Consider the following 57,150-nt stretch of genomic DNA (forward strand, 5'->3'; position numbering starts at 1 on the left):
ATGAAACGCGCCCCTCGCAGCCGTCAACGCCATGATTTATATGCGAAATATCACGATTACGACAGCGAAATCAGCGACTTACTTGGAGAATGTGGGGTCAATATCTCGGGCCTCGTCGATGTTGGTGTGCGCAAGTATGAAAACGGGCTTTTCATGTGCTTTCCCTTTGTCGTGCTGGGCTATCTTTACGGGCGCCGGGTGCTGTTGCGGGGGGCGGCGGGGGCCATGCCCGCGCGCCGGCTGGTGCTGATTGCGCTGGCGGTGGGGATGGCGGGGCTGTTGCTTGAGGCGTCGATGGCCCGGTTGCTTTGGGGTGATCAGATCATGCTCGACATTCCGGTCACCAGCTATCTTGCCGCGCCCGCGCTGTTTCTGACGACGATGGGGACCGAAATGCCGGCCTCGCCCATCCGGCTCGACCCGATTTCGGCGGCGATCTATTTCATGCATGTGCTGATGCTGAACCTGGCGCATGCGGCGGGGATCACGCATCTGGGCGGGCTGATGCTTTTCGCGGTCGGGGGGCCGACGCTGATCGCGATCCTGATGGGGCGGTTTGCGCTGCCGGGGCTGAAACGCAGCAATCCCGAACGGGCGGGCGACGGCCGGACCGCGCCGGCGGAACGCTAGCCGGCGCCGAAACCGCCCTGCCATTTGGGTCCGGGGCGCGCATGCGCGGTCGGGCCGCGCGCGCCCCGGAACGTCCAACAGGCCCTTAGACGTAGCTGTCCAGAAAATCCTTCGGGATCAGAAGGTTCTGACGGCCAAGTTCCTTGACGTCGCGTTCGCCGCAAAGCGCCATGGTGATGTCCAGTTCCTTGCGGATCACCTCAAGCGCCTTGGTGACGCCGGCCTCGCCCATCGCGCCAAGGCCATAGATATACGAGCGGCCGATCATCGTGCCATGCGCCCCCATGGCCAGCGCCTTGAGCACGTCCTGACCCGAGCGGATGCCGCTGTCGAGATGGATCTCGATCTGGTCGCCGACGGCGGACACCACCTCGGGCAGCATACGGATCGAGCTGAGCGCGCCGTCGAGCTGTCGGCCGCCATGATTGCTGACCACGATGGCATCGGCGCCGAAATCGGCGGCACGGCGGGCGTCGTCGGGATCGTTGATGCCCTTGAGGATCAGCTTGCCGCCCCACAGATCACGGATGCGCGCGATCTTGTCCCAGTCGAGCTTGGGATCGAACTGTTCGGCGGTCCAACTCATCAGTGAGCGGGTATCGCCGACGCCCTTGGCATGGCCGACGATATTGCCAAAGCTGCGCCGCTTGGTCTGCAACATCTCGATGCCCCAGCGCCATTTCGTCGCCAGATCCAGCATCACCGGAATGGTCAGCTTGGGCGGCGCAGAGAGGCCGTTCTTGAGGTCCTTGTGACGCTGGCCCAGGATTTGCAGATCCAGCGTCAGCACCAGCGCCGAGCAATTGGCCCGCTTCGCGCGCTCGATGATGTTTTCGACGAATTCCTCGTCGCGCATGACGTAAAGCTGGAACCAGAACGGATGGCGCGTGGCCTCGGCCACATCCTCGATCGAACAGATCGACATGGTCGAAAGCGTATAGGGGACGCCGAATTTCTTGGCCGCGAGCGCCGCCTTGATCTCGCCATCGGCGGATTGCATGCCGGTCATGCCGACCGGCGCAAGCGCCACCGGCATCGCGACCTTCTCTCCGATCATCGTGCTTTCCGTGGTGCGGCCGGTCATGTCCACCGCAACCTTCTGGCGCAGCTTGATGCGCTGGAAATCGTCGCTATTGGCGCGGAACGTGCCCTCGGTATAGCTGCCGCTTTCGGCATAGTCATAGAACATGCGCGGCGTGCGGCGGCGGTAAAGCTGTTTCAGGTCGTCGATGCAGGTGATGACGGGCATGGCGTGTCTCCTTATGTCATTCCGGGGCGGATGGCGCGCAATCGGGCGCATTCCCGGGGCATTGCTGCGTGTCGAGCGATTGTTGTGACAGCGCTTTTGCACGATCGCGCAGGGCATCGGCCCGGCTTTGCAGATCGTGGTCCTTGATGACCGGCCCGGTTTGGCCGCGCCCGGCCAGCGCGCGGCCGCGCGCATCCAGCCCGGCGCCCAGACTGTCGTCGCGGGCGGCATTGCCGGCATGGGCCGGCATCGCGGGTTCGGCAAGGATCTGGTCGGTCGGCATCAATGCGGGATAGTCGCTGCGCGCCCCGCCACAGGCCGTCAGCCCCATCAGCGCCATCGCGCCCCCGATCAGCCGAAAGCCCATCCGATCCCCCTCATTCGCCATCATGCTACATAGAACCAGTGGGGAGGCCGGGGCAAGATGCGGTCTTTCGCTGCGCGGGATTCGCCCCTAGAAGGGCGGGCATGGCACGCACTCAGGGATCCAGAGCCGAAATCACCGGACCGGCGGTGCGCGACGCCGCGCGCCAGCTGTTTGCCCGCCACGGCTTTGCCGCCGTCTCGATGCGCCAGATCGCGGCCGAGGTGGGCGTTCAGGCGGGCGCGCTTTACGCCTATACCCCCGACAAGCAGGCGCTGCTTTACGACCTGCTGCGCAGCCATATGGAGGATCTTCTGGCCGCCTGGCACGACAATCCGGCGGCGCCCGCGCTGGACCGGCTGGACGCGTTCCTGCGCTTTCACATCCAGACCAGTCTGGAACGTCCCGAGGCGGTGTTCCTGTCCTATATGGAGCTTCGCAACCTGACCCCGGAAAACCGCCGCCTGATCGCCGATCTGCGCCGACGCTATGAAGACGCGCTTGAGGCGATCCTGATCGCCGGTCAGGCACAGGGCAGCATGAGCATGCCGGACACGCGGCTGACGACCATGGCCCTGATCGCGATGCTGACCGGTGTGGCCAGCTGGTATCGCGAGGGCGGGCGGCTGGATCAGGACCGCGTCATGGCGGTTTACGGCGACTTGGTGCGGGGCGCGGTCGGGGCATGTCCATGACCCCTTTGCATTGGGGCCATCAAGACCGATATAAGACGACATGAGCCTGCCGCCCCAGTTCCTTGACGAGATCCGCGCCCGCGTGCCTTTGTCGCGCGTGATCGGGCGCAAGGTGGTCTGGGATCTGCGCCGTTCGAACCAGGCCAAGGGCGACTGGTGGGCGCCATGTCCGTTCCACGGCGAAAAGACCGCATCCTTTCATGTCGATGACCAGAAGGGGTTCTATTACTGCTTTGGTTGCCATGCCAAGGGCGATGCCCTGACCTTTCTGCGCGAGGCCGAGGGGATGGGCTTTATCGAGGCGGTCGAGCTTTTGGCGTCCGAGGCGGGGCTTCAGATGCCCGAACGCGATCCCCGCGCCACCGAACGCGCCGACCGCCGCACGCTTCTGGTCGAGGTGATGGAACAGGCCACGCGCTGGTTTCGTCTGCAATTGCAAAGCGGCGCGGCGGCGGATGCGCGGGCCTATCTGGTCCGGCGCGGTCTGGACGAGGCCGCCTGTGAACAGTTCGGCATCGGTTTTGCGCCCGATCAGCGACAGGGCCTGTTCAACGCGCTGCGCGGCAAGGGCGTCGATCCGGCGCTGATCGTCGAGGCGGGATTGGCTGCGAAACCCGACGATGGCGGCGCGCCATTCGACCGGTTCCGGGGTCGCATCATCTTTCCGATCCGCGACGGGCGCGGGCGCTGCATCGCATTTGGCGGCCGGGCCATGGATCCGAATGCGCGCGCCAAATACCTCAACAGCCCGGAAACGCCGCTGTTTGACAAGGGGCGCAACCTTTACAATGTCGGCCCCGCGCGGGCGGCGGTGGCCAAGGGCAAGCCGCTGATCGTGGCCGAAGGCTATATGGATGTGATCGCGCTTGTCCGCGCGGGGTTCGAGGGCGCGGTGGCCCCCCTGGGCACCGCCATCACCGAGGATCAGCTTCGGCTGATGTGGCGCGTCTCGCCCGAGCCGGTGATCGCGCTGGACGGGGATACGGCGGGCTTGCGCGCGGCAATGCGGTTGATCGATCTTGCGCTGCCGATGACCGCGCCGGGACAGGCGCTGCGCTTTGCCTTTCTGCCCGAGGGACAGGACCCCGACGACCTGATCCGGGCCAAGGGCGCGGGGGCGATGTCGGCCATTCTGGACGAGGCCCGGCCGCTGGTCGATCTCTTGTGGCGGCGCGAGACCGAGGGGCGGGTCTTTGACAGCCCCGAACGCCGCGCGGCGCTGGACAAGGCGCTGGGGGATGCGATCGCGAAAATCGCCGACAAGGACACGCGCGATCATTACTTTGCCGCACTCAAAGACCTGAAATGGCAGCTGTTCAGCAACCGGCGCCGCAATGACGCGCCCTCGGCCCCGCGCCCGGCACCGGCGGGCGGGCGGGGCCGGGGCAATGACGCGCGCTTTCAGCCGGTGGCGCCGGTCGCGTCCACGCGGGCCTCGCGCCTGTCATCGCCCGAGGCGGGCGAGCACGAGGCCGACGCCCTGATCGAGGCCATGGTGCTGGCCATCTGCGCCACGCATCCCGCATTGATCGCGCCGGTGGAATCGCGGCTGGAACGGCTGGAACCACAGGACAGCGACCGCGCCGCGCTGGTCCATGACCTGTTGTCGGCGACCCAGTCGCAGGCCGGTCAGCGCGCCCTTGAAAGCATTTTATCCGACCCCCATGTGAAGGCGGCGCCGGCGATATTGCGGCCGCAGGACGGCGATGCCGCCTCGGAAATCCTGGCCAATGCGCTGGACCGGATCGAATCCCGCCGCGCCGCGCGCGAGGAAATCGCCCGCGCCGAGGCCGAAATCGAAGGCATGGCCGACGAAGGGCTAACCTGGCGCATGGCGCAATCGGCCCGGGCGCGGCAATTGGCCGATCACCCCTCGCTTGCCGATCTGTCGGATCTGGGCGAGGACAGCGCAAGCCATCGTGCCGTCCTTGAGGCGGCGTTGAAGAATGAAATCTGGCGCAAGCCACGCCGCTGAACGCCGCGCGAATCGCTTGTGCCGAATCACCGGGTCCAATGGCCGGGCGCGGGCTTTGAAATGCCTGCGAATCGCGCTAGAACCGACCGAAAGCCGACTCTGATTCGCCGATTCGCGAATCACCGCTTCAAGGGAGCCAGCATGGCAGCCAACGACGACGACCAGAAGCCCGACACCAAGGACGACGATCACTCGCTGGATATGTCGCAGGCTGCGGTCAAACGCATGATCGCCGAAGGGCGTGATCGCGGCTATATCACCTATGATCAGCTCAATGCGGTGTTGCCCCCCGAACAGGTCAGCTCGGACCAGATCGAGGACGTGATGTCCATGCTGTCCGAAATGGACATCCGCGTCGTCGAGAATGACGAGGATGCCGACGAGGGCGAGCAGAGCGGCGGCGAGGTCGCGACCACCAGCTCGGGATCGCGCGAGATCGCGGTCGCCACCACCGAAACCGAAAAGCTGGACCGCACCGACGATCCGGTGCGCATGTATCTGCGCGAAATGGGCTCGGTCGAACTGTTGTCGCGCGAGGGCGAGATCGCCATCGCCAAGCGCATCGAGGCCGGCCGCAACACCATGATCGCGGGCCTGTGCGAAAGCCCGCTGACCTTCAAGGCCATCACCATGTGGCGTCAGGAGCTTCTGGACGAAGACATCCTGCTGCGCGACGTCATCGATCTTGAAACCACCTTCGGCCGTTCGATGGACGAGGAAGGCGATGACGAGGAAGAGCTGACCACCGAAAATCCCCGCGCGGCCTCGGGCAGCGCCGGCGGCGCGGATGAGCAGGAATTGGATGCCGACGGCAATCCGATGTCCGCCAGCGAGGATGACGAGGACGAGGATGACGGCCAGAACCTGTCGCTGGCCGCGATGGAGGCCAGCCTCAAGCCCAAGGTTCTGGAAACGCTCGAGCTGATCGCCCAGGGGTACGAAGAACTGGCGCATATGCAGGACAACCGCATGTCCGCCACCCTCAATGAGGACAATACCTTTTCGGCCTCGGACGAGCTTGCCTATCAGAAATTGCGGTCGCGCATCGTGGCCCTGGTCAACGAACTGCACCTGCACAACAACCGCATCGAGGCGCTGGTCGATCAGATTTACGGCATCAACCGCCGCATCGTCAGCATCGACAGCGGCATGGTCAAGCTGGCCGATGCCGCCCGCATCAACCGCCGCGAATTCATCGACGCCTATCGCGGCGCCGAGCTGGACCCGACCTGGGTCGAGCGGATGATGGAAAACAAGGGCCGCGGCTGGCAGGCGCTGTTTGAAAAGGCCCGCGACAAGGTCGAGGATCTGCGCGGCGACATGGCCATGGTCGGCCAGCATGTCGGCGTCGATATCGAGGAATTCCGCCGCATCGTGAACCAGGTCCAGCGCGGCGAAAAGGAATCGCGTCAGGCCAAGAAGGAAATGGTCGAGGCGAACCTGCGGCTGGTTATCAGCATCGCCAAGAAATACACGAACCGTGGCCTGCAATTCCTTGATCTTATTCAGGAAGGCAATATCGGCCTGATGAAGGCGGTGGACAAGTTCGAATACCGCCGCGGCTACAAGTTCAGCACTTACGCGACCTGGTGGATCCGGCAGGCGATCACGCGATCCATCGCCGATCAGGCCCGCACCATCCGCATCCCGGTCCATATGATCGAAACGATCAACAAGCTGGTGCGCACCGGCCGCCAGATGCTGCATGAAATCGGCCGGGAACCGACGCCCGAGGAACTGGCCGAAAAGCTGCAAATGCCGCTGGAAAAGGTTCGCAAGGTGATGAAGATCGCCAAGGAACCGATCAGCCTTGAAACCCCGATCGGGGACGAGGAAGACAGCCAGCTTGGCGATTTCATCGAGGACAAGAACGCCGTTCTGCCGCTCGACAGCGCCATTCAGGAAAACCTCAAGGAAACCACCACGCGGGTTCTGGCCAGCCTGACCGCGCGCGAAGAACGGGTGCTGCGGATGCGCTTTGGCATCGGCATGAACACCGACCACACGCTGGAAGAGGTCGGCCAGCAGTTCAGCGTCACCCGCGAACGCATCCGCCAGATTGAGGCCAAGGCCCTGCGCAAGCTCAAGCACCCGTCACGGTCGCGCAAGCTGCGTTCCTTTCTGGACCAATGAGCTTGGAAAGCGGATGCTTTCTTTATCGCAGCAGGACCGCGCTGAATGCGCGGTCCTCTGATTTTCAGGCCATTCTGATTGCGGCCCGGCGGCGCAATCAGGAACTCGGCCTGACCGGCTATCTGCATTATGAAGATGGCCATTTCTATCAATGGCTTGAAGGCCCGGCCGAGGCTTTGGCCCAGGTCGCCGCCCTGGTCGAGGCCGATCCCCGTCACACACATATCGAATATCTGTGGCGCGGCACACAGGCACGGCGCCAATTCGCCGGCTGGGATATGGGTTACGGCAGCAGCGCGCCCGGGACCCTGTTCGACTGGGTCGCCGAACGCGAGGTGCATGTCAGCGACCGGGCCGAATTCGCCCGCGCCGTTCTGGGGTTCATGCTGGAAATGTCGGGCTATGGGGCCGCGACCAAGGCGGCGACCTCTGACAGCTGATCGCCCGCGGCGGTTCCGGTCGGCAAAGCCCCGTTGAGCGGCGGGGCGATCACGTCACGGGCGACGTGATCGGGGCCGTTCCGCGTGACTTGCGGGCCTAGCCGCGCGTGTCGATCCAGCTCACAAAGGCATCGACGAAACCCTGAAGGAACTTGCGCGTGCCTTCATCCTCGACGCTGCCATCGGGGGCATAGATTTCGGGCTTCCACTGGATATAGGCCTCGGGGATGGCCATGACCATGCAGCCCGCGTTCAGCATGTCGCTGCGCAGCCGCGATTGCGCCACCGCCGTGCCGACGGCACCCGGCGAGGTTCCGGTGATCGCCGCGGGCATCCGCGCCCAGCTGTTCTGGCCATAGGGTCGGGTGCCCCAGTCGATGGCATTCTTGATCACGCCGGGATAGCCGCGATTATATTCGGGCGTCACCGCCAGCACGGCGTCGGAATGGTCCAGCCGATCCTTGAACCGGGCCACCGGCTCGGGGATATTGTCCCACAGATCGTCATTGTAATGGGGCAGGTCGCCGATATGCAGTTCATGGAATTGCAGGCGATCTCCGGCCAGCTTTTCCAGCACGGCGGTCAGTTTGCGGTTGATCGATTCCCGGCGAAGCGAGCCGATCATGACGGCGACGTTCTTGGCCATGGTGCCTCCTTGGGGTTGTCAAAGCGATAACGCGGAATGACGCAACGGGTTGCCCCGCAGGGCCAGATTGCGCGCAAATCCCCCCCGACGCCAAGCCCCCAAAAGGGAAATCAGGCAATTTCGGAAAACGTTACATGGCGGTTTACGCGACTGGCTGTGCATTACTGATAAACCGGAAATAAGTCGTTTTTTTTCATGCCATTAACCCCGGAATTTCACGAGAAATCGGGTGCATGAAAACTGCGTGATCCCGGCGCCGCTTGTGGGCTGCGGGGGGCGTTCATAGCTTGGCATCATTCAGTTGATGGCCATCAGGATTTCACCAGAAACGACCGAATTCCGGTCACGATCCCCGAAAGGAAACATGATGAAAAACGTTCTCAAAGGCGCGCTTGCAGCTTTGGCGATCAGTGTCGCTGTGCCTGTTGCGGCCATGGCGGCTGGCTATGACGTCAACGCGACCACGACCGATCTGGCGCTGCGCGGCTATGACCCGGTGGCCTATTTCACCGATGGCAAGCCCATGGAGGGCATGTTCGACATCACCGCCGTCTATAACGGCGCGACCTATCGCTTTACCTCGGAAGAGCACAAGGCGATGTTCGAAGCCGCACCCGAAAAATATGCCCCGCAATATGGCGGCTATTGCGCCTTTGGTCTGGCCCAGGGCTACAAGTTCGACGGCGACCCGAACGTCTGGAAGATCGTCGACGACAAGCTGTATCTGAACCTGGCCCCCAAGGTCAGCGAGATCTGGCAAGAGGATGTCGCCGGCAACATCACCAAGGCCGACGGCAAATGGACCGAGGTCAAGGATGTTTCGCCCGCCGAGCTGGCGCCGAAATAAGATCGCTTGAAACAAAAGGGAAAGGGGCGTCAATGCGACGCCCCTTTCTTGCATCCCGGCTCTGGCTTCGCGCGGATGAACCCGGTACAAAAGGGAAACACCTCAACGAAGCAACAAGCAGGTCATCCCATGCCGCCAAGCTGGAGCGCGCGCTTTCAGGCGTGGACAAGCGATCTTTCCGCGATGCAGAGCGCGCTGGCGGTGGTGGGCTGCGGGCTGATCCTGGCCTTGCTGCTTTACTGGTTGTCGCAGCGCCGGCTTGCCGCCCTGCGCGACGCCGCCGAAACCTTGCGGCGCCAGAGCCAGTGGCAGGCCGAGGAACTGGCGCGCCGCGCCGAACGCATCGCCGCGCTCGAGCCGGAATTGCAGGCCGAATCCCGCGCCGCGCGCGACCATGCCCTGCGCGCCGGACAGCTCGACGTCCGGCTTGAGGCGCGCGAAACCCGGCTGGCCGAGCTGGGCGAGGAACGCGACGGGCTGGCCGATGCCCTGCATCAGGCCCGCCAGCAATCGGCGCGGCTGGAAAACGAGCTCGGTCAGCTGCGCCTGTCCGCCCAGAAGGATCGCGAGACGGCGGCCCGGGAATTGCAGACCCTGCGCGAATTGCGCCAGGAAATGTCCCAGAACTTCAAGTTGATGGCGCAGGAAACCCTGCGCGTTCAGGGTGCGGACATGCAAAAGATGCATGGCGAACAGATTTCCGCGCTGCTCAATCCGTTCCGCGATCAGGTGCATCGCTTTCAGACCGAACTTCAAAGCCGCAACAAGGTTCTGGACGAAGAGGGGGCGCGGCTGCGCGAACAGATCGAGGGCCTGCACCGCCGCTCTGAACAGATCAGTCGCGAGGCGGTCGAGCTGACGCGCGCGCTGAAAGGTGAAAAACAGCGTCAGGGCGCCTGGGGCGAGATGATCCTTCAGCGCATTCTTGAGGAATCGGGCCTGCAAGAGGGCACACATTACGCGCTGCAATCCAGTTTCCGCGACGAATCCGGCACGCTGTGGCGGCCCGATGTCGTGGTGCGGATGCCGCGCGGCAAGGTCTTGGTAATCGACAGCAAGGTGTCGCTGAACGCCTATGAGCAATCGGTCAATGCCGAGGATCCCGCCGAACGCGAGGCCGCGCTGCGCCGCCATGTTGCCGCGATCCGCGCCCATGTCACCGCGCTGTCGGACAAGGGCTATGAGGCGATGGACGACGCCTCGGTCGATTATGTGCTGATGTTCATCCCGATCGAGGGCGCGTTTTCCGAGGCGCTGCGGCTGGACCCGGATCTGGCCAGTTTCGCGCTGGACCGGCGGGTGGGGCTGGCCACGCCCACGACGCTGATGCTGACGCTGCGCACGGTCGAACATATCTGGATGGTCGAGCGGCGCGAAACCAACGCGCTGGAAATCGCCCGCCGCGCCGGGGCGATCTATGACAAGGTCGCCGGTTTCGTCGACAGCATGGAGGCCGTCGGCAAATCGCTGGATCAGGCCAGCCGCGCCCATGGCCAGGCCATGGACCGGCTGTCGCGCGGTCAGGGCAACGTCATCCGCCAGGTGGAAATGCTGCGCGAACTGGGCGCGCGCGCGCAAAAGCGCATCGGGCTGGACCATGATGGCGGGGGCCTCGGTGACGGGGATGAGGGCGGCGCGTTGCCCGGGCCGGATATGGGCCGCGATGCGGCCGAGTGACCGGAACCAGGGTGCGCGGCAGCGGACCGTCCCGCATACCGTGCCGCCTGTGATGCCCGACCAAGAGTTGCAGAGGATTGCATGACGACACAAGATCCGGTTGATGGCCCAGCGGATAACATGGCGCATGGCCCGGCGGACGCGGCCCGGCCAAAGCGCCGCCTTGGCGATCTGTCCCTGACCGAGCTGAGCGAGGTGATCCGCAATATCGGCTTTGGCGTCGGCGCGGTTCTGGCGGCGGTGGGTGCGGTTTCGGCCTATCTTCTTGACAACTTTACCAAAAGCTATGGCGGCACGGGCGAGGACCGCCTGTTTCTGACGCTGGCCATCTTTCTGTTGTCCATGGCGGCGATGGCGGCGGTCACCGGATATCTTTATGCCGTTGGCCGAATGCTCGCGGGCATGGCGGAACGCGCCCCGGCGGGGTGGAAACGGATCGCCGTCGGTGTTTTGCGCGTCGGGGTCGGCCTGTTTCTGGGTTTGATTCTGGCGGCCACGTTCTGGGGCATGATGGCGGCCTTTGCCGCGCTGACCGAGACGGTTTTCGACATCTGGCGACAGGTCCGGCGGTGATGCGGACCATTTTCAGCATCGAGACCCGCGGCCCCGCCTGTCACGATTTCACCCGCGAGGTCGCGGCCTGGCTGCGGGGTATCGGCGCCGGGGACGGCGTTCTGACGCTGATGGTGCGCCATACCTCATGCAGCCTGCTGATTCAGGAAAACGCCGATCCCGACGTGCAGCGCGATCTGTTGGGCTGGCTGGACCGGGTGGCGCCTCCGGCCGATCATGCCTCGATGCGCTGGCTGAGCCATACCGCCGAAGGGCCCGACGACATGCCCGCCCATCTCAAGGCCGCGATCCTGCCGGTCAGCCTGCAAATCCCCGTCGCCGAGGGGCGGATGATTCTGGGCACATGGCAGGGGATCTATCTGGTCGAACATCGCCGCGCCCCGCATCGGCGTCAGGTGGCGGCGGCGTTTCTGGCGGGCTGAAAACGGCGGGACGCGGGGCCTTCAAAACCTCTTCCCCTTGACGCGCGGATGTGAAAACCTGCCTTGGAAAAGAACGCGGATTCAGGCGCAAGGGCGGGGAATGGCTTCAGGCAACAGATCACAGGCCATGCAGGGGCTGACCCTGATCGCGCCGCCGCTTGGCTATGCGGTTCTTGTCCTTGCCGCGCCGCTGCTGACCATCCTTGCCTATTCCTTTTTCAAGGACGGCTATCTGACGGTCATCCGCGAATTCACGCTGGAAAACTATGTCTCGGTGCTGAAGGATCCGATCTTTCACAAGATCATGCTGCGATCCCTTGCGGTGGCGGCACTGGTGACGCTGGTCACGGTGGCGCTGGCCTTTCCGGTGGCCTATTTCCTCAGCTTCGTGGTCGCGCCACAGCGCAAATCCATGTGGCTGTTTCTGATCACCATCCCATTCTGGACCAGCTATCTGATCCGGGTGTTCCTGTGGAAGGTGATCCTGGGCTATAATGGCGTCATCAATTCCGGGCTGAAATCGCTGGGCATCATCGAACAGCCGCTGAGCTTTCTGCTTTATAACGTCAATTCCATCGTGCTGACGCTGGCCCATGCCTATGCGCCATTCGCGATTCTGCCGATCTTCATCGCGCTGGAAAAGATCGACCGCTCGCTTCTGGAGGCGGGGCGCGATCTGGGCGAAAGCCGGGCGATGACCTTCTGGCGGGTGACGCTGCCTCTGGCGATGCCAGGCGTGGTCGCGGCCTCGCTGATCGTGTTCATCCCGACCATCGGCGACTATGTCACGCCGACGCTGATCGGCGGCGGCAAGATCCCGATGGTGGCCAACATGATCCAGGCGCAGATGCTGGATCTGGACAATCGTCCGCTGGGTTCGGCGCTGGCGGTGACGGCGATGCTGATCGTGGCGGTGATCAGCCTGATCTTCGTCGCGATGAACCGGCGGTTCCTGAAGGTGCGGCAATGAAGAAGGGCCAGAACTGATGAAAGGCTCGGGGCTGCGCGTCTATGCGCTGATCTATCTGCTGTTTCTTTACGCGCCGATCCTGCTTTTGCCGATCTTCGCGTTCAATTCCGGCACCGTGATCGCATTCCCGTTGAAGGGCGTGACCACCGAATGGTTCGCCCAGATGTTCGAGAATGCGACGCTGCGCCGGGCGCTGGCCAATTCGCTGATCATCGCGGTCTCGGCCTCGGTTTTCGCGACCTGTCTGGGGGTGCTGGCCGCCCGTGCCACGACCCGGTTCGAATTTCCGGGCAAGGGCGCGATCACCGGGCTGATCATGCTGCCCCTTGTCCTGCCCGAGATCATCATCTCGATCTCGCTTCTGGTGGTGCTGTTGTCGCTGGGCGTCACGCTCAATATCTTCACGGTCATCATCGGGCATACGCTGATCTGCATGCCTTATGCGACGGTGATCCTGTCCACCGCCTTCAACTCGCTCGACCGTTCGCTCGAAGAGGCGGCCTATGACCTCGGCGAAACGAAATGGAGCGCGTTCCGCCTGGTCATCCTGCCGCTGGTCATGCCGGGCATCATCTCGTCGCTGCTGATGAGTTTCACCATCAGCCTGGATGAATTCATCATCGCCTTTTTCCTGGCCGGGAACGAGCCGACGCTGCCGACCTATATCTTCAGCCAGCTGCGTTTCCCCAAACAGATCCCGATGATCATGGCTCTGGGTACGGTGCTGGTGGTGATGTCGATCATCCTTCTGACGATTGCCGAATATTTCCGCCGCCGGGGCGTTGCCCGGACCGGCGCCAAGGATACCGGAGGCTTCCTGTGACCCAGACCCGCTATGACCGGCTGGAAGCCGCCAAGCCGATGATCGAGTGCCGTGAGCTGCACAAGTATTATGGCGATTATCACGCGCTGCGCGGCATCGACCTGACCATCCGGGCGGGCGAGTTCTTTTCGCTGCTGGGCCCGTCGGGCTGTGGCAAGACCACACTGTTGCGCACCATCGCGGGGTTCGAGGATATCAGCTCGGGTGTCGTGCTGATCGATGGCAAGGATATGGCCGATGTGGCCGCGAACCACCGCCCCACGAATATGGTGTTTCAGTCCTATGCCATCTTTCCGCATCTGACCGTGGCCGAGAATGTGGGCTTTGGCCTGCGCCGCGATCCGCGCTCCAAGGCCGAAAAGGCCGCCGCGGTCGACGAGGCGCTGGCCATGGTCGGGCTGAAAGGCTATGGCGCGCGCGCCAGCCATGCGCTGTCGGGCGGTCAACGCCAGCGGGTCGCGCTGGCCCGGGCGCTGATCCTGAAACCCAAGGTGCTTTTGCTCGATGAGCCGCTTTCCGCGCTGGACCGCAAGATGCGCGAACAGATGCAGGTCGAGCTGATCAAGTTGCAGCGTCAGGTCGGCATCACCTTCGTTCTGGTCACCCATGATCAGGAAGAGGCGCTGGTCATGTCCGACCGCATCGCCGTCATGTTCGAGGGCCAGATCGCCCAGCTTGACGGCCCCGAGGCGCTTTACGCCCGCCCCTCAAGCCGGCGGGTCGCCGATTTCATCGGGGTGATGAACTTTCTGCCCACCCGCATCGTCGGCGACACACCCACCGGGGTCGAGGTCGAGGCGCCGGGCTTTGGCCGCGTCGAGATCCCGGCCGCCAATATCAGCCGCGCCAATCCCGACGATGCCGGCCCCACGATCGGTTTCCGCCCGGAGGCGGTATCGCTTATCTCGCAGGGTGCGGCCACGCAGGCCCGGGTGACCGAGGGCGTGATCGACGAGGTCGTCTATTATGGCGACATGACCTATTACGACGTGCGGCTGGACGGGTCGGACGGTTTCGGCGAAAAGGTGCGCCCGATCCGCATCGCCATGCGCAATGTCTTTGGCCGCGAGGTGCAAGAGGTGGGCGCGCGCGCGAACGTGAGCTGGTCGCCCGGCTCGCTGGTGCTTTTCCGCTGAAACCGCTCAAGGCTGCGTGCGGATTGCCGCCACGGTGATTTGCGGGCAGGGGCGGGCCGTGCCATGGTCCCGGTGTTTCGTATAACCAACGGAGATCGAGATGATCGCACGTTCCGCAATTCTGACCGCCCTGGCCGTTGCCGGCCTGACCGCTGGCGCGGCTTTCGCGCAAGAGGCAACCCCGGCGGCGCCCGCCGAACAGCCGGCGGCCCCCGCAGCCCAGGATCCCGGCGCGGCCTATGAAAGCGCGCGCAACCAGCTTGGCGTGCTGATGTATTGTCAGGAAAACGGTCATATCGACGCCTCGGCCGTCGAAACCCAGACCAAGCTTCTGGCGATGATTCCGCCGGGCGATGCCGCCAAGGGCGACGCCGCCGAGGCCAAGGGCAAAGAGGGCACGGTTTCGGCCATGGGGGTCGAGCGTTCGCTGTCCGACGCTGCCACGGAACAGAAAACCACCGAAGACGCGCTCTGCAAACAGATGGACGCGCTTTTGAAACAGCTCGCGGCGCAGATGCCGTCCTGATCCGGGATTGGCGCGGCGCGGGATCGCAATCCGGTCCCGCGCCCGCCGCAGGCGGCGTCTGGATGCCGGGCGGGGCAGGGCGCCCCGGTCGCCTAGCTTCCCGAAAGCGTCGCCTGCACCTTTTTCGGCAAACTGGCACGCACCATCCGATAGGACATCCGGATGCGATGGGCCAATTCGTCGGGTGCCGAATCCAGCGGCAGCGCGACCCAGCTGCGATGCAGATAGGGCGCGCGCTCGGCCACGCCGGTTTCGATCAGAAAGGCGGCGGTTTCGACGCTGTCGGTCTTGACCGACACATGCTTGCCCTGTGCGCCGACCAGCGCAAAGATCTTTCCGCCCACCTTCCAGCAGTCATGGCCGCCCCCCCAGGGGTCGGACCATTCCGCGCCGGGCTGCGCGGCGCTCATTTCATTGACCAGATCGCGGCTCATGCCCCAAGTTATGCAGCCTCTCTTGGCAGAGGCAAGACAATGCGTTAAGCGATGCGCATGAAGGTGAGAACCGCCACCACGCGCTGCTTCATTACCGGCTGAAATTTCAGGCGGGCGGTTCATTGTGACCTGTTGACGCCCGCAAAGGGGAAGTCATGGTCCAGATCAGATTGACGAACACGAGGACGCGGCGGAAAGAGGATTTCCGGCCCATCGACGCGGACAATGTGCGGCTGTATCTGTGCGGCCCGACCGTCTATGACCGCGCCCATCTGGGCAATGCCCGTCCGGTGGTGGTCTTTGACGTGTTGGTGCGGCTTTTGCGCCATGTCTACGGCGCGGATCACGTCACCTATGTGCGCAATTTCACCGATGTCGATGACAAGATCAACGCGACCGCGCTGGCCCGGCAACAGGCGGGCGCCCCGGGCACGCTTGAGGATCTGATCCGCGAGCGGACCCATGAAACCATCGGCTGGTATCATGCCGATATGGACGCGCTTGGCGCCACCCGCCCCGATCGCGAGCCGCGCGCAACCGACTATATTGCCCAGATGATCGCGATGATTGAACAGCTGATCGCGGGCGGCCATGCCTATGCGCGCGACGGCCATGTGCTGTTCCGGGTGCGCTCCTATAAGGATTACGGCAAGCTCTCGGGTCGTTCGGTCGATGACATGATCGCCGGCGCCCGGGTCGAGGTCGCGCCCTTCAAGGAGGACCCGATGGATTTCGTGCTGTGGAAGCCCTCGGATCAGGGCCTGCCCGGCTGGGACAGCCCATGGGGCCGGGGGCGGCCGGGCTGGCATATCGAATGCTCGGCCATGTCCTATGAGCTTCTGGGCGACAGTTTTGACATCCATGCCGGCGGCATCGACCTGCAATTCCCGCATCATGAGAATGAGATCGCGCAAAGCTGCTGCGCCCATCCGCATGGCGATTTCGCGCGGACATGGCTGCATAACGAGATGTTGCAGGTCGAGGGCAAGAAAATGTCCAAATCCTTGGGCAATTTCTTCACCGTCCGCGACCTTCTGGACAAGCGCATCCCCGGCGAGGTGATCCGGTTCGTGCTGTTGTCGACGCATTACCGCAAGCCGATGGATTGGACCGATGACAAGGCCCGCGCGGCCGAGGATGCGCTTTGGGACTGGCGCGTTCTGACCAAGGGTGTCGAACCCGCATCCGAACCCGATCCCCGCGTGATCGAGGCGCTTGCCGACGACCTGAACACGGCGGGCGCGATTTCGGTGCTTTACACGCTCAAGGACGATCCGGCCCGGCTCTTGGCCTCGGCCCGGTTTCTGGGGCTGCTTCTGCCCGGGCTGGGCGATTGGATGACCGGTGATCTTGCGGTGATCGACAGCCAGTCGGTGCCGGTCAAGGATGTGCTGGCGGCCCTGACCGGGAAATTGACCGATTTGCGGGCGGCGGCCATGGCGGCCAAGGATTTTTCGGCGGTTGACGCGCTGAAAGCCGCGCTGACCGAGGCGGGCGTCGAGGTGCGCATGTCCAAGACCGGGGTCGAACTGATCGCCGGTCCGCGCATCGATGCGGGCAAGTTGGGAATGCTGCTGTGACGGATCGCCTTTACCTTTACGATACCACCCTGCGCGACGGCCAACAGACCCAGGGCGTCCAGTTTTCGGCCGCCGAAAAGACCGAGATCGCCGAAATGCTGGACCAGCTGGGCGTCGATTATATCGAGGGCGGCTGGCCGGGTGCGAACCCGACCGACAGCGATTTCTTTGCGGCCGCACCCCAAACCCGCGCCACCATGACCGCATTCGGTATGACCAAGCGTGCGGGGCGTTCGGCGGAAAACGACGACGTTCTGGCGGCGGTGATGAATGCCGGCACCGGCGCGGTCTGTCTGGTCGGCAAGACCCATCCCTTTCACGTCCGCGAGGCGCTGGGGATTTCGCTGGACGAGAACCTTGAAAACATCCGCGCCTCGATCGCGCATCTGACCGCCAATGGGCGCGAGGCGCTGTTCGATGCCGAACATTTCTTCGACGGCTATGCCGACGATCCCGATTACGCGCTGAACTGTCTGCGGGCGGCGCTGGATGCGGGCGCGCGCTGGGTCGTGCTTTGCGACACCAATGGCGGCACGCTGCCGGCGCGGGTGGACGAGGTGACGCGGGCGGTGATCGCCGGCGGCATTCCGGGCGACCGGCTGGGCATCCATTGCCATGACGATACCGGCAATGCCGTGGCCTGCACGCTGGCCGCTGTTGATGCCGGCGCGCGCCAGATCCAGGGCACGCTGAACGGTCTGGGCGAGCGCTGCGGCAATGCCAGCCTGACCACGCTGATCCCGACCCTTCTGCTCAAGGAACCCTATCGCAGCGGGCTGGATACCGGCGTCACCGTGGAGGGCGTGGTCAACCTGACCCGCATTTCGCGCCGTCTGGACGAAATTCTGAACCGCGCGCCCCTGCGCGGCGCGCCCTATGTCGGCACCTCGGCCTTTGCGCATAAGGCCGGGCTGCATGCCAGCGCCATCCTGAAAAACCCCGCGACCTATGAACATGTCGACCCCGCGCTGGTCGGCAATGACCGCATCATCCCGATGTCCAATCAGGCCGGGCAGTCGAACCTGCGCGCCCGTCTGGCCGATGCCGGGATCGAGGTCGGGCGCGACGATCCGGCGTTGGGGCGCATCCTCGATCTGGTCAAGACGCGCGAGGATGCGGGCTATGCCTATGACGGCGCGCAGGCCAGTTTCGAGCTGCTGGCGCTGGCCGAACTGGGCCGGCTGCACAAGTTCTTTGCCGTCGAGCGCTACCGCGTCACCGTCGAGCGGCGCAAAAACGCGCTGGGGGATCGCATCTCGGTTTCCGAGGCGGTGGTGGTGGTGCGCATCGGCGACGAACGTATGCTGTCGGTCAGCGAAAGCATGGGCGATGACGGCCATGATCGCGGCCCCGTCAACGCGCTGTGGCGGGCGCTCGCCAAGGATCTTGGCCCCTATCAGGCGGCCATCGACGATATGCATCTGGTCGATTTCCGTGTCCGCATCACCGGCGGCGGCACCGAGGCCGCGACCCGCGTCATCATCGACAGCGCCGACGGACAGGGGCATCGCTGGTCCACGGTCGGCGTCTCGCCCAATATCGTCGATGCCAGTTTCGAGGCGCTGGTCGATGCGATCCGCTGGAAGCTGATCCGCGACGGCGTGGCCGCGCAATGAGCCTGTCCCAGATCGCCGAGGAACTGCGCGTCTCGGATCCCGACCGCTTTGGCGCAAGCCTGCTGGTCCCGCAGCCGGCGCGGGACAGGCTCTGGACGCTTTATGCGCTGAACCACGATCTGGCGCGCGCGCCCCTGCAATCGAACGAGCCGCTGATCGCGATGATGCGCCTGCGCTGGTGGATCGACCAGCTTGAGGCCATCGGCGGCGGCGCGCTGCCGGAAAACGAGCCGCTGGCGTCGCTGGTAGAGGTCTGGGGCAGGGATGCCGCGGCTCTGGCCGATCTGGCCGAGGCCCGGATGCGCGACTGCGAACGTGAGCCATTCGGCACCGCCGACGAGGTTCAGGATTATATCCACGCGACCTCTGGCGCGCTTATGCGCCATGCGGTCCGCACGCTTGGCGTTCCCGCCGAGGCAGATCAGGCCGCGCAGGATCAGGCGCTTGGCTGCGGCCTCGCACGCTGGCTTGCGGCGTTGCCACAACTTGATCCGCTGCGCTTGGGTCTGGCGCAACCCGATCCGGCGCTCATTTCCGAACTGGCCCGGCGCGGCCTTGCCGCGCTGGACCGCGCCAAGGCTGCACGACCTCATGTGCCGCGCGCCGCTGCCCCGGCAATGTTTCAGGGGATCGGCTATGTTGCCGCGCTGCGCGCGATGGCGGATGAGGGCAGGCCGGTGGCCATCGCCACCTCCGAATTCAAACGCCGCTTCGCTCTTGGCCGTCTGGCCCTGACCGGGCGTTGGTGGGAATGATGGGGCGAAAGGAAACGTGGGTTTGAGCCCGTTGCGGACGGTCGCACTGTTCTAGTAGCCTTTCGAAATTGTGTCTCGCCATGGAGTTTTCTGGCACAAATGCGTCCGCATCCTAGACTAAAGCTGTCAAGACTACGAGACATCGGCTGGAACCTCTGGGACCCCATAGGACTACTGGGGGCAGATGGACCTTTCACCGGAAAATGGAGTGATGAAGGCAACCTAGGGTTCGCCGATGAATACGACAACTATCTGATTTCCGCCGCCTCTCAGCTAAGGCAGGGAAAGCCCCGTGATCAGGTTGTCAGCTACCTTCTTAGCGTCGAAGCCGATTACATGGCACTTGGACAAAGTCCTACTTCACGAGAACGGGCTGAAGCAGTAGTGGCAGCGATACTCGCGGATGAAAGTATTTGGACATGGCCTGATGAGCAGGAGCGGTTCGCGGAAACCGACTGACTGTTTTGTCCCGCATTGCGGCCATCCCGATGAACGTGGCATCGATGCTTGCGGTAAAGTAAAAGCCCGCGTCCTTTGACGCGGGCTTTTGTCATTTCAGCGCCGGGCCAATTACCCGCGCAGGATCGAGCGCCCGGCATATTCCGCCGCTGCGCCCAGCATTTCCTCGATACGGATCAGCTGGTTATATTTCGCAAGCCGGTCGGACCGGGCCAGCGAGCCGGTCTTGATCTGGCCGCAATTCGTCGCCACGGCGAGGTCGGCGATGGTCGCGTCCTCGGTCTCGCCCGAGCGGTGCGACATCACGCTGGTATAGCCGGCGCGGTCGGCCATGCGCACGGCGTCCAGCGTCTCGGTCAGGGTGCCGATCTGGTTCACCTTGACCAGAAGGCTGTTGGCACAGCCCTGTGCGATGCCTTCGGCCAGACGGGCGGGGTTGGTCACAAAGAGATCGTCGCCCACCAGCTGAACCCGGTCGCCCAGGCGTTCGGTCAGAAGCTTCCAGCCCGCCCAGTCATCCTCGGCGCAGCCATCCTCGATCGACAGGATCGGATAATCGTCGCAAAGCGCGGCCAGATAGGCGACATTCTCGGCCGGGGTCAGGATCTTGCCCTCGCCCTTCATGTCGTATTTGCCGCCCTTGAAATACTCGGTCGAGGCGCAATCCAGGGCCAGCATGATATCGTCGCCGGGCGCATAGCCGGCCTTTTCGATGGCTTTCAGGATGAAATCCAGCGCATCGCGGGTGCTGGAAAGGTTCGGCGCAAAGCCGCCCTCGTCGCCGACGCCGGTGGCAAGACCCGCCGCCGACAGTTCCTTTTTCAGCGTGTGAAAGACCTCGGAGCCCATGCGCACGGCGTCGCGGATGTTTTCCGCGGAAACCGGCATGATCATGAATTCCTGAATATCGATGGGGTTGTCGGCATGTTCGCCGCCATTGATGATGTTCATCATCGGCACCGGCAGGATGCGGGCATTGGTGCCGCCGACATAGCGGTAAAGCGGCTGGGCGCTGGTCTCGGCCGCGGCCTTCGCGGCGGCCAGCGACACGCCAAGGATGGCGTTGGCGCCAAGGCGGCCCTTGTTCGGGGTGCCGTCCAGTTCGATCATCATGCGGTCGATGCCGATCTGGTCGGTCACGTCCTCGCCGATCAGGTTCTCGGCGATCTCGCCATTGACGGCGGCGACGGCCTCAAGAACGCCCTTGCCCATATAGCGCGCCTTGTCGCCGTCGCGCTTTTCGACCGCCTCATGCGCGCCGGTCGAGGCGCCCGAGGGCACCGCCGCGCGGCCCATGGTGCCGTCTTCCAGCGTGACATCGACCTCGACGGTCGGATTGCCGCGGCTGTCCAGAATCTCACGGGCATAAATGTCGATGATGGCGGTCATGTGTTCTCCGTCCCTCTGGTGACAATGGTTGCCCGATCTTTAGCGGCCTTCGCGCGGGGGCGAAAGCGTCATTCGCCGAGCTGGCCGTCGATGCGGCCGGAAATGCCCGGTTCGGGCGCGGCCGAGCGCGGCTCAAAGGCGATGTCGGCCCAGACCGGCAGATGGTCCGAGGCCTGGCGCGCCATGTCATTGTCGTGAACGCCATGGGCCAGAACCTCGATCCCGCGCGACACGGCGAAACGGTCATAGCGCAGGCGCGGAAAGGGCGCGGGCCAGCTTGGCCCCGGGGCGATGACATGCATCGGCTCAAGCGGCTCAAGCCCGCGATCGTCGTGCCATTCGTTGAAATCGCCGGTCAGCACCAGCCTGTCGGGGCCAAGCCGGCCGGCCTGGGCGACGATGCGCTGCAATTGCGCGCGGCGCGAAGACCGCGCCAGCCCCAGATGCAGCGCGATCAGCGTCAGCCCCGGCAGCCGCAGCGCCAGCGCGCCGCGCGGCTCGATCCCGGGCAGGGGCAGGCGCCGGACCTGCGCCTCGGCCATCAGTTCCGGGCGCAAAAGGATGGTCTGGCCGTGCCAGCCCAGCGAATTGCTGCCGGTGCCGTTAAAGATCGCGGGAACCATGCCGGTCGCGGCCTCAATCCTGGCGCGGGGCAGGGCCTCGGGACGCGAGCCGTGACGGAAATCCACCTCTTGCAGGGCGATGACGTCCGCCCCGATTTCGGCGATCACGCGCAGATTGCGTTCGGGCGCATAGGGGCCGGTCATGCCACGGCATTTATGCAGGTTGTAGCTGGCCAGTCGCAGGCGGTCCGGGCGCGTCGGCATGGGTTCCTTTGGTCTTCAGGTCCCGCAGAACGTGCGGTGGACGATTTCGTCGGGCTGTGGGGCAAGGGCCAGATCGGCCCATTCCTCACGCTCATCGAACGGCGCGCGCAGCGCAGAGTCAAGCCGCTGGAACGGGGTGAAATCCCCCTCGCGCGCGGCCTCGATCGCGGCCTCGATGCGGTGGTTGCGCGGAATGCGGCGGGGATTGGCGCGCAGCAGACAGGTGCGAGCGTCGCGCAATTCGGAAACGCGCGCCTGCCAATCGGCGGCCCAGGCGTCGAACGCCTCGGGGCGGGTAAATTCGTTGCGCGCAGTTCCCATCGAAAGCCCCGCAAAGGTGCGGGTGAAATCGGCTCCCTCGGCCGCCATCAGGTCCAGCAGCCGGCGGATCAGCGCCTCATCCTCGGCGAGCGGGGCGGAAATGCCCAGCTTGGCGGCGAAACGCGTCAGCCATTCGCGCTGATAGGTGTCGGGAAAGCTGTGGACGATGCGCGTCGCCTCGGCCACGGCGGCATCGTCATTGCCCATCAGCGGGACCAGACAACTGGCCAGCTGCGCAAGGTTCCAGACCGCGATATTGGGCTGTTCGTTCCAGGCATAGCGCCCGCCCGCATCGATCGAGGAAAACACCTTGTCGGGCCGGAAGGCATCCATGAAGGCGGCCGGGCCGTAATCGATCGTCTCGCCGGAAATGGACATATTGTCGGTATTCATCACCCCGTGGATGAACCCCAGCGCCATCCAGCCGGCGATGGTCGCGGCCTGCCGGTCGACGACGCGCTGCAACAGATCGCCCGGCCCGCTGGCATCGGGATAATGGCGCGCGATGACGTGATCGGCCAGAAGTTGCAGCCGCGCCTTGTCGCCGCGCGCGGCATAGAATTCAAAGGTGCCGACCCGGATATGCGAGGATGCGACCCGCGTCAGCACCGCACCGGGCAGCACGGATTCGCGGATCACCCTTTCGCCGGTGGCAACCGCCGCCAGCGCCCGCGTCGTCGGAATGCCAAAGGCGGCCATGAATTCGCTGATCAGATATTCGCGCAGCACCGGCCCCAGCCAGGCCCGGCCATCGCCGCGCCGCGAAAAGGGCGTGGGTCCGGCCCCCTTCAGCTGAATATCGAAACGCGCGCCATCGGGGGCCAGCACCTCGCCCAAAAGCACGGCGCGGCCATCGCCCAGCTGCGGCACGAAACCGCCGAACTGGTGGCCGGCATAGGCCTGGGCAATCGGCTCGGCCCCTTCGGGCAGGGCGTTTCCGGCCAGCATGGCGATGCCGGCCTCGCTGGTCAGCCAGTCGGGATCCAGCCCCAGCCGCTGTGCCAGCGGCCGGTTCAGCGCGATCAGTTCTGGCGCGCTGACCGGGGTCGGCGCGGTGCGGGTGAAAAAGCCCTGAGGCAGACGGGCATAGCTGTTGTCGAAACGGATCATGGGCGGCGCTCCTTCCCTAGGATATCTAGAGCCGGTTGCCGAAATGTTAAGGGCTTGCCCTCAATGTGAAACACTGTCCGAGAACAGGTTGACCACCACGACCCCGCTGACGATCAGCCCCAGCCCGATCACCGCCGCCAGATCGAGCTTCTGGCCAAAGACCGCAAACCCGATCACCGCGATCAGCACGATGCCCATCCCGCTCCAGATGGCATAGGCGATGCCCAGCGGCATGGATTTCAGCACCAGCGACAGGAAAAAGAACGAGGCCGCATAGCACAGCGCCATGATCAGCGTCGGCACGATCTGGGTGAATTGCTGGCTGCGTTGCAGGAATGTCGTGCCGATCACCTCAAGCGAGATGGCGGTGAAAAGCGTGGCATAGGTCAGCAAAGGCGGCATGGCTTTCTCCGGTGGCGTGGTCGTGATGCGGGCATTCTCATGGCCGCCTTCTGGCTCTAGCGTGGGCGGGGGGCGGTGTCACCTCGATCCGAGGTCGTGACAAGGTCTGACTGTGCCGGCATGGCACGCGTGTCGCGGCCCGGGTGGTGTCCGCATCGGCACCGGCGGCTGCGGTCTTGAACCGCCGCCCGCAACAGCGTATCCCCCGCCTTGCCCCCGTTTTTCCGCAAGGATCGCTGCCGTGAAATTCCTCGATCTCGCCAAGGTCTATATCCGCTCGGGCGGCGGAGGCGCCGGCTGTGTGTCCTTCCGCCGCGAGAAGTTCATCGAATATGGCGGCCCTGACGGCGGCGACGGCGGACGCGGCGGCGATGTCTGGGCCGAGGCGGTGGACGGGCTGAACACGCTGATCGACTTTCGCTTTCAACAGCATTTCTTTGCCAAATCGGGCCAGCACGGCATGGGCGCACAGCGCACCGGCGCCTCGGGCGACGATATCGTGCTGCGCGTGCCGGTCGGCACCGAGATCCTGGACGAGGATCAGGAAACCGTCATCGCCGATCTGACCGCGCCCGGCCAGCGCATCCTGCTTGCGCGGGGCGGCAATGGCGGCTTTGGCAACCTGCATTTCAAATCCTCGACCAACCGCGCGCCGCGCCATGCCAATCCCGGCCAGCCGGGGGTCGAGCGCACGCTGTGGCTGCGGCTCAAGCTGATCGCCGATGCCGGGCTGGTCGGCCTGCCCAATGCCGGGAAATCGACCTTTTTGTCGGCGGTCTCGAACGCACGGCCCAAGATCGCGGACTATCCCTTTACCACGCTGCATCCCAATCTGGGTGTGGTCGGCGTCGATGGCCATGAATTCGTCATCGCAGACATTCCCGGCCTGATCGAGGGCGCAAGCGAGGGCCGGGGCCTCGGCGACCAGTTTCTGGGCCATGTCGAACGCTCGCGGGTGCTTTTGCATCTGGTCGATGGCACCGCCGAGGATGTCGCGGCCGATGCCCGCACCATCCTGACCGAGCTTGCCGCCTATTCCCCGGCTCTGGCCGAAAAGCCGCGCATCACCGCCTTGAACAAGATCGACGCGCTGGACGCCGAAACCCTGGCCGAGCGCCGCGCCGCGCTCGAGGCCGAAATCGGCGGGCCGGTGCATCTCATGTCCGGCGTCTCGCGCGAGGGGGTGACCGATGTGCTGCGCGCGCTCTGGGTTCAGATCGCGCCCTCGCGCAAGCCGGCGCCGGAAAAGGACAGCGGATCTTGGCAGCCGTGATCCCCGAGCTGGACCGCGCGCGGCGGCTTGTGGTCAAGATCGGCTCGGCGCTTCTGGTCGGGCCGGACGGGCTGCGCCTTGAATGGCTGCGGGCGCTTTGCGACGATATCGCCTCCGCGCGGGCGCGGGGCACGGATGTGGTGCTTGTGTCGTCAGGCGCGATCGCGCTCGGGCGCAAGGTGCTGGAACTGCCCGCCGGCCCCCTGCGGGTCGAACAGTCGCAGGCGGCGGCGGCGGTGGGCCAGATCCGCCTCGCCCGCGCCTATGAAGAGGCGCTTGCCCCGCATGGCGTCAAGACCGCCCAGCTCTTGATGACGCTCGATGACACCACCGATCGCCGCCGCTATCTGAACAGCCGCGCCACCATGCAGACGCTGTTGGGCATGGGCGTCGTGCCCATCGTCAATGAAAACGATACCGTTGCCACCGACGAGATCCGCTTTGGCGACAATGACCGGCTGGCGGCGCAGATCGCGGTGACCTGCGGCGCCGATCAGCTGCTGCTCTTGTCGGATGTGGACGGGCTTTACACCGCCAATCCCAAGACCGATCCCGATGCCCGCCACCTGCCGGTGGTCGAGGCCATCACCGCCGAGATCGAGGCCATGGGCGGCGACCCCGTCTCGGGGCTGAGCAAGGGCGGCATGAAGACCAAGCTGATGGCCGCGCGCACCGCCGTGGCCGGGGGCTGCGCCATGGCCATTGCCGAGGGCTCGGTTCTCAATCCGCTGTCGGCGGTGGCGCGGGGGGCGCGGGTGACCTGGTTCCTGCCCGATACCGACCCCCAGGCCGCGCGCAAACGCTGGATCGCGGCGATGAAACCCAAGGGCGAGATCACCGTCGATGCCGGGGCCGCGCAGGCGCTGGGACAGGGGAAATCGCTGTTGCCGGCGGGCGTGACGGCGGTCGCGGGACGTTTCGGGCGCGGCGATCCTGTCGTGGTGCTTGATCCGCGGGGCGCGCGGCTGGCCTCGGGGCTGGTCCGCTATTCCCATGCCGAGACCCGCACCATCGCCGGGCATCGCAGCGACGAGATCGAGGCGCTTCTGGGCTATCCCGGCCGCGCCGCGCTGATCCATCGTGATGACATGGTGCTGTGACCGGCGCGACCTGCGCCGGCGTCGCGGCCCTATGGATATTTATGTGAAGAAGAAAGCATGACCGGTCGCGCGCGGGGCGTTGCGGCCGGTCTTTCTTCTTCATTCAAATATCCAAAACCCGACCCTGCCGAAGGATCGGCCGGGCCGGTTACTTGATGACATGCGGCCGGGCGATGGTGCGATGCTGCCTCGACAGGTTGCCGATATGGCGGATGCGCACGGCGGCGGGGCCGGGCGCGGGCAAGGCCAACACATGCTCGCGCATCACTGCGATGGCCTCTTCGCTGCGCGCCGGCAGGGTCGCGGGCAGGATCGGCGCGCCCACGGTGATGCGATAGGGCTGGCTGGCCTTGTTCAGCACCTCGTTGAACAGCGTCACGTCGCGCACCGTCGGATGGATCGCATCCAGCAGATAGAACAGCGCCGAATTGCGCGCCCGGATGCGCAGCGGGATGATCGGGGCATCGAATTTGCGCGCGATCATGGCCGCGCTGGCCATCCAGGGCCGTTCGTGCAGGGTCAATCCGCGCCGCTTGGCCAGACGCCCCGATGGAAAGATCAGCCCGATGCGGCCGCGCAAAAGCGCCTCGCGGGTATAGTCCATGGTGGCGCGGGTCTTGGCGTGGCTGCGCTTTTCCTGTCGCCATTCGACCGGGGCGATCAGGCTGCCGAATTGCGGCAGGATGCGCATCACGTCGTGATTGGCATAGATGAACAGATCGTCCCTGATCGCCGAGATGACAGCGTTCAGGACGATCCCATCGGCGATCCCGGTCGGGTGGTTGGCCACGATCAGCGCCGGCCCTGTCGCCGGGATATGTTCCAGCCCCTCGACGGTGAGATCGCGCACGATCAGCTGCGCCAACCGGCGCATGATCTCATCGGTGGGCAGGTCGCGATATTCGGCCCCCAGCTCGACCGTGCGCGGGTATCGCAACAGCCACATCAGCGCCTGTCGTGCCAGATCGTGATAACGCCGGCCCGTAAAAAGCCAGGGCGCCCGCTCTTGGATAAGCGGATCCAGACGGCGTTTCATGTCCTCGCGGGCATCCATGGCCCGAGTATTGCCCCGCCCATTTCCGGGCCGCAAGAGCGGTTCGCGCATCTCAGTTCAGCCCGGCAAGGATACGCGTAACCATTTCCGAACTGTTGCGCGACAAGCCGGGCAGGGCGGCGATACGTTCCAGCGCGGATCGCGCATGGGCCTGCCGGCCGGCATCATAGCGCGAGATGGTCTCGAAGGCCGAGCACATGCGCGCGGTGGTTTGCGGATTGACCGGATCCAGCCGCATCAGCCATTCGGCGAGGAAATCATAGCCCGAGCCATCGGCGGCATGGAAACCGGCATGGTTCGCGGTCAGCCCGCCGATCAGGGCGCGGAATCGGTTGGGGTTTTTCCAGTCGAAATCGGGATGCGCGGCCAGTTCGCGCGCCCGTGCCACCGCCCTGTCGGGCGCCGCGCGCAGCGGCTGGACCATGAACCACTTGTCCATGACCAGCCGGTTGGCACCAAACTCGGCCGCGAAATCGGCCAGCGCCGCCTTGTCGCGCCCGGCCGCGATCAGCTGTTCCAGCGCGCCCTGACGTTCGGTCATATTGGTGGCGGTGCGGTAAAGCGCCTCGGCGCGCGCACCGCCATCCAGCCGGCTGAGATAGGCCAGTGAGGCCAGCCGCAGACTGCGCCGCCCGCCGCCCTCGGCATCGGGGCGATAGGGGCCGGGCTGGGCCATGGCGTCGTAAAGCCGCGCCAGCGCGGTCTCATGCGTCGTGGCGATGTCCAGCATCTGCGCCCGGCGCGCCGCATGGATGGCATCGGGATCGGGAATGCCGCCGCGCGCCGAGATGGCGGTGGCGATCTCTTCCTCGCCGGGCAGCGACAGGCAAAGCGCGGCAAAGGCGGGATCGTCCCCGGCATCGGCGAGCACCCCGGCAAGGGCGCGGTTGAAATCCTCGCCACCGTCCCGGCCACCCGCGCGCAGGATCAGCCCGTCCAGCGCCAGATCGTGGCCGGCCTGCCAGCGCGCATAGGGGTCGGTGTCATGCGCAAGCAGCAAAGCCTGTTGATCGGCGCCAATTTCGCGGTCAACTGTCACCGGGGCCGAAAAGCCCCGCAAAAGCGAAACCACGGGCCGCGCGCCCAACCCGTCGAAGCTGAAGCTTTGCGCGGGCTCGGTCATTTCCAGCACCGTCGTCGGCAGCACCTCGTCGCCATTCGGGCCGATCAGGCCAAGCGCGATGGGAATGACGCGGGCGGGTTTTTCCGGCTGGCCGGGCGTGGGCGCCGTTTCCTGATGAAAGTTCAGGACCAGGCGGCCATCGGCCCAATCCTCGGTCAGGGTCAGGCGCGGGGTGCCGGCATCGGTATACCAGCGCTTGAACTGGGTCAGGTCGCGGCCCGTTGCATCCTGGAACACGGCGATCCAGTCCTCGATGGTGCAGGCCTGACCGTCATGGCGCTCGAAATAGAGGTCCAGCGCCTTGCGATAGCCCTCGTCACCGACCAGCCGCTTGAGCATGCCGATCACCTCGGCGCCTTTTTCATAGACGGTCGCGGTGTAGAAGTTATTGATTTCCTGATAATGATCGGGGCGCGGCGGATGCGCGAGCGGGCCTGCATCCTCGCGGAACTGGCGCGCGCGCAGGGTCTGGACGTCATGGATGCGCTTGACGGCGGGCGAGCGCATGTCGCTGGTGAATTGCTGGTCGCGAAAGACCGTCAGCCCCTCTTTCAGGCAAAGCTGGAACCAGTCGCGGCAGGTGATGCGGTTGCCGGTCCAGTTGTGGAAATATTCGTGCCCGATGACGCCTTCGATGCGTTCGTAATCGCCATCCGTCGCGGTTTCGGCGGTGGCCAGAACCAGCTTCGAGTTGAAGATGTTCAACCCCTTGTTTTCCATCGCGCCCATGTTGAAATCATCGACGGCGACGATGTTGAACACGTCCAGATCGTATTCGCGACCGTAAACGTCCTCGTCCCATTTCATCGACCGGATCAGCGATTCCATCGCATAGCCGGCGCGCCCCTCGTCGCCCGGCCGCACCCAGACATTGAGCGCAACCTTGCGCCCCGACATGGTGGTGAAACTGTCGGAAACGGCGCGCAGATCGCCCGCGACCAGCGCAAAGAGATAGGCGGGCTTTTTCCACGGATCCTGCCAGATGGCTCGGCCCGGGGCCTCTTCGACCGGGTTGCCGTTCGACAAGAGCACCGGCATGTCGGAATTGATGGTGACGTGAAAGGGCGCCATCACATCGGGGCGGTCGGGATACCAGGTGATGTGGCGAAAGCCCTCGGCCTCGCATTGGGTGCAGAAGATGCCGCCTGAAAGATAGAGACCCTCAAGCGCGGTATTGGCCTCGGGGTCGATCTCGACCTCGGCCTCGAAGGTGAAGCTGTCGGGCAGGTCGGCGGCGGGGATGATCAGTTGCCCATCCCCCGCCAGCGAAAGCGGCAGGGCCTTGTCATCGACCGCCAGCGACAGGGTCTTGAGCCCGGCCCCGTCCAGCACAAGATCGCCATCGCCGCGCCGGACGAATCCGATCCGCGAGCGTACCCGCGTGGCGCGCGGTGCAAGATCGAATTCCAGCCGCGTTTCGGTGATCTGATAGGGAAAGGGCCGCCAGTCGGCCAGGTAATGCGTCGCGTTCATCCCGCTTCCCGCCTTGAGTAAGGAAAAATCGGCACCGCACGGGAACTTGTGCGGATGCCAAGTGTTAGTCGCATGACTGCCGGGCCGCAAGGTCGAGGGGGATTTCCCGCCGTGGCCGGCAGAGGCTGGATAGTTGACCCAAAGAAGGAACCGCCAATGGCCAATTATGACCCGAACGACCCTCGCCGCACCGATGCGACCGATCCGCATCGCCCCAATGTGAAGGTCGAAACGCATGTCGAGCCGGTCGAGCGCCGCGCCTCGCCCTTGCCGCTGATCATCGGGATCCTGCTGGCTCTGGCGATCGTCTATTTCGTGCTGCAATACTTCATGGCCCGCGACGAGGCCGCGACCACCACGGGCGAGGAACCGGCAGCGGTGACCACGACCGCACCGGCCGAAACCACCACCGAAGCGCCGGCCGCAGCCACCGATGCCCCAGTTGCCGCACCTGCGGAAGCGGCGGCTGAAAGCGCGGCGAATGCCGCGAGCGATGCGGCCACCGCCGCCGAGAATGCCGCAAGCGACGCCGCGACCGCGGCCGAGAATGCGGCCGAGGCCGCCGGTCAGGCTGTCGGCACCGCCGCCGAGAATGCGGCTGATGCCGCCGCCGATATGGCCAGCGATGCCGCCACCGCCGCCGGGAACGCCGCCGATGCGGCGGGCGAGGCTGCCGGGAACGCCGTCGACGCCGCCAAGGCCGCCGCCGAGAATGCGGGCGAGGCCGCCAAGACCGCGGTCGAGAACGCCGGCGAGGCGCTGGACAATGCGATCACCGTCGAGGAAACCCCGGCGACTGCACCTACGACTGCGCCGACGACTGCTCCGGCCACCGGCACCGCGCCGGCCACCGCGCCCACGAACTGATCGGCACCATCCCGCCGATCCGGGTCCGATCGGACCCAAGGGATCCGCCGTCCGGCACCGGGCGGCGGATTTTCAATTCCAGCGCAATTGTGAATTTCTGTTTGCGCAAAGATCACGCCGGTTGAAACAAGCCGCCGCTTGGCATACCACCGTGTACAACAATCGGATTGCTGCGTCAGAAGGGGAACGTCATGGCTCGGGTAGAAAAGGCAGGGTTGCGGGTCGACGAGGCACTGGCCTCCTTCATCAACGAACATGCGCTGCCGGGCAGCGGGGTCGATCCGCGCCGCTTCTGGGAGGGGCTTTCCGAGCTGATCCACGAATTCGGCCCCCGCAACCGCGCCTTGCTGGAAAAGCGCGATGAATTGCAGGCAAGCATCGACGCCTGGCACATGGCCAATCGCGGCAAGGACGATGCCGCCGCCTATCGCGATTTCCTGACCGAGATCGGCTATCTGTTGCCCGAAGGGCCCGATTTCAGCATCGAGACCGCCGCCACCGATCCCGAATTCGCCAGCGTCGCCGGCCCGCAGCTGGTGGTGCCGATCACCAATGCGCGCTATGCGCTGAACGCCGCCAATGCCCGCTGGGGCAGCCTTTATGACGCGCTTTACGGCACCGATGCCATGGGCGATCTGCCGCGCGGCAAAGGCTATGACGCCGAGCGCGGCGCCCGTGTCATCGCCTGGGGCCGGGATTTTCTGGATGGCGCGGTGCCGCTTGCGCAGGGGTCATGGGCCGATGCGGGCGCGCTTGCGGTCAAGGACGGCGCGCTGGTCCCGGCGCTGCGCGATCCGGCGAAATTCGCGGGCTTTGGCGGCGATGCCGCCCGCCCCACGGATATCTATCTGAAAAACAACGGGTTGCTGATCCGCATCGTCATCGATCCCTCGACCGCTGTCGGCGGACAGGACAAGGCCGGGATTTCCGATATCGTGCTGGAATCGGCCCTGTCGGCGATCATGGATTGCGAAGATTCGGTCGCCTGTGTCGATGGCGTCGACAAGGCCCAGGCCTATGGCAACTGGTTGGGTCTCATGGATGGCAGCCTGACCGAAGAGGTGGCCAAGGGCGGCGGCACCATCACCCGCCGGCTAAACCCCGATGTGACCTTTACCGGCCCCGATGGCCAGCCCGTGACCCATAAGGGGCGCGCGCTCATGCTGGTCCGCAATGTCGGCCATCTGATGACCACGCCCGCCGTTCTCGACCGCGAGGGGCACGAGGTCTATGAGGGCCTGTTGGACGCCATGATCACCGCGCTTTGCGCCAAGCGCGATCTGGACGGGCAGGGGCCGGGCAACTCGGCCACCGGCTCGATCTATGTCGTCAAGCCCAAGATGCATGGCCCCGAAGAGGTGGCCTTTGCCTGCGAGATCTTCGATCATGTCGAAAAGGTGCTGGGCCTGCAGCCCAATACCGTCAAGCTGGGCATCATGGATGAGGAACGCCGCACCAGCGCCAACCTCAAGGAATGCATCCGCGCCGCGAAACATCGCGTGGCCTTTATCAATACGGGCTTTCTGGACCGCACCGGGGACGAGATCCACACCTCGATGGAGGCGGGCGCCATGCTCGCCAAGGGCGAGATGAAGACCCAGCCCTGGATTGCCGCCTATGAGGATCGCAATGTCGATATCGGTCTGGCCTGCGGTCTGGCCGGCAAGGCGCAGATCGGCAAGGGCATGTGGGCGATGCCCGACCGCATGGCCGACATGCTGACCCAAAAGATCGGCCACCCGAAATCGGGTGCCAATACCGCATGGGTGCCCAGCCCGACCGCCGCGACCCTGCATGCGACCCATTACCATCAGGTCGACGTTCATGCCCGCCAGGCCGAGATCGCGGCGCTGAAACGTCCGGCGCGTCTGGACGATCTATTGACCGTGCCGCTGGCCGGCGGCCGCAATTACAGCGACATCGAAATCGCGCGCGAACTGGAAAACAACTGCCAGGGCATTCTGGGCTATGTCGTGCGCTGGGTCGATCAGGGCGTCGGCTGTTCGAAAGTGCCCGATATCAACGATGTCGGCCTGATGGAGGACCGGGCCACGTTGCGCATTTCGGCGCAATCACTGGCCAACTGGCTGCATCATGGCATCGTCACCGAAACCCAGGTCATGGATGCGATGCGCAAGATGGCGGGCGTCGTCGACCGCCAGAACGCGGGCGACGCGGCCTACCGGCCGATGGCGCCGGGCTTTGACGGCGTGGCCTTTCAGGCGGCCTGCGATCTGGTGTTTCTGGGCCGGGTGCAGCCCTCGGGCTATACCGAGCCGGTTCTGCATGCCCGCCGCCTTCAGGCCAAGGCCGAACAGGCGCAACAGGCAGCCATGGGGTGATCCGGCAGCTGACAGCCCTGCCTCAGTTCTGGCTCGTGCTTTTCGCGCTGGCCGGGCTGGGATTGGGGCGACTTTTTCCGATCGGCCTGTCCTCCGAAATCCGGGGGGCGGGCCTTTTTCTTGTCGTGGCCGGGCTTTCCTTGATGCTCTGGGCGGCGGTGGTGATGCGGCGCGCGCGCACGACATTCATCCCGGGGCGCCATCCCGACGCATTGGTCACGCATGGCCCCTTTCGTTTTTCGCGCAATCCCATCTATCTTGGCGATATGATCGTGCTGGCCGGGCTGTTTGCGGCGCTTTCGGCGCCTGCGGGGCTGATCCTGCTGCCGGGATTCGCATGGCTGTTGCAGCACCGCTTCATCCGACGCGAAGAGGCGATGATCGCAGCCGATTTCGGGGCCGAATTCGAAACCTACAAGGCGCGGGTCAGGCGCTGGTTCTAGATCGGAGAAGACCATGAAACGCTCACGGATCAATGCCATCATGGCCGATGCCGCCGAGATGATCGCCGGTGCCGGATTTCACCTGCCGCCCTTTGCCCATTGGACCCCGCAGGAATTTCGCGCCCGCGCGACGCCCGCGATCCGTGACGGCCGCCTTGGCTGGGACATCACCGATTACGGTCAGGGCGATTTCGACCGGCTGGGGCTGTTCCTGTTCACGCTGCGCAATGGCAATCTGGTCGAACTGAGCGCCGGGCGCGGCATGGTCTATGCCGAAAAGCTGTTGATCAGCCAGGAAAATCAGATCAGCCCGATGCACACCCACGCCATCAAGACCGAAGACATCATCAACCGTTCCGGCGCGACGCTGGCGATTCGACTTTGCGGATCAGACGGGCAGGGGCGGATGGACCGCAACGCCCCGGTCCGGGTCGATTGCGACGGCATCCCGCGCGAGGTGGCGGCTGGCGGGGTGATCCGGCTTGGCCCCGGCGAATCCGTGACCCTGCGTCCCGGCGACTGGCACGAATTCTGGGCCGAGGGCGGCGCTTGCCTGATCGGCGAGGTCTCGACGGTCAATGACGATCTGACCGACAATATCTTCGCCGCCCCCATCGGTCGCTTTGCCAATGTGACCGAGGATGTGGCCCCGACCCATCTTTTGGTCAGCGATTACGATTCTGATGTCGCGTGACATTTCCTAATCGGGCGTGGCGTCACGCTCTTGTGAAAGATTGTTGCGCGATGCTATGCAAAGGCGCTGACGGACGCTAACAGAGGAGGACGCCTCGTGAAGATCGGTGCGTTGAAGGAGAGCTACGAGGGAGAGGCGCGGGTCGCAGTCACTCCGTCCTCGGCTGCCCATCTCAGGAAACTGGGGCATGAGGTTCTGGTCGAGTCCGGCGCGGGGGTACGCGCCAATTTCTCGGATGCGGATTACGAGGCCGCAGGGGTCACCATCGAGCCAAGCGCCCAGGCGCTGATCGGGGCCGCCGATGTGGTGGTCAAGGTCCGCCCGCCCAGCGATGCCGAAATCGGCAGGATGCGCGCGGGCCAGACGGTCATTTCCTATTTCTATCCGTCCCAGAACGCCGAACTTCTGGAAAAGGCGCGCGAACAGGGCGTCACCGCCATCGCCATGGACATGGTGCCGCGCATCTCGCGCGCGCAAAAGATGGATGCACTGTCCTCGATGGCCAATATCGCCGGCTATCGCGCGGTGATCGAGGCCGCGAATAATTTCGGCCGTTTCTTCACCGGGCAGGTGACGGCGGCGGGCAAGGTACCGCCGGCCAAGGTGCTGGTGATCGGCGCAGGCGTTGCCGGTCTGGCGGCGATCGGCGCCGCGACCAGCCTTGGCGCACAGGTCTATGCCTTTGACGTCCGCCCCGAAGTGGCCGAACAGATCGAATCGATGGGCGCCGAATTCGTCTATCTGGATTTCTCGGAAAGCCAGACCGACGGCGCCGCGACCGGCGGCTATGCCGCGCCCTCCAGCCCGGAATTCCGCGAAGCGCAGCTCAAGAAATTCCGCGAACTGGCGCCGCAGATGGACATCGTCATCACCACGGCGCTGATCCCGGGCCGTCCGGCCCCGGTGCTGTGGACCCGCGACATGGTCGAGGCGATGAAGACCGGCTCGGTCATCGTCGATCTTGCCGCCGAGCGTGGCGGCAATTGCGAACTGACCGTCGCGGATGAACGCTTTGTCACCGATAACGGCGTCATCATCATCGGCTATACCGATTTCCCGTCGCGCATGGGCGCCCAGGCCTCCGAGCTTTATGGCAACAATATCCGTCACATGCTGGCCGATCTGACGCCGGGCAAGGATGGCGTCATCAACCAGAACATGGAAGACGACGTCATTCGCGGCGCCACCGTCACCTATGACGGCGACGTCACCTGGCCGCCACCGCCGCCCAAGATCGCCGCCATCGCCGCGCAAAAGCCCAAGGAAAAGGTCAAGGAACTGACCCCCGAAGAGCGCCGCGCCAAGGAAGTGGCCGAGTTCAAGGCCCAGACCCGGTCGCAGGTCACGCTTCTGGGCGTGGGGGCGGCGCTGATGCTGCTGGTGGGCATGTTCGCCCCGGCAAGCTTTCTGTCGCATTTCATCGTCTTTGTGCTCTCGGTCTTTATCGGCTTCCAGGTGATCTGGAATGTCAGCCATTCGCTGCACACGCCCCTGATGGCGATCACCAATGCGATTTCCTCGATCATCATCGTGGGCGCGCTTTTGCAGATCGGATCCGGCTCGTGGCTGGTGGTGTTCCTGGCGGCGCTTTCGGTGCTGATGGCGGGCGTCAATATCTTTGGCGGCTTCCTCGTCACCCGGCGCATGCTCGCCATGTTCCAGAAATCGTAAGGAGGGGATGATGGAATACGGATTCACCACCGCCGCTTATGTGGTTGCCGCAGTCCTGTTCATCCTGTCCTTGGGCGGGCTTTCGGGACAGGAAAGCGCCAAGCGCGCGGTCTGGTACGGCATTGCCGCGATGGCGCTGGCGGTTGTCGCCACGCTGATCGGGCCGGGCTATGGCAATTGGGGTGTGACGCTGATCATGCTGGCCATTGGCGGGGCCGTCGGCTGGGTCGTGGCCAAGCGCGTCCAGATGACGGAAATGCCGCAGCTGGTCGCGGCCATGCACAGCCTTGTCGGTCTGGCCGCCGTGCTGATCGGCTTTAATGCCCAGTTCGAACTGGGCCGGGTGCTGCGCGCCAAGGCCGCCGATGCGGCCGCCGAATTCCACGGCTTTGCCGCCGTGCTGGCGCATAAGACACCTTCGGAAATCGCCATGCTCAAGGTCGAGGTGGCACTGGGGATATTTATCGGTGCGGTGACCTTTACCGGCTCGATCGTGGCCTTTGGCAAGCTTGCCGGCAAGATCGACGGCAAGCCGAAAAAGCTGCCGGGCGGGCATATGCTGAACGCGGGCGCGGCGGCGCTGTCGATTTTGGCCCTGGTGCTTTACTGCACCGCCGGCGCGCCCGTCCTGTGGCTGCTGGTGATCACGCTGGCCGCGTTCTTTATCGGTTATCACCTGATCATGGGCATCGGCGGCGCCGACATGCCGGTCGTGGTCTCGATGCTGAACAGCTATTCGGGCTGGGCGGCGGCGGCCATCGGCTTCACGCTGGGCAATGACCTCTTGATCGTGGTCGGCGCGCTGGTCGGCTCGTCCGGTGCGATCCTGAGCTATATCATGTGCAAGGCGATGAACCGCAATTTCGTCAGCGTCATCCTTGGCGGTTTCGGCGGCGAGGCCGGCCCCGCGATGGAGATCGAGGGCGAACAGATCGCCATCGACGCCGAAGGCGTGGCCGCCGCGCTGAACGATGCCGACGAGATCATCATCGTCCCCGGCTATGGCATGGCCGTGGCGCAGGCACAGCAGTCGGTTTCCGAACTGACCCGCAAGCTGCGCGCCAAGGGCAAGAACGTGCGCTTTGCGATCCACCCGGTCGCGGGCCGCCTGCCGGGCCACATGAACGTGCTTCTGGCCGAGGCCAAGGTCCCCTATGACATCGTTCTGGAAATGGACGAGATCAACGAGGACTTCCCGAACACGGATGTGGTCATCGTCATCGGCTCGAACGATATCGTGAACCCGGCCGCGCAAGAGGACCCGAACAGCCCCATCGCCGGCATGCCGGTGCTCGAGGTCTGGAAGGCGAAACAGGTCTTCGTTTCCAAGCGCGGACAGGGCACGGGCTATTCCGGCATCGAGAACCCGCTGTTCTATAAAGAAAACACCCGGATGTTCTATGGCGACGCCAAGAAATCGGTCGACGCGCTGCTGCCGATGATCGACTGACGGCACATCCGGTCAAGCGGATGGCGACTATGCGGGGCGGGCCTTTGGGTCCGCCCCTTTCGCATCGCGCGCCGGCCCCGGGCGCGGTCAATAGGCGTTCAGCATGAACTTGATCACATCCGCCGGCAGCGACGGATGCAGCGCAAGCTTGCGCGTACGCCGCCCCTTATGCGGGATCAGCAGCGCGCAGCGCGTGGCAATCGCATGCGAACGCGTGGCCGAGCTGGCCGCGATCACCCCCGCGCGCCAGCGCGAATGCGGACCAAAGCGCAGCACGCTTTCAATGGCGCCCGGAACATAGCCCTCGGTTTCGATCGAATCGATCAAGGCATCGCTGATGACGGGGGGCAGGTACATGGAACAGGGCACTCGGAAGATGGGGCGAATTGTTCCGATTTTTTACTCTCGAACGGTCCGGCAGAGTACTTGCCCTTTTGCACAGGTCACCATGAGAAACGCGCCGCCCTTAGGAGGAACGGCGCGTAAGCTTTGGGTTTCGTTCGGTTGTTTCTCGATTACGGCGTGATCAGGATCGGCGTGCCGTCGGGGATCATGGCATAGACATCCTCGATCTCGGCATCGCTCACTGCGATGCAGCCGGCGGTCCAGTCGGCTTTCTGTTTGGAAAGCGCGCGCCCCTCGGGGCCCTGGCCATGGATGAAGATATCGCTGCCTGCGCTGCGCCCGACCGAGGCGGCCAGCGCGCTGTCCTGCGGGTTGGGGTATGAGACCCCGACCGACAGGTGATAGCGGCTGTCGGGATTGCGGCGGTCGATATAGTAAAGCCCCTCGGGCGTCTTGCCGTCGCCTTCATATTGCTTGTGGCCGATCGGCTCGTTGCCCAACCCGATGCGATAGGCCTTCAGCACCGTGTTGCCATGCATCAGCAGCATCTGGCGCGCGCCCTTGTTGACGACGACCTGGGTGACCTGTGGCCCCGAATAGGTCTTGAACTTGCTGGGCGCGCAGGCCGCGACCCCCAACAGCAATGCCACCATCACGATCCGTCCCAGCCAGCCCATCATCCGCCCTGTCCCTTGTCTGCGTGTTCGGGCCATTTTGCCCGCCGCGCGGGGGGCGGGCAATGCGCGTGGCGTTCACGAAATCCTGATCCCGGCTGCGGATGCGTGGCAGATTTGCCAAGTCATGGCAAAGAATGGCGTTTTCGGTTGCCACATCGCGGGCTTCTACGGATCATGCCGCCATGAACGATCAGGACGATCATCCCCAACGCTATGCTCTGGTCAATGAGCTGCATACCCGGCCCTCGCCCCGGCTCGAGGCGCCGTGTACGGCGGTGTTTCTGGCCGTCAAGCAACGCGGCGACGCGGCCAGCCGCGACCGGGGGCGGGACGTGGCGCATCTGGCCGATCTGTGCGCCCGCCATGGCGCCGCGCGCCCCGACACCACCGCCGGCCATTACGCCGGCGAGTTGGGCCGCTATAAGCTGCGCTGGGAAAGCCATACCGAATTCGTGACCTATGCGGCCTTTGTGCCCGGCCTGCCGCAGCGGCCCTTTGACCCGGCGGCGGGCGCGATCTTTGCCGATGACTGGCAACGCCAGGCGCCGGGCAAGCGCATCGCCGCGATGATGATCCAGGTCGATTTCCTGCCCGACGACCCGGCCGATGTGATGCCGCGCCTGTCGGAATGGTTCGCGGATGAAAGCCTTGCCTCGGTCTGGGTGCTGCAAGAGGCGGCGGTGGTGGCGGGCGATTTCCGCATTGATCCCGCCGGCTGGATGCGGTTCGCGGTCTTTGTCAAACGCGGCACCGATCCCGGCCGGATCGGCCGGATCGTCCAGCGCCTGATGGAGCTGGAAACCTATCGGGTAATGTCCATGCTGGGCCTTGGCCGCGCCCGCGTCGTGGCCCAACAGCTCAATGAGCTTGAGCCGCGCCTCAATGACATCGTCCAGAACATGAGTGACGAATCCCGCCCGGCCGAGGCCTTGCTGCATGAATTGCTGGCGGTTTCGGCGCGGCTGGAAAGCGCGGCCAGCGAACATGCCTTTCGCTTTGGCGCCACCGCCGCCTATGAGGCGATCGTTCAGGACCGCGTCGCCGCCCTGCGCGAGACGCGCTTCATGGGCGGGCAAATGCTGACCGAATTCATGTCGCGGCGCTATCATCCGGCGATGCGGACCGCGAAATCGGCCGAACGGCGGCTGAATGCGATGCTGGCGCGCAGCGAACGCGCGGGCGAATTGCTGCGCACCCGGGTCGATGTCTGGCGCGGGGCGCAGAATCAGGCGCTGTTGCAGCGCATGGACAGCCGCGCCGATCTGCAATTGCGACTGCAACACACGGTCGAAGGCCTGTCGGTGGTGGCGATCAGCTATTATGCCGTGGGGCTGGGGGGATATCTGCTGTCGCCGCTGGCTTATGCGGCCGGGATCGACAAATCGGTGCTGATCGCGGGGCTGACCCCCGTGGTTGTGATTTGCGTCTGGCTGGCGATGCGGCGCATCAAGGCGCGGCTGCATGACGGCCAGCATTGAAATTCCGCGATCACCAGAGGAGTTAACCGCGTGAGACTGATCCTGATCCTTGGCGTTGTTTTGACGGTTTCGGCCTGCAACGTGCCGCTGGTGCCCCTGATCTGATGGCTGGTCAGCTAAAGATGTACGGGCTGGCCCATTGCTCGACCTGCCAGAAGGCGCAGGCCGAGCTTGAGGCGGCCGGCTGGCAGGTCGATTTTCGCGACGTCAAGACCGACCCGCTGTCCGGGGCCGACTGGCAGGCGCTGATCGCGGGCTTTGGCGACAAGCTGGTCAACCGCGCCAGCCTGACCTGGCGTGGCATGTCCGATGGCGAACGCGCCGGAACGCCCCTTGAGATGCTGACGGCCAAGCCCTCGCTGATGAAACGCCCGGCGATTGTCGTGGGCGATCAGCGTCTTTTGGGCTGGACCGCGAATGTCAAACGCGCGCTGGGGGTGGCGGCCTGAGCGCCGCCGCCATCTTTGCACGCTCAGACGATATAGCGGTCGCGGCGGTGGTTGATGGCGATCACCAGATTGAGCACCAGCGCCCCCAGAAATGACCAGGCGACCGTCGACCCGTCGCGCAGAAACAGCGCGGCGGCAAAGATGCAGATGTCAAAGATCAGCTGGGTCCAACCGGCGCGAAACCCGGTCGCATCCTGAAGATACAGCGCCACGATCCCGATCCCGCCCAGCGAGGCCCCGTGCCGGAACAGCGCCAGCAGCGCCGAGCCGACCAGAAAACCGATCAGGATCGCGCCCACCGCCGGATGCACCTGCCCGAATTCCAGCCCGCGCGGCAATATCGCGACCAAAAGCGACATCAGCCCCACCGCGACAAAGGATTTCAGCATGAAGGTCAGCCCCAGCCGCTTATATCCCAGCCAGTAAAAGGGCAGGTTGACCACGAAAAAGACCGGCGCAAAGCCCCAGCCCGTCGCATAGGAAATCAGGATCGCCAGTCCGGCGGTCTGGCCGGTCACAAAACCCAGATGGGTCAGCAGGTTCACCCCGACCGCCGCCATGAACGCGCCATAGGCGATGCCCTGGGCGTCTTCGATCGGGCTGTGGCGTTTGGGGCTGTCTTGGGGATCTGGGGGCTGGGACATGGCCCCCCTCATGCCCGCGAAGCGGGGGGACGGCAAGGGGGAAGCTTTCGGATCTAGGGCGCGGTCCGGGGGCCGGGGGTCGGGTCGATCCGCGCGCCGGTCCGTTGCCCGGCTTTCCGGGCCAGATCGCTGATCTCATGGGTAAAGGCGTTTTGCGGATCGGCGCGCAGCACCGCCGCGTCGCCGCCTTCGCGCAGGATCGCGACGCTGCGGCGATAGGCCGCATCATCGAGCGCGCCCTGTGCCGACAAAAGCGGGGCGATGCCCTTGATGGCGCGGGTCTGGCGTTTCAACGCCTCGGGATCCGGGTCGGGGCCCAGAATCAGCCGGGCGCTGGCCTCGGGGTCGCGAACCGCCTCGTGCCAGCCCTGCATGCTGGCGCGCAGGAAACGCGCAAACCGGTCGCGCATGGCCGGATCGGGCAGCTTGTCCTGCAAGGCATAGATCCCGTCCTCGAGCACGCCGGCCCCCTGATCGCCGGGATCCAGCTCGACCGTGCCGCCGGGTTCGACGGGCGCGTCATAGCTGGTGGTGCTGATGCAGGCGGCCTGTTTCTGGCGCAGCATTCCGGCGGCGTCGTCCGGCCATTGCCGCAGGATCGACACCCCTTCAAGGCTGTCATCGGCGCGCAGGCCCAGCTTGTTCACCCAACCCGACAGGGCCAGTTCCTGTCCGCGGTAATCGCTGCCCAACGTCTTGCCGCGCAGATCGGCGGCGGTCTGAACGCCCGCCTCGGGCAGACAGGTCAGGCGCAGCGCGGGCAGGGCAAAGGGCTGGCCGATATTGACCAGCGGCAGCCCGTTTTCGCGCGCAAGCAGGGCGACGGGCAGAAACTCGACCGCCAGATCGGCCTTGCCCCGCGCCAGCGCCTCAAGCGGGATCGCATTGCCCGGAGGGTGCAGGCGCACCTCTAGCCCCTCGGCGGCATAAAAACCGCGCGCCTCTGCCACCAGATAGCCGGCCGATTCCGCCAGACCGGGGCCGTTCAGTTCGACCACCAACTCGCCGGCGGACAAAGGCGCCGCGCAAAGCGCCAACAGCGCGGCGCAGATCAAGCTGCTTTTCATCCCGGCCCTCTGTCCCACGGCTTTATCCTTGGTTCGGGCCATGGTTAGACGCCGCGCCACCGGCCCGCAAGCAAGCCCCCCGCACGAAACCGCGATCAGCCGCGTGAATAGACATCCTCATAGCGGACGATGTCGTCTTCGCCCAGATAGACGCCGGTCTGGACCTCGATCAGCACCATCGGCACCTTGCCGGGGTTTTCCATCCGGTGCACGGCGCCAAGCGGCACATAGATCGACTGGTTTTCGGTAACCAGGGTCACGGTTTCGTCCACCGTCACCCGCGCCGTGCCACTGACCACGATCCAATGTTCAGAGCGGTGGAAATGCGATTGCAGCGACAGCGCCGCGCCGGGATTGACGACGATGCGCTTGACCTGAAAGCGGTCGGCCAGCGCAAGGGTTTCGAACCAGCCCCAGGGGCGGTGATCGCGCAGAAACATCTCGGCCTGACGCGCGCCCTTGTCCTTGAGCGCGCCGACGGCTCGGCGCACCTCTTGCGCGCGGTCCATGCCGGCGACCAGAACCGCGTCATTGGTGGCCACCACCATGACATCGCGCAATCCGATGCCCACGACCTCGATCCCCTCATCCTGCGAACGCAAAAGCACATTGTCGCAATCGATCGCGGTCGAACGCGGATCGGTGACGGCGCCGCGCTCGGCGGGGGCGGCGTTCTGGATCTCGCGCCAGACCGCGTCCCAGCCGCCCAGATCCGACCAATGGCCGGAAAAGCGCACGACCGACAGGTTCCCGGCCTTTTCCAGCACCGCATAATCGATGGAAAGATCGGGCAGCCGGTCCCATGGCTCGGCCGCCAGCCGCAGAAAGCCCAGATCCAGCCGCGCCTCGGTCAGCGCCGCCTGCACGGGGGCCAGATATTCGGGCGCATGTTCGCGGAATGCCGCGATCATGGTTTTCGCGGCAAACAGGAAAATGCCGGCATTCCACAGGAAATTCCCGTCCGCGATCATCCGCGCGGCATTTTCGGCATCGGGCTTTTCGACAAAGCGCTTCAGGATCAGCGGACCCTGACCCTCGCCCTCGGCCTCCATATAGCCGTAACCGGTTTCCGGGCGGGTGGGGGTGATGCCAAAGGTCACGATGCGCCCGGCCTCGGCGGCGGCCAGCCCAAGATCGACGGCGCGGCCAAAATCCTCGGCATCGGGGACGACGTGATCCGAGGGCGCAACCAACAGCACCGCATCCGGGTCGCGTTCGGCGGCGGCCAGTGCGGCGGCCAGAATCGCGGGCGCGGTGTTGCGCCCGGCGGGTTCGATCACGATGGCGGCGGGATCGATGCCGATCTGATCCAGCTGTTCGGCCACGATGAAACGGAAATCGGCATTGGTCATCACCACCGGCGCACCATACCGCGCCCCCGACAGCCGCCGGGCCGAGGCCTGAAACAGGCTTTCCTCGCCGACCAGCGGCGCGAATTGCTTGGGAAAGCTCTTGCGTGACACCGGCCACAACCGTGTGCCCGAGCCGCCGGCCAGAAGAACGGGGGTAATCGCCATGTCACAACTCCGATCCGGGGAAGGGCGTGCTTGCCATTCCAGAATTATCGCCCCGCCGATGCTCGCGCGCAAGTTGCGAACGGCGCCGGTGGAATTGTCGGTTCGGATAGCATGCGGGGGCATGCTGGGCAAACCTGCTGTTTCGACGGGGTTTCAGTATCCGCGCGCGCGGTCGACCAGATGCAGCAGCGGCGCCCCCCGCATGGCGCGGCGCAGGTTCTCGGCGGCGACGGGGGCGGCGGTCGCGGGACGAGTTTCGGCGGCGATATGGGGGGTGACGGTGACGCCCGGATGGGACCAGAAGGGGTGCCCGGGCGGCAAAGGTTCCTGGCGAAAGACATCGAGCACCGCATGGGCCGGCCGGCCCCGGTCCAGCGCCGCGATCAGCGCCGCCTCATCGATCAGCGTGCCCCGCCCGGCATTGATGAGCGTGGCCCCCTTGGGCAGCTGCGCAAGCGTTTCCGCATTGAGCAGGTTCCGCGTCCGCTCGGTATCGGGCAGCAGACAGATCAGGATCTCGGCCCGCGCAAGCGCCCGATCCAGTTCCGCGCCGGGCAGGGTGGTGACGCCCGGCACCGGCCGCCCCGACAGCGACCAGCCGGTGACCCGGAAGCCCAACCCGGTCAGGGCGGCCGCGCAGCTGCGGCCCAGCTCGCCCATGCCCAGAATGGTGACGCCGCGCCCGCTTGCCAGCGGCGGCACGATGTCATGGCGCCATTCCCCGTTCTGGGGATAGGCATCCATGCCCAGATGCGCCCGCATCGCCCAGCCGGTGCAATATTCGGTCATGCCGCGCGCCAGCCCCGGATCGACCATCCGGCACAGAGGCTGGGTCAGCGTCGGGTTGCCGACGATCCGCTCGACCCCGGCCCACAGGCTTTGGACCAGCCGCGCGCGGGTAAAGGGCGCGAAATCCATCTCGTGGCCGTCTTCGGGATAGCCGGGGGCGTAAAGCAGGGCGTCAAAGCCGGCCGGATCGCCGTCGCGCATCAGCTCGATCTCGGGGCAGGCGGCGCGCAGGGCCGGCGCCCAGGCGTCCCAAAGCCCCGCGCGGGCGGCGAAAAAGACACGCATGGCCGCTAACCCCGTGGCCGGTGGACATGCGCCGATTGCACGATGCCAAAGGCCATCAGCAGGATCATCAGCGACGTCCCCCCATAGCTGACCAGCGGCAAGGGCGACCCCTTGGCCGGCAGCATCCCCATCACCGTCGCCATATTGATCGAGAAATACAGGAAGAACGTCCCCGCAATGCCAATGGTCATCAGACTGGCAAAACGGTCGCGATTGGTCAGCGCGGAATGCAGGCAAAAGCCCAGGATCAGCACATAGAGCATCAAAAGCGAAAAGGCCCCGACAAAGCCGAATTCCTCGGCCAGCGAGGTAAAGATAAAGTCGGTGTGCTTTTCGGGCAGGAAGTTCAGCCGCGACTGCGTGCCCTGCATGAAACCGCGCCCCGACCAGCCCCCCGATCCCAGCGCGATCTGCGCCTGGGCGATGTTATAGCCCGCACCCAGCGGGTCCGAGGTCGGGTCAAGGAACGTGTCGATGCGCTTGAACTGATAATCGTGCAAAAGCTGCCAGTCGGTGCCACGGCTTTCCATGACCGTGGTGATGCCGGCGACGACGATGGCGATGACGGCGGCGAAATACCACAGGCTGACCCCGGCCGCGAACATCACGATCCCGCCCCCCGCGATCAGCATGATCGAGGTGCCAAGATCGGGCTGCATCAACACCAGCGCCGTCGGCAAAAGGATCAGCACCACCGGGATCAGCACCCAAAGCGGGCGCGAGACCTTTTCCACCGGCAACCAGTCGTAATAGGCCGCAAGCGTCATCACGAAAGCCACCTTGGTCAGCTCGGACGGCTGGATGCGGACCGGCCCGATCAGCAGCCAGCGCTGCGCGCCCATGCCGACCTGACCGATGGTTTCGACCAGGATCAACAGCAGCACACAGATCACATAGGATACCACCGAGATCGAGCGCCAGAACCAGATCGGCACGAAAGCCAGCGCGATCATCAAGGTCATGCCGACGGCAAAACGCTCCATCTGCGGGCCGGCCCATTGGTCCAGATTGCCGCCCGAAACCGAATAGAGCATCAGAAAGCCGATGCAGCTGACGGCCGCGACCAGAAAGACCAGCGGCCAGTTCAGATACAGGATCTTGCGCCAGCCCGTCGGCGTCTGCGCGACCTGATAATCAAGATAGCTCATCTAGGCCTTGGCCCTTTCGGTCTTGGGGGGCGTCGCGGGCATCAGGTTCATCCGCGACCACATTTCCTCGACCTCGGCGCGGGCCCCGTCGGGATAGGCGCTGAGCGGCGGCAGCCCGCCCGCCAGCGCAAACAACAGGATGTCGCGGGCAATCGGCGCGGCCACGGCCGAACCGCCGCCGCCATGTTCGACCACGACCGACACCGCATAGCGCGGCATGTCAAAGGGCGCGAAACAGACGAACAGCGCGTGGTCGCGGCGGTTCCAGGGCAGCTGTTCGTTCTTGATCACGCCGCGCGCGCGTTCGGCGGCGGTGATGTTGCGCACCTGGCTGGTGCCGGTCTTGCCGGCCATGCGCCATTCGGGCGCCGCGATGCGCATGCGCCGCGCGGTGCCGCGCCCGGCATTCATCACCGCCTCCATCCCGGCGCGGGCGGTGCGCAGGTTCAGCGGGTTCAGATCCAGATCGGGCCAGTCGGGCACCGGCTGGCTGACGCCGTCGATGGCCTTGACCAGACGTGGCTCGACTGCGCGGCCGGTCGCCAGCCGCGCCGTCATCACCGCCAGCTGCAAGGGCGAGGCAAGGACATAACCCTGACCGATCGAGGCATTCAGGCTGTCGCCGACCTGCCATTCCTGTTGATAGCGGGCCATTTTCCAGGCCCGGTCCGGGGCGATGCCCTCGGTGATCGCCGACATGGGCAGATCGTGGCGCACGCCGATGCCAAAGCGGCGCGCCATGGCGGCGATCCGGTCGATGCCGACGCGCTGCGCCAGCTCGTAATAATAAACGTCGCAGGACTGTTCCAGGCTTTGGACCGCATCGACCATGCCGTGGCCGCCCCGGCTCCAACAGTGAAAGCGCCGCCCGGCGACGGTCGTATAGCCGGGACAGAAGAACCGCGATCCCGGATTGATCACCCCCGCCTCAAGCCCGGCCAGCAGCGTCATCATCTTGAAGGTCGAGCCGGGCGGATAGGCGCCCTGCACGGTCTTGTCGGCCAAGGGGCGGTGATCGTGCTTCATCAATTCGCGGTAATCGGGGCCGGAAATGCCGCGCACGAACTTGTTGGGATCAAAGACCGGCGAGGACGAGATCGCCACGATATCGCCATTGGTCACATCCATGACCACCGCCGCGGCGCTTTCCTCGCCCAGCCGCTGGGTCGCGAAATTCTGAAGGCTCGCGTCCAGCGTGGTCTGCACGGTGGCGCCCTGTTGGCCCTCGATCCGCGACAGCTCGCGCATCTCGCGGCCGACGCTGTTCACCTCGACCCGGCGCGAACCGGCCTTGCCGCGCAGGACATCCTCAAGCTTGGCTTCCATCCCGACCTTGCCCAGTTGAAATTCGGGCAGGCGCAGCACCGGATCGGGGTTCTCGATCTTGCTGAGGTCGTAATCCGAAACCGGGCCGACATAGCCCAGCACATGCGCGAAATCGCCCGCGCGCGGATAGTTGCGCGAGAGGCCCGATTTCGGGGTCACGCCCGGCAGTGCCGGCGCATTCAGCGCGATCGAGGAAAATTCCGGCCAGCTGAGCCGGTCGACGACCATCACCGGGGTGACGGCGCTGCGCTTGCGCACCTCTTCGAGGATCTGCGCGACCTGATGATCCGACATCGGGATGATGCGGCGCAGCCGCGCGATCACCGCCGAAACGTCGCCCGCCTCTTCACGGGTCAGGGTGACGCGGTAATTCTGTTCATTGCCGGCGATGATCATGCCGTTGCGGTCCAGAATCAGCCCGCGCGCCGGCGGCAGCAGCTCGATCTTGATCGAGTTGCCATCCGACAAAAGCCGGTATTCATCCGCATGCTCGATCTGCATCGAGCGCAGCTTGAGCCCCAGCACCGAGACCACCGCCATCTGGATCGCCCCCAGCGCCAGCCCGCGCCGGGTGATCGAGCGGCTGCTTTCGGCGATTTCCTTTTGCGATTTGCGCATGTTTCAGCGAAGCCTCGTGTCGTTCTCGGCGCTGTTGCGGGGCAGGCCGCAGAGCCAGCCCAAAAGGGCCGACAGCAGCGGATAGGCGATGACCGTGGCGATATATTGCAAGATCACCTGACCCAAAGCGGGCAGCGGCAGGAAAAACAGCGCCATCGCAAACCGGTTCGCCCCCATCATGATCGCCATCAATATCGCGACACGCAGCCATTCAACCATGAATGGCAGCTCGCGCCAACGGGGCTCACGCTTACGTGCGGCCTCGGTGCCCAGAACGACGATCGCGGCCCATAGCCCGATGGGCCGCATAAGCATGATATCCTCGATCAGAAAGGCCAGCGCGACGGTCAGCACCGGGATCTGTTCGGGCCGGCGCAGCACCCAGATCAGCACAAGACAGAGCGTGAAATCGGGACCGGGCCAGATCACCTGTCCCGGCGCCAGCGGCACGAGCCGCCAGAACAGGACCGCGCCAAAGAAAAACAGAAACAGCGCCTGGCCGATGACCCGCTGCCGGCGCGCCGCGTCAATCATCTGCGGCGCTTGTATCAGAGGCGCCGGCCTGCGCGGCGGTCTCGGCGGGGCCGCCGGCCGGCGGCAGCGGCGGGCCGATGAAATCGGGCGGCGGCGGCGGGATCAAAAGACCGGTATCGTCCAGCAATTCGGAACTGTGGCTGCGCAGCACGCGCAGGAATTCCAGCCGCCCGTAATCGGCCGAAAGCCGCACCCGCAGCCGGCCGTCGCTGGCCTGGGCCACCTGACCGACCAGAAGGCCCGGCGGGAACAGCCCGCCATCGCCGGAACTGACCACGCGGTCGCCGGGGCGGATGTTTTCGGGGCTTTCGATGAAATCCAGCGCGGGCAGGGCGGTGTTGTCGCCCGCAAGCAGCGCGTGCTGTCCCGAGGGCTGGATCGTCACCGGGATGCGGCTGGTCGGGTCGGTCAAGAGCATGACCCGGCTTGTGCCCTGTCCGACGCCCGAGATGCGGCCCACCAGCCCCAGCCCGTCCATCGTCGCCCAGCCGTCCAGAATGCCGTCGCGCGCGCCCACATTCAGCAGCACCGACTGGCGGAACGCAGTGCCGCTATCGGTCAGCACCACCCCCGAAACCGAGGTCAGCGCCGGATCGATGCGCACGTTGTTTTGCGCCAGAAGCTTGGCGTTTTCCTGCTCCAGCTGGACAGCGGCCTCTTTCCAGGCCGACATCTTCTGCAATTCGCGGCGCAATTCCTGGTTCTGTTCGTAGAGCCGGGAATAGGATTGAAAGCCCGCGACCATGCGCGAAAGCTTGGTCACCGGCACCATCGCCCATTCGAAACCGGGCACGAAACGATCGATAAAGGCTGCCCGCATGCGCTCGGCACGCGGGCTGTCGATCTGCCAGAACAGGAATATCGCCAGCAACGCCAGCACCAGCAGCGAGACAAGAATGCGGCGGACGGGCGCCGCGTAATCTGGGCCCTTGCGCGCCATGATCCGCCGATCAGCTGTCGTAATCGATCACGTGGCGCAGCTGCTTTTCGAACTCAAGCGCCTTGCCGGTGCCAAGGGCGACGCAGCTCATCGGCTGATCGGCCAGCGTGATCGAAAGCCCGGTCTGCTCGCGCAGCGCCAGATCCAGATCGCCCAGCATGGCGCCGCCGCCGGTCAGCATGACACCGCGATCGACGATATCGGCGGCCAGATCGGGGGGCGTCGCCTCAAGCGCGACCATCACCGCCTCGCAGATCTGTTGAACCGGCTCGGCCAGCGCCTCGGCGACCATGGCCTGGGTGATTTCCATTTCCTTGGGGATGCCGTTCAAAAGATCGCGGCCGCGCACCATGATCGTGGCGCCGCGCCCGTCATCGGGCATGCGGGCGGTGCCGATCTGGGTCTTGACCCGCTCGGCGGTGGATTCGCCGATCAGCAAGTTGTGGTTGCGGCGCAGGTAATTGATCAGCGCATCATCCATGCGGTCGCCGCCGATGCGGACCGAACGCGCATAGACCACATCGCCCAGCGACAGGACCGCGACCTCGGTGGTGCCGCCGCCGATATCGACGACCATGCTGCCGGTCGGCTCGGTGATGGGCATGCCGGCGCCGATGGCGGCCGCGATGGGTTCGGCGATCAGCCCGGCCTTGCGGGCGCCGGCGGACAGGACCGACTGGCGGATCGCGCGTTTCTCGACCGGGGTGGCGCCATGGGGCACGCAGACGATGATCTTGGGCTTCGAGAAGGTGGTGCGCTTGAACACCTTCTTGATGAAATGCTTGATCATTTCCTCGGCGCTGTCGAAATCGGCGATGACGCCTTCGCGCATCGGGCGGATCGCCTCGATGGAACCGGGGGTGCGCCCCAGCATCAGCTTTGCGTCCTCGCCCACGGCCAGAACCTGCTTCTTGCCGTCCTTGACGTGATAGGCCACGACCGAGGGCTCATTCAGGATGATCCCCTTGCCCTTGACATAGACCAGCGTGTTCGCGGTCCCAAGGTCGATCGCGATATCGGTGGAAAACAGACCGCCAAAGGCCATGAGTCATTCCCTTCTGCCGTCCCTGCCACGACGGCGGTATACCGCCCTTGAACGAGCGGAAATTGCCCGATTGCCCCGGTGAGTCGCCCCAGCCGAAGATGACGTCATATAGGCCGAGGCCCTGCTGGGGAAAACCCGAAAAATATGCATCATGGCGGGAACCGGCCGGCATGGCGGCGATCCTGGCCCGGGCGGCGGGTTTGCTTGACCGGTCTCGGGGCAGCCCTTAACACGGGTTTGCAGAGGATGATCAAAAAGGTCGGGGTACACATTGCGGGACGCTATTGTCGGGATATGCCGTTTTTCATTTCTGGGCAAATGCGACTGGGTCGATACCCGCGGCGCGCGCGGGCGCAGCGCCGAGGATCTGGCGGCACGCATCCCCGAGATCTATTCCGAGGCGCGGCTGGAACGCCGGTTCGAGGCATTCGAAAAGCTGTGCCTGCCCTCGCTCAAGGCGCAGACCGATTCCGATTACGAATTCTGGTTCCTGACCTCGCCGGAGCTGCCCCAGCACGCGCTTGAACGGCTGCATGATCTTTGCGCCGGCATGCCCCAGGTCCGCATCATCCTGTCCAGCGAACGCACGCCACAGGACGCGCTGGCCAATGAACTCAAGGCCGCGGCCGAAAAGGCGGGCCGGCCGGTGATCCAGTTCCGCGTCGACGATGACGACGCGCTGAGCCGCCATCAGGTGGCGCGGATCCGCCGGCACGCCTCGCGCTTTTCCGATCTGCCGGGATTCGGGCTCAGCTATGGCAATGGGCTGATCTTTGGCAGCTTCGATGGCGAGCCGCTGAATTATTTCCACGCGTTTCAGGGCTTTATCGGGGCCGGGGCGGCGCTGCGCATGCGTCTTCCGGGGCGCTGCATCTATTCGGTCCTGCACACGCAGATCCCGCGCTATTTCCCCGCCTTCACCTGTATCGACGGGCTGGGATATTTGCAGACCCGCTGGGATGCCAGCGACTCGGCCGGGATCAAGGATCGCTGGCCGCGCTGGTTCAAAGAAATCGACGAGGCCGAGTTCCAGAAACAGCTCAAGGACGATTTCCCCTTCCTCGAAGGGGTCGATCTGAACTTTGTCAGAACGAAAAGGGCGGCCTGAACGCCGCCCTTTCCCGAATTGATCCGGCACGCCCCGATCAGTGGGAATACATGCTGACCTGTTTGGCGTCGGCGCCTTCGCCGACCATTTCGCGGCGCAGCTTCAACCGGTTCAGCGCGCCGATATAGGCCTTGACGCTGGCCAGGATGGTGTCGGTATCGGCGGCCTGTCCGGTGGCGATGCGACCCTCTTCCTCCATCCGCACGCTGACGGTGGCCTGGGCATCGGTGCCCTCGGTCACGGCATGGACCTGATAAAGCTGCAACACCGCCTGATGCGGCCAGATCGCCTTGACGGCGTTGAAACAGGCATCCACGGGACCGTCGCCGGTGGCATGGACGGTCTTTTCCTCATCGCCGACGATCATGGTCAGATCGGCCGATTGCCCGTCACTGCCGCAGATCACGCGCAGATGCTTGACCTGAAGATAGTCGCTGTCGGTATTGGCGGCGCTGTCCTGCATCAGCGCGACCAGATCGTCGTCATAGATTTCCTTCTTGCGGTCGGCCAAAGCCTTGAAGCGCACAAAGACATCCTTGAGCTGGTTGTCGCCCAGCTCATAGCCCAGATCGCGCAGCTTCGCGCGCAGCGCGGCGCGGCCCGAATGCTTGCCCATGGCGATATTGGCCTCATTCAGGCCGATATCGGCGGGGCGCATGATCTCGAAGGTCTCGACGTTTTTCAGCACGCCATCCTGATGGATGCCGCTTTCATGCAGAAAGGCGTTCTTGCCGACGATGGCCTTGTTGAATTGCACCGGAAAGCCCGAAACCTGCGCCACCCGCCGCGACAGGCCCATGATCTTGGTGGTGTCGATGCCGGTCGAAAAGGGCATGATGTCATGGCGCACCTTCATCGCCATCACCACCTCTTCCAACGCGGTATTGCCCGCGCGCTCGCCCAGACCGTTGATCGTGCATTCGATCTGGCGCGCACCCGCCTCGACGGCGGCCAGGCTGTTGGCCGTCGCCATGCCCAGATCGTTGTGACAATGGGTGGCAAAGATGATCTGGTCGGCGCCCGGCACACGCTCGAGCAGCATCCGGATCAGATCGGCGCTTTCGCGCGGCGCGGTGTAGCCGACGGTGTCGGGAATGTTGATGGTGGTGGCGCCGGCCTTGATCGCGATCTCGACCACGCGGCACAGATAGTCATGCTCGGTCCGGGTGGCATCCATGGGCGACCATTGCACATTGTCGCACAGGTTGCGGGCATGGGTCACGGTCTGCTGGATGCGCTCGGCCATCTGGTCCATGTCCAGATTGGGAATGGCGCGGTGCAGGGGCGAGGTGCCGATAAAGGTGTGGATACGCGGCCGGCGGGCATGTTTCACCGCCTCCCAGCAGCGGTCGATATCGGGGAATTGCGCCCGCGCCAGCCCGCAGATCACGGCATTCTTCGCCTGTTTCGCGATCTCGGTCACGGCGGCGAAATCGCCTTCCGAGGCGATGGGAAAGCCCGCCTCGATGATATCCACACCCATCTCGTCCAGCATCTGGGCGATTTCCAGCTTTTCGGCATGGGTCATGGTTGCGCCCGGCGATTGCTCGCCATCGCGCAGGGTGGTGTCAAAAATCAGGACGCGGTTCTTGTCGGTCATATCCGGGGATCCTCTTACGCCGAATTCGTGAATTGTCGGTAAAGCCGGGCACGATCCTGGCTGAGCGGAGGCCCGGCGGACCCGCTCAGCGCAGCGTAAGAAGCAGCAGACCGCGGGGCCGCACGGCCAGACGCGCGCCATTGCGCGTGTCCTGAACAGTGGCGATGTGTCGCATCCGAGTCATGCCCCGGACTATAAGACCGCGCCGCGCGGGTTGAAAAGACCGAAATACGCCCGGCCGCGCAATTATCGGCCCCGTCGCCCGCGCTCATACGCCCCCCGATTGCCCGGCTTTCTTCTTCATTCAAATATCCATGGGACCGCGCCACCGGCGCCGCGCCTCACAAAGCGCGCCAACCGATATCGCGGCGATAGAACCCGCCCGGCCAGTCGATCGCATCCGCCAGCGCATAGGCGCGGGTATGCGCCTCGGCCAGGGTCGCGCCGCGCCCGGTCGCGGCCAGAACCCGCCCGCCGGTGGCAAGGACCGCCCCATCGACCCGCGCCGTCCCGGCGTGAAAGACCATATGCGACGAATCCTCGTCCAGCGCCTCAAGCCCGCCGATATGCGAGCCCTTTTCATAGCTGCCCGGATAGCCGTTCGCGGCCAGAACCACGGTCAGCGCGTGATCCTCGGCCCAGTTCACGGCGGTCTCGCCCAACCGCCCCTCGGCACAGGCCAGGATCAGGTCCAGCGCCTGCGCGCCCAACCGCATCATCAGCACCTGACATTCCGGATCGCCAAAGCGGACGTTGTATTCGACCAGCCGCGCGCGGCCGTCCTCGATCATCAGCCCGGCGTAAAGGACGCCCTGAAACGGCATTCCGCGCCGCGCCATCTCGGCCACGGTCGGGCGCACGATTTCGGCCATCACCGCATCCTGAATGGCCTGCGTCAGCACCGGTGCGGGGGAATAGGCGCCCATGCCGCCGGTATTGGGGCCGGTATCGCCATCGCCCACGCGCTTATGGTCCTGTGCCGTGCCGATGGGCAGGCAATCGGTGCCGTCGCACAGGATGAAGAAGCTGGCCTCTTCCCCGGCCATGAATTCCTCGATCACCACTTCGGCGCCGGCCGCACCAAAGGCGCCGCCAAAAGCATCCTCCAGCGCTGCCTGCGCCTCGGCCTCGGTCATGGCGACGGTCACGCCCTTGCCGGCGGCCAGCCCGTCGGCCTTGATCACGATCGGCGCGCCCATCCGCGCGACGTAATCCTGTGCTGGCGCCAGGGCGTCAAAACGCGCCCAGGCGGCGGTCGGCGCGCCGCAGGCATCGCAGACCTCCTTGGTAAAGGCCTTCGACGCCTCAAGCTGCGCGGCCGCCTTCGAGGGCCCAAAGACCAAAATCCCCGCCGCGCGCAGATCGTCCGCCACCCCGGCCGCCAGCGGCGCCTCGGGGCCGATCACCACCAGATCGATGGCATTTTCCTCGCAAAAGCCGATCACTTCGGGACCTGACAGGATGTCCAGCGCCGCCAGCCGCGCCAGAGGTTCCATGCCGGCATTGCCGGGCGCCACGAACAGCCGGTCGCATTTCGGGTTCTGCCGGATCGCCCAGGCCAGCGCATGTTCGCGTCCGCCGCTGCCAAGGATCAGGATGTTCATCGCGCGAGGCCCCCTTGCCGGTTGTTGCCGCCTTCTAGGAACTGCCCCGCCCGGGATCAATCCCCTTGATCCCGCGCCGCCTCCGGGCCAGAACCGGGGCATGGAGCTTTTCGAAGATACCCCGGCCGCCGGCGGCAACGCCCATGAATTCACCGTCTCGGAAATCTCGGGCGCGGTCAAACGCGTGCTCGAGGGGGAATTCGGCCGCGTCCGCGTGCGCGGCGAAATCGGCCGCGTCTCGCGCCCCTCATCGGGCCATATCTATTTCGACCTGAAAGACGACCGCTCGGTCATCGCCGCCGTCACATGGAAAGGCCAGGCCGCGCGGCTTTCGACCCGCCCCGAGGAAGGGATCGAGGTCATCGCCACCGGCCGCCTCACCACCTTTCCCGGCCAGTCGAAATATCAGCTGATCGTCGAGGAAATCGAACCCGCCGGCGCCGGCGCACTGATGATGATGCTGGAAAAGCGCCGCAAGGCCCTCGCGGCCGAGGGGCTTTTCGACGATGCCCGCAAATGCCCGTTGCCCTATCTGCCGCGTGTGATCGGCGTCGTGACCTCGCCCTCCGGGGCGGTCATCCGCGACATCCTGCACCGGCTGCGCGACCGCTTTCCCACGCATGTCCTGATCTGGCCCGTGGCCGTTCAGGGCGAGGGCTGCGCCCCCCAGGTGACCGCCGCCATCCACGGCTTCAACGCTCTGCCTGCGGATGGGCCGATCCCGCGTCCCGATCTGATCATCGTCGCGCGCGGCGGCGGCAGCCTCGAAGACCTTTGGGGCTTCAACGAGGAATCGGTCGTCCGCGCTGCCGCCGAAAGCCGGATCCCGCTGATCTCGGCGGTGGGGCATGAAACCGATACCACGCTGATCGATTTCGCCTCGGATCGCCGCGCGCCCACGCCCACGGCGGCGGCGGAAATCGCGGTCCCGGTGCGCGCCGAACTGCTCGCGCGGCTTTCGGAAAACGGCACGCGCATGATCCGCGCCAGCCAAAGCCGCCTGACCCGCCAGCGTCAGCGCCTGACCGATCTGGCCCGCGCGCTTGGCCGCCCGCAATCGCTGACCGATCCGGCGCGGCAACGCTTCGATCTCTTTGCCGACCGCCTCGATCCCGCGCTCCGGGGCTTCATGCGCCGCCGCCGCGACCGGCTCTCGGCACTGCCGCTGTCGCTCGCCGCGCTGCGCGGCAACCTGCGCATCCGCCGCGACCGGCTGAACGATCAGGGGGGACGCCTGCCGGCTGCGCTGATGCGGCTGGGATCGCGCCGCGGCGAAAGGCTGACTGAACTCGCGGGACGCCTGATCCGGGCGCGCGGCCGTACCCTGACGGATGCCGCGCGCAATATCGCCCGCGACCGCGACCGCACCGCGCTTCTGGCCCGCCGCCTGAATACCGTCGCGGCCCGCCTGCTGCCGCCGCGCCGCGAAAGCCTGGACCGGCTCGACCGACTGCGCCAGACACTGGGCTACAAGGAAACCCTCAAACGCGGCTATGCGGTCGTCCACGGCCCGGATGGGCTGATCACCCGCGCGGCGGATGCCGCCCGGACGCCGGTCTTCGAGGTCGAATTCCTCGACGGCCGCATTCCGGCCCGCCCCGAGACACCGCCCGCGAAACCCGCCCGCAAGCCGAAACCGGAAAAAGACCAGAAATCCCTCTTCTGATCGTCTTTCATGCCCAAATATCCTCGGGGGGTCCGGGGGGCGAAGCGCCCCCGGTCTTGACGCATCCGGTCCTGGCGCCCCAGACTTGGCGCCTCGGATCTTACCGCGCCACCTCGCGCGGCCGCAGCATCAACCACAAAAGCGCGCCCCCCGCCAGCACCAGAAACGGCAGCATCGCCAGATTGACGGCGTTCCAGCCGGCCTGCGGCGTGCCCCCCATGCAGTTCATCAACCCGCCCGACGAGAGCGAGGCCAGAAACACCCCGCCAAAGACGACGGCATCATTCAGCCCCTGCACCGTCTCGCGCTCTTCGGGGCGATAGGCCCGGGTCAGCATGGCGGTCGCGCCAATATAGCCGAAATTCCAGCCCAGACCCAACAGGATCATGGTCAGATAGAAATGCGCCAGATCGACCCCCGACAGCGCGACCACGCCGGCGCCGGCCAGAATCGCCAGACCCACCATGACGATCCGCGCCGCACCGAAGCGCGCGATCAGATGCCCGGTAAAGAATGACGGCCCGAACATCGCCAGCACATGGCCCGACACGATATTGGCCGCGTCCGAGGTCTGAAACCCGCAGCCCACCACCGCCAGCGGCGCCGAGGTCATCACCAGATTCATCAACGCATATGCGACCATGCCACAGATCATCGCCACCGCGATCTGCGGCACCCGGATCAGTGCGCGCAGGGGCCGCCCGCCCGCCGCGCCGGCGGCCGGCGCGGCCGGGCGCGGAATATCCAGAAAGCCGAACAGCACCGGCCCCAACAGGTTCAGCCCGATAATGGCGGCATAGGTGGCCAGAAACGGAATCGCG

Annotated in this window: 51 protein-coding genes and 1 pseudogene (1 of these 52 only partly in view); 28 read left to right on the top strand and 24 right to left on the bottom strand. The window is 65.1% G+C overall.

All coding sequences use genetic code 11. From position 1 onward, the window contains the following. Positions 1-630, top strand: a pseudogene (locus tag ACFOMH_RS08550) (hypothetical protein); the annotation flags it as partial. 85 nt (positions 631-715) lie between these two features. Here the strand turns inward: ACFOMH_RS08550 and ACFOMH_RS08555 are convergent. Beyond that, positions 716-1,879, bottom strand: a complete 1,164-nt coding sequence (locus ACFOMH_RS08555) for an alpha-hydroxy acid oxidase (RefSeq protein ID WP_377743921.1) — start codon at positions 1,877-1,879, stop codon at positions 716-718. A 16-nt stretch (positions 1,880-1,895) separates the two neighbouring features. After that, a complete protein-coding gene (locus tag ACFOMH_RS08560) occupies positions 1,896-2,270 on the bottom strand; it encodes a hypothetical protein (RefSeq protein ID WP_377743923.1) in 375 nt (124 codons plus the stop codon). 77 nt (positions 2,271-2,347) lie between these two features. Here ACFOMH_RS08560 and ACFOMH_RS08565 point away from each other — a divergent pair, with 77 nt between their 5' ends. The 4 genes from ACFOMH_RS08565 to ACFOMH_RS08580 all read left to right on the top strand — a co-directional run bounded on the left by ACFOMH_RS08565 (position 2,348) and on the right by ACFOMH_RS08580 (position 7,486). After that, on the top strand, positions 2,348-2,938 hold the full coding sequence (locus ACFOMH_RS08565) for a TetR/AcrR family transcriptional regulator (protein WP_377743925.1): 591 nt from the start codon (positions 2,348-2,350) through the stop codon (positions 2,936-2,938). A 40-nt stretch (positions 2,939-2,978) separates the two neighbouring features. Beyond that, the gene (gene dnaG, locus ACFOMH_RS08570) at positions 2,979-4,913 is read left to right on the top strand and encodes a DNA primase (RefSeq protein WP_377743926.1); all 1,935 of its coding nucleotides are present in this window, start codon (positions 2,979-2,981) and stop codon (positions 4,911-4,913) included. 141 nt (positions 4,914-5,054) lie between these two features. Further along, on the top strand, positions 5,055-7,046 hold the full coding sequence (gene rpoD / locus ACFOMH_RS08575; RefSeq protein WP_374426552.1) for an RNA polymerase sigma factor RpoD: 1,992 nt from the start codon (positions 5,055-5,057) through the stop codon (positions 7,044-7,046). Next, positions 7,043-7,486, top strand: a complete 444-nt coding sequence (locus ACFOMH_RS08580; RefSeq protein WP_377743927.1) for a BLUF domain-containing protein — start codon at positions 7,043-7,045, stop codon at positions 7,484-7,486. The genes rpoD and ACFOMH_RS08580 overlap by 4 nt, the downstream gene beginning before the upstream one ends. Positions 7,487-7,583: 97 nt before the next feature. Here the strand turns inward: ACFOMH_RS08580 and ACFOMH_RS08585 are convergent, their stop codons facing one another. Beyond that, positions 7,584-8,132 (bottom strand): NADPH-dependent FMN reductase, encoded by a 549-nt coding sequence (locus tag ACFOMH_RS08585; RefSeq protein WP_374426547.1) that lies wholly within the window; start codon positions 8,130-8,132, stop codon positions 7,584-7,586. A gap of 364 nt (positions 8,133-8,496) precedes the next feature. Between ACFOMH_RS08585 and ACFOMH_RS08590 the strand changes: the two genes are divergently transcribed. The 8 genes from ACFOMH_RS08590 to ACFOMH_RS08625 all read left to right on the top strand — a co-directional run bounded on the left by ACFOMH_RS08590 (position 8,497) and on the right by ACFOMH_RS08625 (position 15,106). Continuing rightward, on the top strand, positions 8,497-8,979 hold the full coding sequence (locus ACFOMH_RS08590) for a YHS domain-containing (seleno)protein (RefSeq protein WP_377743929.1): 483 nt from the start codon (positions 8,497-8,499) through the stop codon (positions 8,977-8,979). 183 nt (positions 8,980-9,162) lie between these two features. Next, positions 9,163-10,656, top strand: a complete 1,494-nt coding sequence (gene rmuC / locus ACFOMH_RS08595) for a DNA recombination protein RmuC (protein ID WP_377743931.1) — start codon at positions 9,163-9,165, stop codon at positions 10,654-10,656. Positions 10,657-10,776: 120 nt separating this feature from the next. After that, on the top strand, positions 10,777-11,229 hold the full coding sequence (locus ACFOMH_RS08600) for a hypothetical protein (protein ID WP_377743932.1): 453 nt from the start codon (positions 10,777-10,779) through the stop codon (positions 11,227-11,229). Next, positions 11,229-11,651 (top strand): secondary thiamine-phosphate synthase enzyme YjbQ, encoded by a 423-nt coding sequence (locus ACFOMH_RS08605; protein ID WP_377743934.1) that lies wholly within the window; start codon positions 11,229-11,231, stop codon positions 11,649-11,651. The genes ACFOMH_RS08600 and ACFOMH_RS08605 overlap by 1 nt, the downstream gene beginning before the upstream one ends. 100 nt (positions 11,652-11,751) lie before the next feature. Beyond that, on the top strand, positions 11,752-12,621 hold the full coding sequence (locus tag ACFOMH_RS08610; RefSeq protein WP_374426532.1) for an ABC transporter permease: 870 nt from the start codon (positions 11,752-11,754) through the stop codon (positions 12,619-12,621). A 16-nt stretch (positions 12,622-12,637) separates the two neighbouring features. Beyond that, complete coding sequence (locus ACFOMH_RS08615; protein ID WP_374426529.1) at positions 12,638-13,444, top strand: ABC transporter permease; 807 nt, start codon at positions 12,638-12,640, stop codon at positions 13,442-13,444. A 38-nt stretch (positions 13,445-13,482) separates the two neighbouring features. After that, positions 13,483-14,580: an ABC transporter ATP-binding protein gene (locus ACFOMH_RS08620; protein WP_374426603.1), complete on the top strand. Its 1,098-nt coding sequence runs from the start codon at positions 13,483-13,485 to the stop codon at positions 14,578-14,580. A 100-nt stretch (positions 14,581-14,680) separates the two neighbouring features. Beyond that, positions 14,681-15,106: a pore-forming ESAT-6 family protein gene (locus tag ACFOMH_RS08625; protein WP_374426526.1), complete on the top strand. Its 426-nt coding sequence runs from the start codon at positions 14,681-14,683 to the stop codon at positions 15,104-15,106. 92 nt (positions 15,107-15,198) lie between these two features. Here the strand turns inward: ACFOMH_RS08625 and ACFOMH_RS08630 are convergent, their stop codons facing one another. Further along, a complete protein-coding gene (locus ACFOMH_RS08630) occupies positions 15,199-15,540 on the bottom strand; it encodes an MmcQ/YjbR family DNA-binding protein (protein WP_374426523.1) in 342 nt (113 codons plus the stop codon). A gap of 155 nt (positions 15,541-15,695) precedes the next feature. Between ACFOMH_RS08630 and cysS the strand changes: the two genes are divergently transcribed. From cysS to ACFOMH_RS08645, 3 genes are read left to right on the top strand one after another with little or no spacing between them, the layout of a single operon-like run. Continuing rightward, on the top strand, positions 15,696-17,120 hold the full coding sequence (cysS, locus tag ACFOMH_RS08635; RefSeq protein ID WP_377743937.1) for a cysteine--tRNA ligase: 1,425 nt from the start codon (positions 15,696-15,698) through the stop codon (positions 17,118-17,120). Beyond that, on the top strand, positions 17,117-18,736 hold the full coding sequence (gene cimA, locus ACFOMH_RS08640; protein ID WP_377743939.1) for a citramalate synthase: 1,620 nt from the start codon (positions 17,117-17,119) through the stop codon (positions 18,734-18,736). The genes cysS and cimA overlap by 4 nt, the downstream gene beginning before the upstream one ends. Further along, complete coding sequence (locus ACFOMH_RS08645; RefSeq protein WP_377743941.1) at positions 18,733-19,491, top strand: squalene/phytoene synthase family protein; 759 nt, start codon at positions 18,733-18,735, stop codon at positions 19,489-19,491. The genes cimA and ACFOMH_RS08645 overlap by 4 nt, the downstream gene beginning before the upstream one ends. 570 nt (positions 19,492-20,061) lie before the next feature. Here the strand turns inward: ACFOMH_RS08645 and eno are convergent. The 4 genes from eno to ACFOMH_RS08665 all read right to left on the bottom strand — a co-directional run bounded on the left by eno (position 20,062) and on the right by ACFOMH_RS08665 (position 23,999). After that, positions 20,062-21,339 (bottom strand): phosphopyruvate hydratase, encoded by a 1,278-nt coding sequence (eno, locus tag ACFOMH_RS08650; RefSeq protein ID WP_374426508.1) that lies wholly within the window; start codon positions 21,337-21,339, stop codon positions 20,062-20,064. 68 nt (positions 21,340-21,407) lie between these two features. After that, positions 21,408-22,166: an endonuclease/exonuclease/phosphatase family protein gene (locus tag ACFOMH_RS08655; RefSeq protein WP_374426505.1), complete on the bottom strand. Its 759-nt coding sequence runs from the start codon at positions 22,164-22,166 to the stop codon at positions 21,408-21,410. A 15-nt stretch (positions 22,167-22,181) separates the two neighbouring features. After that, complete coding sequence (locus ACFOMH_RS08660; RefSeq protein ID WP_377743943.1) at positions 22,182-23,597, bottom strand: protein adenylyltransferase SelO; 1,416 nt, start codon at positions 23,595-23,597, stop codon at positions 22,182-22,184. Between the two features lie 60 nt (positions 23,598-23,657). Beyond that, positions 23,658-23,999 (bottom strand): DMT family transporter, encoded by a 342-nt coding sequence (locus ACFOMH_RS08665; protein WP_377743944.1) that lies wholly within the window; start codon positions 23,997-23,999, stop codon positions 23,658-23,660. A 241-nt stretch (positions 24,000-24,240) separates the two neighbouring features. Here ACFOMH_RS08665 and obgE point away from each other — a divergent pair, with 241 nt between their 5' ends. After that, positions 24,241-25,272 carry a GTPase ObgE gene (gene obgE / locus ACFOMH_RS08670; protein ID WP_377743945.1) on the top strand — a complete coding sequence of 344 codons (1,032 nt, stop codon included), beginning with the start codon at positions 24,241-24,243 and terminating at the stop codon, positions 25,270-25,272. Next, positions 25,260-26,372: a glutamate 5-kinase gene (proB, locus tag ACFOMH_RS08675; RefSeq protein ID WP_377743947.1), complete on the top strand. Its 1,113-nt coding sequence runs from the start codon at positions 25,260-25,262 to the stop codon at positions 26,370-26,372. Before obgE ends, proB begins: the two co-directional genes overlap by 13 nt. A gap of 148 nt (positions 26,373-26,520) precedes the next feature. Here proB and ACFOMH_RS08680 read toward each other — a convergent pair whose 3' ends face one another. Then, positions 26,521-27,408, bottom strand: a complete 888-nt coding sequence (locus ACFOMH_RS08680; protein ID WP_377743948.1) for a 1-acyl-sn-glycerol-3-phosphate acyltransferase — start codon at positions 27,406-27,408, stop codon at positions 26,521-26,523. 70 nt (positions 27,409-27,478) lie between these two features. Then, entirely contained in the window at positions 27,479-30,022 is a 2,544-nt protein-coding gene (gene pepN, locus ACFOMH_RS08685; protein ID WP_377743950.1) for an aminopeptidase N, read from the bottom strand. Positions 30,023-30,178: 156 nt separating this feature from the next. On the opposite strand from pepN, the gene ACFOMH_RS08690 reads away from it, so the two are divergent. The 6 genes from ACFOMH_RS08690 to ACFOMH_RS08715 all read left to right on the top strand — a co-directional run bounded on the left by ACFOMH_RS08690 (position 30,179) and on the right by ACFOMH_RS08715 (position 37,489). Then, on the top strand, positions 30,179-30,889 hold the full coding sequence (locus ACFOMH_RS08690; RefSeq protein WP_374426488.1) for a hypothetical protein: 711 nt from the start codon (positions 30,179-30,181) through the stop codon (positions 30,887-30,889). A 191-nt stretch (positions 30,890-31,080) separates the two neighbouring features. Further along, the gene (locus ACFOMH_RS08695; protein ID WP_377743952.1) at positions 31,081-33,231 is read left to right on the top strand and encodes a malate synthase G; all 2,151 of its coding nucleotides are present in this window, start codon (positions 31,081-31,083) and stop codon (positions 33,229-33,231) included. Beyond that, entirely contained in the window at positions 33,228-33,674 is a 447-nt protein-coding gene (locus tag ACFOMH_RS08700) for a methyltransferase family protein (protein ID WP_374426483.1), read from the top strand. Before ACFOMH_RS08695 ends, ACFOMH_RS08700 begins: the two co-directional genes overlap by 4 nt. A gap of 13 nt (positions 33,675-33,687) precedes the next feature. Next, positions 33,688-34,368 carry a D-lyxose/D-mannose family sugar isomerase gene (locus ACFOMH_RS08705; RefSeq protein ID WP_377743954.1) on the top strand — a complete coding sequence of 227 codons (681 nt, stop codon included), beginning with the start codon at positions 33,688-33,690 and terminating at the stop codon, positions 34,366-34,368. 96 nt (positions 34,369-34,464) lie between these two features. Further along, on the top strand, positions 34,465-36,039 hold the full coding sequence (locus ACFOMH_RS08710) for a Re/Si-specific NAD(P)(+) transhydrogenase subunit alpha (protein WP_377743957.1): 1,575 nt from the start codon (positions 34,465-34,467) through the stop codon (positions 36,037-36,039). 10 nt (positions 36,040-36,049) lie between these two features. After that, positions 36,050-37,489, top strand: a complete 1,440-nt coding sequence (locus ACFOMH_RS08715; RefSeq protein ID WP_374426475.1) for an NAD(P)(+) transhydrogenase (Re/Si-specific) subunit beta — start codon at positions 36,050-36,052, stop codon at positions 37,487-37,489. A gap of 87 nt (positions 37,490-37,576) precedes the next feature. Here ACFOMH_RS08715 and ACFOMH_RS08720 read toward each other — a convergent pair whose 3' ends face one another. After that, the gene (locus ACFOMH_RS08720) at positions 37,577-37,846 is read right to left on the bottom strand and encodes a hypothetical protein (protein WP_374426472.1); all 270 of its coding nucleotides are present in this window, start codon (positions 37,844-37,846) and stop codon (positions 37,577-37,579) included. Between the two features lie 158 nt (positions 37,847-38,004). Further along, positions 38,005-38,514: a L,D-transpeptidase family protein gene (locus tag ACFOMH_RS08725; RefSeq protein ID WP_377743959.1), complete on the bottom strand. Its 510-nt coding sequence runs from the start codon at positions 38,512-38,514 to the stop codon at positions 38,005-38,007. A 179-nt stretch (positions 38,515-38,693) separates the two neighbouring features. Between ACFOMH_RS08725 and ACFOMH_RS08730 the strand changes: the two genes are divergently transcribed. Both ACFOMH_RS08730 and ACFOMH_RS08735 read left to right on the top strand, forming a co-directional pair. Continuing rightward, positions 38,694-39,989, top strand: a complete 1,296-nt coding sequence (locus ACFOMH_RS08730) for a DUF3422 family protein (protein WP_374426467.1) — start codon at positions 38,694-38,696, stop codon at positions 39,987-39,989. A 104-nt stretch (positions 39,990-40,093) separates the two neighbouring features. Beyond that, on the top strand, positions 40,094-40,438 hold the full coding sequence (locus ACFOMH_RS08735) for an arsenate reductase family protein (RefSeq protein ID WP_377743961.1): 345 nt from the start codon (positions 40,094-40,096) through the stop codon (positions 40,436-40,438). A 23-nt stretch (positions 40,439-40,461) separates the two neighbouring features. On the opposite strand, the gene ACFOMH_RS08740 is transcribed toward ACFOMH_RS08735, so the two are convergent. The 9 genes from ACFOMH_RS08740 to ACFOMH_RS08780 form a co-directional block, all read right to left on the bottom strand. Continuing rightward, positions 40,462-41,082, bottom strand: a complete 621-nt coding sequence (locus ACFOMH_RS08740; RefSeq protein WP_374426462.1) for a YitT family protein — start codon at positions 41,080-41,082, stop codon at positions 40,462-40,464. Between the two features lie 53 nt (positions 41,083-41,135). Then, on the bottom strand, positions 41,136-42,149 hold the full coding sequence (locus tag ACFOMH_RS08745; RefSeq protein WP_377743963.1) for an ABC transporter substrate-binding protein: 1,014 nt from the start codon (positions 42,147-42,149) through the stop codon (positions 41,136-41,138). Positions 42,150-42,244: 95 nt separating this feature from the next. Beyond that, positions 42,245-43,666: a mannose-1-phosphate guanylyltransferase/mannose-6-phosphate isomerase gene (locus ACFOMH_RS08750; RefSeq protein WP_374426456.1), complete on the bottom strand. Its 1,422-nt coding sequence runs from the start codon at positions 43,664-43,666 to the stop codon at positions 42,245-42,247. A gap of 153 nt (positions 43,667-43,819) precedes the next feature. Then, positions 43,820-44,740, bottom strand: coding sequence for a 2-hydroxyacid dehydrogenase (locus ACFOMH_RS08755; RefSeq protein ID WP_377743965.1), 921 nt, complete (start codon positions 44,738-44,740; stop codon positions 43,820-43,822). A 5-nt stretch (positions 44,741-44,745) separates the two neighbouring features. Continuing rightward, positions 44,746-45,888: a rod shape-determining protein RodA gene (rodA, locus tag ACFOMH_RS08760; RefSeq protein WP_374426450.1), complete on the bottom strand. Its 1,143-nt coding sequence runs from the start codon at positions 45,886-45,888 to the stop codon at positions 44,746-44,748. Beyond that, the gene (mrdA, locus tag ACFOMH_RS08765; protein WP_377743967.1) at positions 45,889-47,832 is read right to left on the bottom strand and encodes a penicillin-binding protein 2; all 1,944 of its coding nucleotides are present in this window, start codon (positions 47,830-47,832) and stop codon (positions 45,889-45,891) included. 3 nt (positions 47,833-47,835) lie between these two features. Then, positions 47,836-48,366, bottom strand: coding sequence for a rod shape-determining protein MreD (locus ACFOMH_RS08770; protein ID WP_377743969.1), 531 nt, complete (start codon positions 48,364-48,366; stop codon positions 47,836-47,838). After that, positions 48,359-49,306, bottom strand: coding sequence for a rod shape-determining protein MreC (gene mreC, locus ACFOMH_RS08775; protein WP_374426441.1), 948 nt, complete (start codon positions 49,304-49,306; stop codon positions 48,359-48,361). The genes ACFOMH_RS08770 and mreC overlap by 8 nt, the downstream gene beginning before the upstream one ends. Positions 49,307-49,316: 10 nt before the next feature. After that, the gene (locus ACFOMH_RS08780; RefSeq protein ID WP_374426438.1) at positions 49,317-50,351 is read right to left on the bottom strand and encodes a rod shape-determining protein; all 1,035 of its coding nucleotides are present in this window, start codon (positions 50,349-50,351) and stop codon (positions 49,317-49,319) included. Between the two features lie 271 nt (positions 50,352-50,622). On the opposite strand from ACFOMH_RS08780, the gene ACFOMH_RS08785 reads away from it, so the two are divergent. Further along, on the top strand, positions 50,623-51,459 hold the full coding sequence (locus ACFOMH_RS08785) for a glycosyltransferase (protein WP_377743971.1): 837 nt from the start codon (positions 50,623-50,625) through the stop codon (positions 51,457-51,459). A gap of 37 nt (positions 51,460-51,496) precedes the next feature. On the opposite strand, the gene ACFOMH_RS08790 is transcribed toward ACFOMH_RS08785, so the two are convergent. Together ACFOMH_RS08790 and purD are read right to left on the bottom strand one after the other, a co-directional pair. After that, a complete protein-coding gene (locus ACFOMH_RS08790) occupies positions 51,497-53,059 on the bottom strand; it encodes a 2-isopropylmalate synthase (RefSeq protein ID WP_374426432.1) in 1,563 nt (520 codons plus the stop codon). Between the two features lie 341 nt (positions 53,060-53,400). Further along, positions 53,401-54,663 carry a phosphoribosylamine--glycine ligase gene (gene purD / locus ACFOMH_RS08795; protein ID WP_377743974.1) on the bottom strand — a complete coding sequence of 421 codons (1,263 nt, stop codon included), beginning with the start codon at positions 54,661-54,663 and terminating at the stop codon, positions 53,401-53,403. 100 nt (positions 54,664-54,763) lie between these two features. On the opposite strand from purD, the gene xseA reads away from it, so the two are divergent. Next, on the top strand, positions 54,764-56,329 hold the full coding sequence (gene xseA, locus ACFOMH_RS08800) for an exodeoxyribonuclease VII large subunit (RefSeq protein ID WP_377743976.1): 1,566 nt from the start codon (positions 54,764-54,766) through the stop codon (positions 56,327-56,329). A gap of 100 nt (positions 56,330-56,429) precedes the next feature. Here xseA and ACFOMH_RS08805 read toward each other — a convergent pair whose 3' ends face one another. Beyond that, on the bottom strand, positions 56,430-57,150 hold the 3' portion of the coding sequence (locus ACFOMH_RS08805) for an MFS transporter (RefSeq protein WP_377743978.1). Its footprint extends 524 nt past the window's final position; the window shows 721 of its 1,245 coding nt (coding positions 525-1,245); the start codon falls outside the window, past its right edge; its stop codon occupies positions 56,430-56,432.

The sequence above is a fragment of the Paracoccus mangrovi genome (genome assembly GCF_042648425.1).
In the GTDB taxonomy this organism is placed as follows: Bacteria; Pseudomonadota; Alphaproteobacteria; order Rhodobacterales; family Rhodobacteraceae; genus Paracoccus; species Paracoccus mangrovi.

Bases quoted from the DNA above. Each gene is read 5' to 3' on its own strand.
- cysS (WP_377743937.1), top strand. From the start codon at position 15,696: ATGGTCCAGATCAGATTGACGAACACGAGGACGCGGCGGAAAGAGGAT.
- ACFOMH_RS08730 (WP_374426467.1), top strand. From the start codon at position 38,694: ATGAACGATCAGGACGATCATCCCCAACGCTATGCTCTGGTCAATGAG.
- ACFOMH_RS08615 (WP_374426529.1), top strand. From the start codon at position 12,638: ATGAAAGGCTCGGGGCTGCGCGTCTATGCGCTGATCTATCTGCTGTTT.
- rpoD (WP_374426552.1), top strand. From the start codon at position 5,055: ATGGCAGCCAACGACGACGACCAGAAGCCCGACACCAAGGACGACGAT.
- ACFOMH_RS08750 (WP_374426456.1), bottom strand. From the start codon at position 43,666: ATGGCGATTACCCCCGTTCTTCTGGCCGGCGGCTCGGGCACACGGTTG.
- ACFOMH_RS08705 (WP_377743954.1), top strand. From the start codon at position 33,688: ATGAAACGCTCACGGATCAATGCCATCATGGCCGATGCCGCCGAGATG.
- ACFOMH_RS08745 (WP_377743963.1), bottom strand. From the start codon at position 42,149: ATGAAAAGCAGCTTGATCTGCGCCGCGCTGTTGGCGCTTTGCGCGGCG.
- ACFOMH_RS08660 (WP_377743943.1), bottom strand. From the start codon at position 23,597: ATGATCCGTTTCGACAACAGCTATGCCCGTCTGCCTCAGGGCTTTTTC.
- eno (WP_374426508.1), bottom strand. From the start codon at position 21,339: ATGACCGCCATCATCGACATTTATGCCCGTGAGATTCTGGACAGCCGC.
- mrdA (WP_377743967.1), bottom strand. From the start codon at position 47,832: ATGCGCAAATCGCAAAAGGAAATCGCCGAAAGCAGCCGCTCGATCACC.
- ACFOMH_RS08555 (WP_377743921.1), bottom strand. From the start codon at position 1,879: ATGCCCGTCATCACCTGCATCGACGACCTGAAACAGCTTTACCGCCGC.
- ACFOMH_RS08580 (WP_377743927.1), top strand. From the start codon at position 7,043: ATGAGCTTGGAAAGCGGATGCTTTCTTTATCGCAGCAGGACCGCGCTG.
- ACFOMH_RS08565 (WP_377743925.1), top strand. From the start codon at position 2,348: ATGGCACGCACTCAGGGATCCAGAGCCGAAATCACCGGACCGGCGGTG.
- ACFOMH_RS08630 (WP_374426523.1), bottom strand. From the start codon at position 15,540: ATGAGCCGCGATCTGGTCAATGAAATGAGCGCCGCGCAGCCCGGCGCG.
- ACFOMH_RS08645 (WP_377743941.1), top strand. From the start codon at position 18,733: ATGAGCCTGTCCCAGATCGCCGAGGAACTGCGCGTCTCGGATCCCGAC.
- ACFOMH_RS08600 (WP_377743932.1), top strand. From the start codon at position 10,777: ATGGCGCATGGCCCGGCGGACGCGGCCCGGCCAAAGCGCCGCCTTGGC.
- ACFOMH_RS08735 (WP_377743961.1), top strand. From the start codon at position 40,094: ATGGCTGGTCAGCTAAAGATGTACGGGCTGGCCCATTGCTCGACCTGC.
- ACFOMH_RS08610 (WP_374426532.1), top strand. From the start codon at position 11,752: ATGGCTTCAGGCAACAGATCACAGGCCATGCAGGGGCTGACCCTGATC.
- rodA (WP_374426450.1), bottom strand. From the start codon at position 45,888: ATGAGCTATCTTGATTATCAGGTCGCGCAGACGCCGACGGGCTGGCGC.
- ACFOMH_RS08585 (WP_374426547.1), bottom strand. From the start codon at position 8,132: ATGGCCAAGAACGTCGCCGTCATGATCGGCTCGCTTCGCCGGGAATCG.
- ACFOMH_RS08725 (WP_377743959.1), bottom strand. From the start codon at position 38,514: ATGATGGGCTGGCTGGGACGGATCGTGATGGTGGCATTGCTGTTGGGG.
- ACFOMH_RS08560 (WP_377743923.1), bottom strand. From the start codon at position 2,270: ATGATGGCGAATGAGGGGGATCGGATGGGCTTTCGGCTGATCGGGGGC.
- ACFOMH_RS08770 (WP_377743969.1), bottom strand. From the start codon at position 48,366: ATGATTGACGCGGCGCGCCGGCAGCGGGTCATCGGCCAGGCGCTGTTT.
- ACFOMH_RS08690 (WP_374426488.1), top strand. From the start codon at position 30,179: ATGGCCAATTATGACCCGAACGACCCTCGCCGCACCGATGCGACCGAT.
- ACFOMH_RS08740 (WP_374426462.1), bottom strand. From the start codon at position 41,082: ATGTCCCAGCCCCCAGATCCCCAAGACAGCCCCAAACGCCACAGCCCG.
- purD (WP_377743974.1), bottom strand. From the start codon at position 54,663: ATGAACATCCTGATCCTTGGCAGCGGCGGACGCGAACATGCGCTGGCC.
- mreC (WP_374426441.1), bottom strand. From the start codon at position 49,306: ATGGCGCGCAAGGGCCCAGATTACGCGGCGCCCGTCCGCCGCATTCTT.
- ACFOMH_RS08715 (WP_374426475.1), top strand. From the start codon at position 36,050: ATGGAATACGGATTCACCACCGCCGCTTATGTGGTTGCCGCAGTCCTG.
- ACFOMH_RS08780 (WP_374426438.1), bottom strand. From the start codon at position 50,351: ATGGCCTTTGGCGGTCTGTTTTCCACCGATATCGCGATCGACCTTGGG.
- ACFOMH_RS08665 (WP_377743944.1), bottom strand. From the start codon at position 23,999: ATGCCGCCTTTGCTGACCTATGCCACGCTTTTCACCGCCATCTCGCTT.
- dnaG (WP_377743926.1), top strand. From the start codon at position 2,979: ATGAGCCTGCCGCCCCAGTTCCTTGACGAGATCCGCGCCCGCGTGCCT.
- ACFOMH_RS08590 (WP_377743929.1), top strand. From the start codon at position 8,497: ATGATGAAAAACGTTCTCAAAGGCGCGCTTGCAGCTTTGGCGATCAGT.
- ACFOMH_RS08605 (WP_377743934.1), top strand. From the start codon at position 11,229: ATGCGGACCATTTTCAGCATCGAGACCCGCGGCCCCGCCTGTCACGAT.
- rmuC (WP_377743931.1), top strand. From the start codon at position 9,163: ATGCAGAGCGCGCTGGCGGTGGTGGGCTGCGGGCTGATCCTGGCCTTG.
- ACFOMH_RS08620 (WP_374426603.1), top strand. From the start codon at position 13,483: ATGATCGAGTGCCGTGAGCTGCACAAGTATTATGGCGATTATCACGCG.
- ACFOMH_RS08695 (WP_377743952.1), top strand. From the start codon at position 31,081: ATGGCTCGGGTAGAAAAGGCAGGGTTGCGGGTCGACGAGGCACTGGCC.
- ACFOMH_RS08755 (WP_377743965.1), bottom strand. From the start codon at position 44,740: ATGCGTGTCTTTTTCGCCGCCCGCGCGGGGCTTTGGGACGCCTGGGCG.
- ACFOMH_RS08720 (WP_374426472.1), bottom strand. From the start codon at position 37,846: ATGTACCTGCCCCCCGTCATCAGCGATGCCTTGATCGATTCGATCGAA.
- pepN (WP_377743950.1), bottom strand. From the start codon at position 30,022: ATGAACGCGACGCATTACCTGGCCGACTGGCGGCCCTTTCCCTATCAG.
- ACFOMH_RS08790 (WP_374426432.1), bottom strand. From the start codon at position 53,059: ATGACCGACAAGAACCGCGTCCTGATTTTTGACACCACCCTGCGCGAT.
- xseA (WP_377743976.1), top strand. From the start codon at position 54,764: ATGGAGCTTTTCGAAGATACCCCGGCCGCCGGCGGCAACGCCCATGAA.
- ACFOMH_RS08655 (WP_374426505.1), bottom strand. From the start codon at position 22,166: ATGCCGACGCGCCCGGACCGCCTGCGACTGGCCAGCTACAACCTGCAT.
- ACFOMH_RS08680 (WP_377743948.1), bottom strand. From the start codon at position 27,408: ATGAAACGCCGTCTGGATCCGCTTATCCAAGAGCGGGCGCCCTGGCTT.
- ACFOMH_RS08625 (WP_374426526.1), top strand. From the start codon at position 14,681: ATGATCGCACGTTCCGCAATTCTGACCGCCCTGGCCGTTGCCGGCCTG.